Below are 56,081 nucleotides of genomic sequence, written 5' to 3'. Positions count from 1 at the left end.
TCGGCGAAGCCGTAGAGGGTGAGGGAGTCCTCGCGGACCACCAGGGAGGTGGCGAGCGCGGCCTCCTCGCCGATCCGCAGCCCGGCGAGGGTGGCGGGCGCGCACTGGACGGCCATCCCGATCCCGCCGACCTCGACGACGGCGGTGGTGGGGGTGAGGGCGGCGACCCGGCCGCTCACGGAGGCGATCATGCGGTGGGGCCTTTCGACGGGCGCGGGGCGGCGCCGGGGGCGGGCCGGCCGGGGTGCCGGGCGGCGTGCTCGGCGACCGCGCGCTGGAGGCGGTTCTGCGCGGGGGAACGCCAGATGTGGCAGATGGCCAGGGCGAGGGCGTCGGCGGCGTCGGCGGGCTTCGGCGGGGCGGCCAGCCGCAGCAGCCGGGTGACCATGGCCCCGATCTGCGCCTTGTCGGCCCGCCCCGAGCCGGTGACGGCGGCCTTGACCTCGCTGGGGGTGTGCAGGACGACGGGGATGCCCCGCCGCGACGCACAGAGGATGGCGACCGCGCTGGCCTGGGCGGTGCCCATGACCGTCGACACATTGTGCTGGCTGAAGACCCGCTCGACGGCGACCCGGTCCGGACGGTGCTCGTCCAGCCAGCGCTCCAGGCCCTCCTCGACGGCGACCAGCCGGGCGCCGAGGTCGGCGTCGGATGGGGTGCGGACGACCCCGACACCGATCATGGTGAGCGGGCGGCCCGCCACCCCCTCGACCACACCGACACCGCACCGGGTCAGCCCTGGGTCCACCCCGAGCACACGCACGCCGCCCCTCCTTCGCTCATCTGTTTGCGCAGGCTACCGCCCGGCACTGACAACGCGTCGGACGATGCCGCACGGCGGCGGAGCGGGGAGTCGGGCACCCCAGAACAACAGCGGACAACAGCGGGCCGACGGGGCGCGCATGGCGTCCCGTCGGCCCGTGCCGTGGTCCCGGTGGCGGAGATCAGTCGTCGACCTTGGCCATGACCTCGTCGGAGACATCGAAGTTGGCGAAGACGTTCTGCACGTCGTCGCTGTCCTCCAGGGCGTCGATCAGCTTGAAGATCTTGCGCGCGCCCTCCTCGTCCAGCTCGACCTGCATGGTCGGGACGAAGTTGGCCTCGGCGGAGTCGTAGTCGATGCCCTCGCCCTGGAGCGCGGTGCGGACCGCGACCAGGTCGGTGGCCTCGCTGAGCACCTCGAAGGACTCACCGAGGTCGTTGACCTCCTCGGCGCCCGCGTCCAGGACCGCGCCCAGGACGTCGTCCTCGGTCAGCTCACCCTTGGGGACGATGATGACGCCCTTGCGGTGGAAGAGGTACGACACCGAACCCGGGTCGGCCATGGAGCCGCCGTTGCGGGTCATGGCGACCCGGACATCGGAGGCGGCGCGGTTGCGGTTGTCCGTGAGGCACTCGATGAGGACGGCGACACCGTTGGGGCCGTAGCCCTCGTACATGATCGTCTCGTAGTCGGCGCCACCGGCCTCAAGACCCGCGCCGCGCTTGAGCGCGGAGTCGATGTTCTTGTTCGGGACCGACTGCTTCTTCGCCTTCTGGATGGCGTCGAAGAGCGTGGGGTTGCCGTCGATGTCCGCCCCGCCCATCCGGGCCGCGACCTCGATGTTCTTGATCAGCTTCGCGAAGAGCTTGCCACGCTTGGCGTCGATCACGGCCTTCTTGTGCTTCGTCGTAGCCCATTTAGAGTGGCCGGACATCTGCCTGTCTCCTTCGCGTTACCCAATGCCGCACAGAATGCGTTTCGGCAGCGATCCTACCGGGGTCCGGTCACCGGGCCGCGCGCACCATGTCGGTGAAGAGCCGGTGGACCCGGTGGTCGCCGGTCAGCTCCGGATGGAAGGAGGTGGCCAGCGCACGGCCCTGGCGGACCGCGACGACATGGCCGTCGTGCTCGGCCAGTACCTCGACCGCGGCACCGGTGGACTCGACCCAGGGGGCGCGGATGAAGACACCCTCCACGGGTCCCCCGGCGACCCCCGTCACCTCGACGGACGCCTCGAAGGACTCGTTCTGCCGCCCGAAGGCGTTACGGCGGACGATCATGTCGATGCCGCCGATGGTCTCCTGCCCCGAGCGGGGGTCCAGGATCTTGTCGGCGAGCATGATCAGACCGGCGCAGCTGCCGTAGACGGGCATCCCGGCGCGGACCCGCTCGCGCAGCGGCTCCATCATCCCGAAGAGATGGGCCAGTTTGGACATGGTGGTGGACTCGCCGCCGGGGATGACCAGGCCGTCCACCTCCGCCAGCTCCCCGGGGCGGCGGACCGGCCCGGCGGTGGCGCCCGCCGCGGCCAGAGCCGTCAGATGTTCGCGTACGTCGCCCTGGAGCGCCAGGACGCCGATCACGGGCGCGCCGGTCCCGGGTGCGCCGGTCACTACCAGCCCCGGTTGGCGTAGCGCTCGGCCTCGGGGAGGGTGTCGCAGTTGATGCCGACCATGGCCTCGCCGAGGTTGCGGGAGGCGTCCGCGATGACCTTCGGGTCGTCGTAGAAGGTGGTGGCCTTGACGATGGCGGCGGCGCGCTTGGCCGGGTCGCCGGACTTGAAGATGCCGGAGCCCACGAAGACGCCCTCGGCGCCGAGCTGGCGCATCAGCGCGGCGTCCGCGGGGGTGGCCACCCCGCCGGCGGAGAAGAGGACCACCGGCAGCCTGCCCAGCCCGGCGACCTCCTTGACCAGCTCGTAGGGGGCGCGCAGCTCCTTGGCGGCGGCGTACAGCTCATGGTCGTCGTAGCCGCGCAGCCGGGCGATCTCGTTCTTGATCTGGCGCAGATGGCGGACGGCCTCCACGACATTGCCGGTGCCGGCCTCGCCCTTGGAGCGGATCATGGCGGCGCCCTCGGCGATCCGGCGCAGCGCCTCGCCCAGGTTGGTGGCACCGCAGACGAAGGGGGTGGTGAACCCCCACTTGTCGGAGTGGTTGACCTCGTCGGCGGGGGTCAGCACCTCGGACTCGTCGATGTAGTCGACGCCGAGCGACTGGAGGACCTGGGCCTCGACGAAGTGGCCGATGCGGGACTTGGCCATGACAGGGATGGAGACCGCCTCGATGATCTCCTCGATCATGTTGGGGTCGGACATCCGGGCCACGCCGCCGTCCTTGCGGATGTCGGCGGGGACCCGCTCCAGGGCCATGACGGCGACCGCGCCCGCGTCCTCGGCGATCTTCGCCTGCGCGGCGTCGACCACATCCATGATGACGCCGCCCTTGAGCTGTTCGGCCATGCCGCGCTTGACGCGGGCGGTGCCGGTGGCGGGGGCCTCGGAAAGGTTCGGGGTGGTGGGGAGCGTGCTGGACACGGGGTACCTCACGGGGGGAACGACGGATGGGATGCGTCCGGCGCGTCGGTGGGCGATCCGGGTGCGGAAACGATGCAACCTCCGGGGACCAGTCCACTGCAAGGGCCAATGGAAAGGCGGTGGATCGTTCCGTCCCGGTGTACGGGGGGTGTACGGGTGAGGTGGCCCGCACAGTGGCCCGCCCGGGCGACCGTGGTGCGACCCCGAGCGACCCCGAGCGACCGTGGTGCGGCCCGGGATCCGGGCGCGGCTCAGCCGACGGGGCGCTCCGCCAGGGCCGCCGGGGGCTCGTCGTCCAGCTCCACCGCGAGCGGGAAGGGCGCATGCCCCGCCAGCCGGAACCAGCGGACCTTGCGGTGCCGGCGCAGCGCCCGCGCCGCCCGTACCGCGTCGTTGTGGAAGCGGCGGGCCATGGGCACCCGGCGGACCGCCTGGCCCAGTTCGGTGGTGGCCTCCTCGCCACCGGGGACCGCGCGCACCGCCTCGACCTGCGCCGGATCGGAGAAGACCGCGCGCAGGGCGGCGCTCAGCTCGCTCTCGGCGACCTCGCGGTGCTCCTCCTCGGCCTGCCGGGCGGCGTGCGCCGCCTCGTACAGGACGATCGAGGCGGCCGGGTCCAGCACCCCGGAGCTGGCGAGTTCCTGGGTGACCGAGGCCCTGCGCAGCAGCTGCGCGTCGAGGGCGGCGCGGGCCGCGTCGATACGGGTGTGCAGGCGGTCCAGCCGCCCGGCGGTCCAGCTCAGATACATGCCGATGGCGAGCAGGGCGAGAAGGATCCAGATGAGCGTTGCGGTCACGGTCGGCAAGGCTACCGGCGGCCCCGGGGGGTCGGTCGCAGCCCCCGGGGGTCAGTGGCGGGCGAGTCCCAGCCGGGTGCGGAGCGTGGGCCGGTCGTCGGTGGCCACCGAGGAGGCGCCGTCGGTGACCGTCTCGTACACCGCGAGGATGTCCGCGCCCACCGTGGACCAGTCGAAGCGGCGCACATGGGCACTGCCCCGGGCGCGCAGTCCGGCGCGGCGCTCGGGGTCGCCGAGGAGCCGGACGGCCGCCTCCGCGAGCGCCCCGGCGTCCTCGTTGGCGAAGAGTTCCCCGGCCGCGCCCTGGTCGAGGACCTGGGCGAAGGCGTCGAGGTCGCTGGCGAGGACGGGAGCGCCCGCGGACATCGCCTCGACCAGGACGATGCCGAAGCTCTCGCCGCCGGTGTTGGGCGCCACATAGAGGTCGACGCTGCGCAGCAGCCGTGCCTTGTCCTCGTCGCTGATCATGCCGAGGAACTCGACGGCGCCGCGCATCTCGCGGGGCAGCGAGGCCACCGCCTCCTCCTCGTCGCCGCGCCCGGCCACCAGCAGCCGGGTCCCGGGGCGGGCGGCGAGGATCGCGGGGAGCGCCTTCATCAGGACGGGGAGCCCCTTGCGGGGTTCGTCGATCCGGCCGATGAAGCCGATGGTGCCGCCCTGCCACGCGCTCTTGGGTTCGGCCTTCTCGAAGTAGCCGACATCGACGCCGTTGGGGATGGTGACGGCGTCGCCGCCGAGGTGTTCCACCAGGGTGCGCCGGGCGTACTCGCTGACGGCGATCCGGGCGCTGATCTTCTCCAGCGCGGGCTGGAGGATCGGATAGGCGGCGATCATCGCCCGGGAGCGGGGGTTGGAGGTGTGGAAGGTGGCCACGATCGGACCCTGCGCCGCCCAGCAGGCGAGCAGCCCCAGTGAGGGGGAGGTCGGCTCATGGATGTGGATCACGTCGAAGGTGCCCTCATGGAGCCAGCGGCGCACCCGGGCGGCGGAGAGGAAGCCGAAGTTCAGCCGGGCGACGGAGCCGTTGTAGGGCACCGGGACGGCCCGGCCCGCGGAGACCACGAACGGCGGCAGCGGGGTGTCGTCGTCGGCGGGGGCCAGGACGGAGACCTGGTGGCCGAGGCGGATGAGGTGGTCGGCGAGGTCCCGGATGTGGAACTGGACGCCGCCGGGTACGTCCCAGGAGTACGGGCAGACAATGCCGATCTTCATGTGCGGGCCTTCCGGGGGCGGGGCTCCAGATCCGCGAGCCACAGCCGTTGCAGCATGTGCCAGTCCTCGGGGTGCTCCGCGATCCCGGCGGCATAGGCGTCGGCCAGCTGCTGGGTCATGGCGGCGGAGCGCTCGGCGCGGGTGCCCTCACCGGGGACCTCGACGGGCGGGTGGACCCTCCCGTACATCCGGGGCTCGTCCCCGTACCAGAGGGTGACGGGGAGCAGCAGCGCCCCGGTCTGCTGGGCGAGGAGGGCGGGTCCGGCGGGCATCCGGGCCGGTTCGCCGAAGAAGTCGACCTCCACACCGGATTCGGTGAGGTCGCGGTCGGCGACCAGGCAGACCAGGCCGCCCGCGCGCAGCCGGCGGGCGAGGGTGCCGAAGGCGGCGCCGCCGGCGTGCGGCAGGACCTCCATGCCCAGGGAGCGGCGGTAGGCGACGAACCGGTCGTAGAGGGATTCCGGTTTGAGCCGTTCGGCGACGGTGGTGAAGGGGGTGTCGAGGGCACGGGTGACCCAGGCGCCGGCGAGGTCCCAGTTGGCCAGGTGCGGCAGGGCGAGGATCACGCCCCGGCCGGCGGCGAGGCCGTCGGTGAGATGGTGGAGATCCTTGATCTCGACATCCCGGCGGATGCTCTCGGCGCTGCGGACCGGCAGCCGGAAGGACTCCATCCAGTACCGGGTGTACGAGCGCATCCCGGCGCGGGTGAGGGCGGCGAGGCGCTCGGGTCCGGCGTCCGGCACCACCCGGGCGAGATTGGCCTCCAGCCGGAGGACGCCGGGGCCGCGCCGGCGCCAGGCCGCGTCCGCGAGGCTCCGCCCCAGCCGTGCGGCCACGGGCTCCGGCAGTCTGCGGACCGCGCTCCAGCCCATGCCGTAGAGGCCGTCGGTGAGGCGGTCGCGGATCACTTCGCCTCGGCCTCGCTCTGGCGGGCGGCCTCGGCGGCGGCGGCGTCGGCCTCGGCGGACTCCCGGCGGACGGTGACCACCCGCTGGCCGAGGGTGACGGCACTGCCCACGGCGACCACCCACAGGGCGATCGGCAGCAGGATCTCGATGCCGGGGACGCCGAAGCCGGCCAGACCGGCCAGTCCGGCGGCGACCAGCGAGATCACCAGTCGCTCGGCCCGTTCGACCAGGCCGTTGACGGCGACGGGGAGGCCGATGGCCTCGCCGCGGGCCTTGGTGTACGAGACGACCTGGCCGCTCGCCAGACAGAAGATGGCGACCGCGCAGAGGACGTTGTTGTCGCCCTGACCCGCGTACCAGAGGGCGAATCCGCCGAAGATCGCGCCATCGGCGACCCGGTCGAGGGTGGAGTCGAGAAACGCCCCCCAGCGGCTGGAGATGCCCGCCTGACGGGCCATATTGCCGTCGATCAGGTCGGAGAAGACGAACAGGGTGATGACGATGGTGCCCCAGAAGAACTCTCCCCGGGGGAAGAAGACCAGCGCACCCGCCATCACTCCGGCCGTTCCGACGAGGGTGACCGCGTCCGGGCTCACGCCACGGCGGAGGAGGAACGCGGCGATCGGAGTGAGGACACGCGTGAAGAATGCACGCGCGTACTTGTTCAGCATGGCCTTCCCGGGGTTCTTCGGGTTCTCTCGGTGGGCCGGGTGGCCCATCGGCACGCCCGGCTGGCCCATCGTAGCCAGGACCGGGCCGCCGTACCGCCGGGACCCGGTCCGGCGGGGTGCGCGCGCCCGTCCCGCGCCCCGCTCCGCGCCCGGTGCGGCGGGGCGCGGCGGGGGCGGCCGGCGGGGGCGCGAAGCCATGGTGGGGGGCGTGTACGGGGCCGGGATCCGGCCGTCGGACGGCTTCCGGACGCCCCGGGTGGTGTCCGATGTATGGACGGGGTACCGCCGGAGTGGAAAGCTCGAAGGACGACCGGTGACCGGTCCCTCCGGGCCCGGCCGGCTCACGCGACTCACACAGATCACACGGCTCACACGGCTCATATGGACCCGTACGACCGCGGGCGGCGCGTCGGAGCCGCCCCCGGACGCCCTCCGCGGGCCGCCGCGCGGCCCTCGGCACCGTCCGGACCTCCCGCGTTCCCGCGGCGCTCGGTGAGAGAGGGTCCCCCACCGTGCCATCGACGCCCCGCCGTCGGTGCGGACGACCGGATCGATCGGGAGGCATCATCCATGGGCGACAAGGCGCACATCCACCCCGGAGCCGCCGGCCGGGCGACAGCGGCCGACCGGCCCACGTCCCTGCGGAATGTGGTGCTGGTCGGCCACAGCGGAGCGGGCAAGACCACCCTGATCGAGGCCCTGGCGCTGACCACCGGGGCGGTCAATCGGGCGGGGCGGGTCGAGGACGGCTCGACCGTCTCCGACCACGACGAGATGGAGCACCGCCAGCAGCGGTCCGTCCAGCTCTCGCTCGTCCCGGTCACCTGGGAGGGCTACAAGATCAATCTACTGGACACCCCCGGCTACGCCGATTTCGTCGGGGAGCTGAGGGCCGGTCTGCGGGCGGCGGACGCGGCCCTCTTCGTCGTCTCGGCGGCGCAGGAGGCGTCGGCGGTCGCGGGCGCCACCCGGGCGGTGTGGGAGGAGTGCGCGGCGGTGGGGATGCCGAGGGCGATCGTCGTCACCCATCTGGAGACCGCGCGGACCGGCTTCGACGAGCTGATCGAGGTGTGCTCCCGGCTCTTCGGCGGGGACGACCCGGACGCCGTCCTCCCCCTCTATCTGCCCCAGTACGGCCCGGCGGGCCCGGACGGGCACGCCCCGGTCACCGGGCTCGCGGGGCTGCTCTCCCGGAAGATCTTCGACTACACGGCCGGGGAGCGGAAGGAGAGCGCGCCCGACGCCGCGCGGACGGCGGTGATCGACGCGGCCCGCGACCGGCTCATCGAGGGGATCATCGCCGAGAGCGAGGACGAGACCCTGATGGACCGCTATCTGGCGGGCGAGGAGATCGATCTCGGCACCCTCGTCGAGGACCTGGAGAAGGCGGTGGCGCGCGGCACCTTCCATCCGGTGCTGGTGGCCGCGCCCGCGCCGCCCGGGGCGAAGCAGGGGCTCGGGACGGTGGAGCTGCTGGAGCTGATCACCGGTGGCTTCCCGACCCCGCCGGAGCGCGAGTGCCCGGAGCTGACCACCCCCGGTGGCGCCCCCCGGCCCCGGCTCGGCTGCGACCCGGACGGACCGCTGGTGGCCGAGGTGGTGAAGACCTCCTCCGACCCCTATGTGGGACGGATCTCGCTGGTCCGGGTCTTCTCCGGCACCCTGCGGCCCGATGAGACCGTGCATGTCTCCGGGCACGGGCTGGCCGACCGGGGGCACGAGGACCACGATGTGGACGAGCGGGTCGGCGCGCTCACCGTCCCGTTCGGCAGGCACCAGCGCCCGCTGAACCGGGTGATCGCCGGGGATCTGGCCTGTGTGGCCAAGCTGTCCCGGGCGGAGACCGGGGACACCCTCTCGGCCAAGGACGACCCGCTGCTGATGGCGCCGTGGACCATGCCCGACCCGCTGCTGCCGCTGGCGGTACGGGCGCACAGCAAGGCGGACGAGGACAAGCTCTCCCAGGGTCTGGCCCGGCTCGCCGCCGAGGACCCGACCCTGCGGCTGGAGCAGAATCAGGCCACCCATCAGGTGGTGCTGTGGTGTCTGGGCGAGGCCCACGGCGAGGTGGCCCTGGAGCGGCTGCGCGGCCGGTACGGGGTCCGGGTCGATGTGGTCCCGTACCAGGTGCCGCTGCGGGAGACCTTCGGCGGCCGGGCGACCGGGCGGGGGCGGCATGTGAAACAGTCCGGCGGCCACGGCCAGTTCGCGATCTGCGAGATCGCGGTGGAGCCGCTGCCCGCCGGGGCGGGCGTCGAGTTCGTCGACAAGGTGGTGGGCGGCGCGGTGCCGCGCTCCTTCATCCCCTCGGTGGAGAAGGGGGTACGGGCCCAGGCGGCACGCGGTCTCCTCGCCGGGCATCCGCTGGTGGACATCCGGGTCACCCTGCTCGACGGCAAGGCGCACTCGGTGGACTCCTCCGACGCGGCCTTCCAGACGGCGGGCGCGCTGGCGCTGCGGGAGGCGGCGGCGGGGACCGGGCTCCATCTGCTGGAGCCGGTGGCCGAGGTGCGGGTGCTGGTCCCCGACGACTATGTGGGCCCGGTGATGAGCGATCTCTCGGGACGGCGCGGCCGGGTCGTCGGCACCGAACAGGCGCCCGGGGGCCGCACCCTGGTCCGGGCCGAGGTGCCGGAGATCGAGATCAGCCGGTACGCGATCGATCTGCGCTCCCTCGCCCATGGCACCGGGCAGTTCGCGCGGGCGTACGCCCGTCATGAGCCGATGCCTCCGCACATCGCCGACCGGGTCCGGGCGGAGGGAACGGCCGCCTGACCCACCGCCCGACCCACCGCCGGGGCGGCCCGGGGTGGTCCGGGGCGCGGCCGGAGTGTGGCCGTGCCCCCACCGCGCCCGGCCGCGCCCTTCCGCTCCCCTCCGCGCCCTGAGGGGAGCCGCCCGCGCGGACGGTCGCTTTCCGGCACACTCCGCGGCTTTTCCGTCCGGCCCGTCAACTCCCGTGACGCAGACGACACACCCCGGATACGCTGAGGCGCCCAGCTCACAGGTGTGCCGGGCGCGCCGGTCGGGAACAGGCCGCACAGCGAGGTGAAGCGGCGATGGGGGCGGTAAGTGACGAGTGACGGTTTCGATTTCAGTCCCGGAGCACAGGTTCCGCTCATGGGATCGGCCGGACAGACCGCGGCGACACACGCGCTGGCCTCGGCCGCGTACCGTGACAGCCCGGCCGAGGACATCCTCAAGGCCAACAACGAGTGGCACAAGTCCGAGGTGAAACGAGGGAAACTCTCCCTCTTCGAGCCCAACCTCGGCGAGGCGTTCTCCCACGCGGTCAAGGTGCGGATGCTGGGCGGCGCGCGCGGCGCGCTGATCCAGTCCTTCGGCATGGAGCCCCAGACGGTGGTCGAGCACTGTCTCGCCGCCGCCCATATCCGCAAGGAGCGCGACACCAGGCTGACGGTCATCATGGTCGTCTGCGGGCTGCTGTTCCTGCCCGGACTGCTCGCCTGGATGGCCGTCTTCCAGCTGCGCCGCACCATCGCCGGGGCACAGAACAAGCACGCCGGATTCCTCGGGACCGCGCTGCTCATAGCCCTCGGCCTGTTCGCGCTGCTGCTGCTGATCCGGCTGCCGTTCGCCGGGTTCTGGGCCTTCTACCTCCGGGGCGCGATCATCGCCCCGGTGGTGGGCTGGCTGCTGGCGCAGCGGATCTGCGAGTCCACCGCGAAGGATCTGCGGGCCCGCTGGGACGATCTGGCGGGCGGCAGCGGCATCGGGGCCAAGGTGCCCGACGCGGTGCCCGGCAACCCCGGTGACAAGTCCCGTGAGCAGCTGCGCCAGGGGCTCCACAAGCTCACCGCCGAGCAGCACTCCAACTCCGCCTTCTACGCGGGCCCCAAGGGGATCCTGGGCATGGGCACCCGCTGGGGCAGCTGGCAGCTGGCGGAGGAACTGGTCCCCCGGGATCCCGGCAAGGAGATCAACCAGTTCCGCAGCTGGGATGTGATCCGGGCGATCCACGACCGGCTGAAGCTGCTGGAGCGCGGCCCGCTGAACTCGGGCGGCTTCCCCACCCCCTCGGTCAAGCACTGGATCGTCTGCCCGGTCGCCGAGGGAGCGGGCTCGGTCTCCCGGCCCAGCGGCCAGGAGGTGGACAACTTCCAGATCAAGGGCCACGAGATACAGCGCATCTGCAACCACCAGCAGTTCGGCAGCGGCAACCGCCACTACCTCGGGGTCCAGTTCACCCTCTGGGACGGCCAGCTGATCATCACCATGATGATCACGGTCACGGTGCTCCATGAGACGCTGCGGGTGGAGGTCACCGGACACGCTCTGGGGCCGGTGCACGGCCTGTTCACCACCAAGTCCTCGCCGAAGACGGTGACGGTGAACAAGACGATCCGCTTCTGGGAGACCCGGACCCGGACCCTGCCGCTGGTGGACACCAAGGAAGTGGTGCGGCTGATGGTCCGCGCCCCGCTGACCTGGTATCCGCCGCTGCTGGACTTCCTCGGCGGCAAGCTGGCGCTGCCGGAGCCCTTCGGACTGCGGCACGCCTGGGCGGAGAAGCCGTGGCGGCACCGGTTCATGGCGGACGACGCGCTGCGCGCCGCCACCCCGGTCCTGCGGGCGGCGCACGCGGCGGCGCTGAAGGTGCTGGAGGAGAACGGCGTGGACACCGACCGCTTCGCGGGCCGTTCGCTCGCGGTGGGCGGCGGGATCCAGGACGCGGCACCGAAGAAGGCGGACCTCTACGACGCCTGAGCCCGGGCAGGACGGTCCACGGCCCCGGTCGGCATCCTCGCCGGCCGGGGCCGTTCCCTGTCCGCTGTGGGTCCGCCGGTGGGCCGTGCCGGGCGCCGGGCCCGGGGCGCCGGGCACGGCGGGGGCACAGCCGGAGGGCTCAGTCCTCCTGGTCGGCGGGCCAGACCGCCGCCAGCATCGAGCGGGTGTCCGCGAGCAGCTGCGGCAGCACCTTCGTATGCCCGACGACCGGCATGAAGTTGGTGTCCCCGCCCCAGCGCGGCACGATGTGCTGATGCAGATGGGCGGCGATCCCCGCCCCCGCCGCGAGGCCCTGGTTCATCCCGATGTTGAACCCATGGGCGCCCGAGGCCGCCCGTAGCGCCGTCATCGCCCGCTTGGTGAAGAGGGCCAGCTCGGCGGTCTCCTCCTCGTCCAGCTCGGTGTAGTCGGCGACATGGCGGAACGGGACCACCATCAGATGCCCGCCGTTGTACGGGTAGAGGTTGAGCACCGCGTACACGGCGGAGCCGCGCGCGATCACCAGCCCGTCCTCGTCGGACTTGGCGGGGATGTCGCAGAAGGGGCAGCCGTCCCCGGCTTTGGGCCCGCTCGGCTTGTTCTCGCCCTGGATGTAGGCCATCCGGTGGGGCGTCCACAGACGCTGGAACGCGTCGGGCGTCCCCACTCCGATCTGCTGCTCCGGCTCACTCGTCATGCTGTGCAGCATATGGCGTCCCCCATACGGAACGTGTCGCCGGGGGCGGAGGCGGTGCCCGCCCCGCGATGCTGGGCGGATGGACGAAGAGAGCAGGCTGTGGCGGTGGCGGCGGCGCACCGAGGTCCCGCTGTTCGTGGCCTCGGGGCTGTTCCTCGGCTGCTACGCGGTCCGGGTGCTCGCCCATGGGCTCGGTCCGGGCTGGAAGGACCTGCTGCTGGCGGTGACCTATGGGACCTGGGCGCTCTTCGTGATCGACTATGCGGTGCGCTGGCGGCTCAGCGGCGAGGGGGCCGCCTTCCTCCACCGGCATCCGATGGACGCCCTGGTGGTGCTGCTGCCGCTGCTGCGCCCGCTGCGGATCGTCCAGCTCTACGAGACGGTGCACCGCCGGCGGGCCGAGGCCCGGCTGTCGCTGTACGCGCGGGTGATCGCGTACGCGGGGATCTCGGCGCTGCTGCTGGGGTTCGCCGGGGCGCTCACCGTCTACAGCGCGGAGCGCGGGGCGCCGGGGGCCACGATCAAGGACTTCGGGGACTCGGTCTGGTGGGCCTGCTCCACCCTGACCACGGTGGGGTACGGGGATGTCACCCCGGTGACGGCGCTCGGGCGGACCGTGGCGGTGGGGATGATGGCCGGGGGCATGGCGCTACTGGGGGCGGTGACCGGCTCGTTCTCGTCCTGGCTGATCCAGACCTTCACCCTGGACGAGGACACGGGGCCCCCGGGGAGAACCCCGGGAGCCCCGTAATCACTGTCAGGCGCGGCGTGCCAGGCCGATCCGGAGGTGTCCGGCCGGTCAGACCTGGACGCGGTCCGCGACGACCTGCTCCAGCTTGGCCAGCGCCTCGTCGCGCGGGATGCCGTTCTCCTGGGAGCCGTCGCGGTAGCGGAAGGAGACCGTGCCCGCGTTCATGTCCTCGTCACCGACGATGATCATGAACGGGACCTTCAGCTTCTGCTGGTTGCGGATCTTCTTCTGCATCCGGTCCGAGGAGGCGTCCACGTCGACCCGCAGGCCCCGCTTCCGGGCGTCGGCCGCGAAGGACTGGAGGTACTCGACATGGGCGTCCCCGATCGGGATGCCGACCGCCTGGACCGGTGCCAGCCACGGCGGCATGGCGCCCGCGTAGTGCTCCAGGAGCACCGCGAAGAACCGCTCGATCGAGCCGAAGAGGGCCCGGTGGATCATGACCGGCCGCTGCCGGGAGCCGTCCGGGGAGGTGTACTCCAGGTTGAACCGCTCCGGCAGGTTGAAGTCCAGCTGGATGGTGGACATCTGCCAGGTCCGGCCGATGGCGTCCCGCGCCTGGACGGAGATCTTGGGGCCGTAGAAGGCGGCGCCACCCGGGTCGGGGGTGAGCGGCAGCCCCTGCTTCACGGCCACCTCCCGCAGCACCTCGGTGGCCTCTTCCCAGGTCTCGTCCGAGCCGACGTACTTCTCCGGGTCCTTGGTGGACAGCTCCAGATAGAAGTCGGTCAGACCGTAGTCCCGCAGCAGATCGAGGACGAAGGTGAGGGTGCGGTCCAGCTCCTCGGCCATCTGCTCACGGGTGCAGTAGATGTGCGCGTCGTCCTGGGTGAAGCCCCGGGCACGGGTCAGTCCGTGCACCACACCCGACTTCTCGTGGCGGTAGACCGTGCCGAACTCGAACAGCCGCAGCGGCAGCTCGCGGTAGGAGCGCCCCCGGGCGTCGAAGATCAGATTGTGCATCGGGCAGTTCATCGGCTTGAGGTAGTAGTCCGTACCACCGTCGAGCTGCATGGGGGGGTACATGCCCTCCGCGTACCAGTCCAGGTGGCCGCTCTTCTCGAAGAGGGCGCCCTTGGTGGCGTGCGGGGTGTAGACGAACTCGTACCCCTCCTGCTCGTGCCGCTTGCGGGAGTAGTCCTCCATCACCCGGCGGACGATGCCGCCGCGCGGGTGGAAGACGGCGAGGCCGGAGCCGATCTCGTCGGGGACGGAGAAGAGGTCCAGCTCGGAGCCGAGCCGGCGGTGGTCGCGCTTCTCGGCCTCGGCGAGGAACTCCAGGTACTGCTTCAGCTCGTCCTTGGTCGGCCAGGCGGTGCCGTAGATCCGCTGGAGCATCGGGTTCTTCTCGCTGCCGCGCCAGTACGCGGCGGCGTTGCGCATCAGCTTGAACGCCGGGATGTTCCGGGTGGAGGGCAGGTGGGGACCCCGGCAGAGGTCCTTCCAGCACAGCTCGCCGGTCTTGGCGTCCAGATTGTCGTAGATGGTCAGCTCACCGGCGCCCACCTCGACATCCGCGCCGTCGTCGCTGGAGGCGGAGCCCTTGAGGCCGATCAGCTCCAGCTTGTACGGCTCGTCCGCCAGCTCCGCACGGGCCTCGTCGTCGCCGACGACCCGGCGGGAGAAGCGCTGGCCGCGCTTCTGGATCTCCTGCATCTTCTTCTCGACGGCCTTGAGATCCTCGGGCGTGAACGGCTTCTCGACATCGAAGTCGTAGTAGAAGCCGTCCTTGACCGGCGGGCCGATACCGAGCTTGGCCTCGGGGAACAGCTCCTGCACGGCCTGGGCCATGACATGCGCGGTGGAGTGGCGCAGGATGTTCAGCCCGTCCTCGGAGGAGATGTCGACGGGCTCGACCTCCTCGCCGTCCCGCACCTCGTAGGTGAGGTCCTTCAGCTCGCCGGCCACCCGGGCGGCGACGACCGAGCGCTCACCGGTGAAGAGGTCCGCGGCCGTCGTGCCCGTGGCCACCACGCGTTCTTCCCGCTCGGAATCGCGTTGGATGATCACACGGACGTCTGACACCGGTCTCTCCTGACGGCTGGGGGTCGCGCCAGCGGATACTGCGCGCGCCTTGAATCGTACCGAGCCCGGGGGCCCGGCCGCGAAACGGATTCCCCCCGGACCGCCGCCGGACCGCCTCCCGGCCGCCCCGCCGGGCGTGGCGGCCGCGGCGCGGGTCCCCGTATCCACACCGTCACACCCGGTGACCACGAGAGCCGGGCGGGGTACCGAGGGCCGCCGGACCCGCCCGGTCTCCCCCGCCCACTGTCCCCACCCGCTCACCGCCCCCGGCGGCCCGTCAGCCGGCGCGTGCGCCAACCGTGTTCCCGGCGCCCGCGTACGGCGCAAACCACAGGGGTATCACCGAAGCGACAGCGGGTGGCCGCCATCTGCCCGGCGGGGGCGGGGAGTTCGGGGAGTAACGAGGGATGACGCTCTGGTTCGACGGCCCCCTGGCCGCGTTCGACACCGAGACCACAGGGGTCGATGTGGAGAAGGACCGCATCGTGTCCGCCGCGGTCGTGGTCCAGGAGACGGCGGGGGGACGCCCGCGGATCACCCGGTGGCTGGTGAACCCCGGGATCCCGGTACCGCCCGAGGCCACCGATGTGCACGGGCTGACCGACGACCATGTCCAGCGCAACGGCCGCTGGCCCGCGCCGGTGATGGACGAGATCGCGCGGGCGCTGGCCGACCAGTGCGCGGCGGGCCGCCCGCTGGTGGTGATGAACGCCCCGTTCGATCTGACGATCCTCGACCGTGAGCTGCGCCGGCACCGGGCCGCCCCGCTCGCCCGCTATCTGGAGCGGACCCCGCTGACCGTGCTGGACCCCCGGGTCCTCGACCGCCAGCTGGACCGCTACCGCAAGGGCCGCCGCAAGCTCACCGATCTCTGCTCCCAGTACGAGGTGGTGCTCGACGGGGCGCACGACCCGGCGGCCGACGCGATGGCCGCACTGGAGGTGACCCGGGCGGTGGCCCGGCGCTTCGCCCCCCGGATGGAGCGGCTGACCCCGGCGGAGCTGCACACCCTCCAGCGGGCCTGGCACGCCGCGCAGGCCCGGGGGCTCCAGGCGTGGTTCGCCCGCAGCGGCACCCCGGAGACGGTGGACCCGGCCTGGCCGCTCCGCTCCGAACTGCCCGCCGTCGCCTGACCGGAGCGTGCGCGCGAGCGCGCCGGGGACGGCGAAAGGCCGGTCCGTCGACGACGGACCGGCCTTTCCTGTGTGGGCGATACTGGGATCGAACCAGTGACCTCTTCGGTGTGAACGAAGCGCTCTCCCGCTGAGCTAATCGCCCGGGAACGGACTGAACCATACAGGCCCCGGTGGGCCGCCTTCAAATTCATCGGCCCCCGAGGCCCTCCCGGGTCCCGGGATCCGGGGCGCGCCGGGGGCCGCCCCGGCGCAGCAGCGCGGTCAGCCCCCGCCGTCCGGCCCGCATCATCAGGGTGTGATTGGCCCGGAGCAGCGGGCGGGCGAGCGGGGTCAGCCGGCGCAGCAGCGGCCGCCGCACCACCACCTCCTGGTCGAAGACGGCCCGGGTGCCGTCCCCGTGGGCGGTCAGCCGCCAGCGGGCCCGGCCGGTCAGATCGCCCTCCATCTCCAGCTCCAGCACCCCGGCGGCGGGGTCCCGGCGCAGCGCGCGGGCGGTGATCCGGATCTCGTACGGGAGAACGGAGCGGATGCGCGCGGCGGCGGCGCCCTCGCCGAGGGGGACCACCTCCCGGATCTGGGGCCACCAGCGGGGGTAGTCACCGGCCCGCTCCAGAACGGCGCGGACGGCGTCCGGCGGGGCGGGCAGCTCCCAGACGGTATGGAAGCGGAAGCGGTTCCTGTCCATGTCCGCAGTGTGCGGCACGGTGAGCGGCGGCCCGTGCGGCGTGCCGGGGTGTACGGGGAGGTGCCGGGGGGTCCCGGGTGCGCGGGCCTCCCCGTACTCACCGGCCGGCTGAGTACCTGTACGGATGTCCGGGCCCGGTGGCGCGGGCCACACTCGCCGGTATGAAACCTGGTGTCACCCGGGAGACCCTCGCCGGGGAACTGGCGGCTGTCGACCGTGAACTCTTCCGACTCGACGCCCACCGGGGCCGGTTGCTGACCCGGCGGGCCTGGCTGGTCGCCGCCCTCCAGGCGCCGGCCGCGCACCCGGGTGCTCCCGCCCCCTCGTCCCCCGGGGCGCCGGTATCCCCCGAGGCCTCCGCGGCCCGTACCCAGAACACCCTGCTCGCCCTGGGCGGACTGCTGCTGGTGGTCGCCGCCGTGGCGTTCACCCTGGTGGGCTGGGGCCATCTGGGCATCGGCGGCCGGGCGGCCGTCCTGGGCGGCGCCACCGCGGCGGCGCTCGGGGCGCCCCTGGTCCTGCTGCGCCGGGGGCTCGTCTCCACCGCGGAGTCGCTGGGCGCGCTGGGGCTGGCGCTGACCGCGCTGGACGCGTACGCCCTGCACCGGGTCGCCCTCTCCGGAGTGGACGGTACGGGGTACGCGGCGGGCGCGGCGGCGGTGCTGGCCGGGGTCTGGGCGGGGTACGGCAGGGTCGTACCGGCGCTGCGGATCCCGCTGCCCTCGGCGGTGGTCGCGGCCCAACTCCCGCTGCCGCTCGCGGCGGTGTCCGGCGCTCCCGGGTGGGCGCTGGAGTGGGCGCTGCTGGTGACGGCGGCGGGCACGGCCGTGGTCGCGCTCCGGGCGGGCCGGGCGGCCGTCCGCCGCACGGCCGTGGTGGGCGCGGCGCTGACCGGCGGCGGCGCCCTGCTGCTCGCGGGGTCCGCCACCCTGCCGGTGGCCTCCCTCGCGCAGACGGCCGGTCCGGCGGCGCTGCTGACCGTCGCGGCCGGGGTGGCGCTGGCCGTCGCCGCGCGCACCGCGCACGCCGTCGCGGCACGGGTGCTCGCCTCCATGGCGGCCCTGTCGCTGATCGCGGGCGCCGGGGCGGTGATCCGTACCGGACTGCCCGATGGCTGGGCCGGACCGGCGTATCTCCTCTGCGCGACGGCGGTGGCGGCGGCGCTGTACTCACCGGTACGGGGTCGGCTGTCCGCGCCGGTCCGTGCGGGCCTCGCGGGCGCGGCGGGCGGGGTGCACGCGGTGGTCCTGCTCACGGCGGTGCCCACGCTGTTCCTCGCGCTCACCGGGCCGCTCTCGCTGCTCGACGGGGTCTGGACGGCACCGGCCCCCGACGCACGGGCCGCCCTCGCCTCCGCTTCCCCCGGCGCGACCCCGGCGGCGGCCTGCGCGGTGCTGCTGCTCTGCGCCCTGGCCCTGACGGCGCTCACCCGTGTGCTGCCGTCGCCCGCCACGACCGGAGCCACCGACTCCGCCGAGTCAACCGCATCCACCGCATCCACCGAGTCCGGATCCGTCCCGGCCGGAGCACCCGCCGGGCAGCTGTCCGCCGCGGTGCGCCGGGCGGACTCCGAGGTCGCGACGGCCGGTGCGGTGGGTCTGGGGTGGGCCGCGGCCTTCCTGGGGCCCGCCGCGGTGGGGCTCGGCTACGGGGCGACCCTGGCCGTCCAGGCGCTGGTCACGGTGGTCGCGCTGGCGGTCGCCGGGCTGCCGGTCCGGGACGGGCGGTGGCCCTCGGCGGCCGGGGCGGTCGCCGTCGGCGGCGCGCTCGCCGGGGCGGTGAGCACGGCCCTGCTGTCGCTGGCGACCCGGACCGCCACCTTCTCGGTCCTCGGCCTTCTGCTCGCCGCCCTGGTCGCGGCGGCGGTGGTCTCCCGGGCCGGGCGGGCGGTCCGCTCGGCGGTGGTCTGCGGTGCCGTCGCCGCCGCCACCGCGCTGCTGCTCGCCGTCGCACGGGCGGCCGATCTCACCGACGGTGCCACGGGGCTGCTGCTCGTCGTGGTGCCCGCGCTGGTGGCGCTGGTCGCCGGGGCGCTGCGGGGCCACCCGGTGACGGTGCCGCTGGAGGCGTCGGGCATCGCCGTGGGCGCGCTCGCGGCCCTGGCCGCCTCCCCGGAGCTGCCGATGTTCGCGCTGGTGTGCGCGGCGGGCGGGGTGATCGCGGCGGCCACGGCGGTACGGGAGGACCGGCGGCGGCTCGCCGCTGGCGCGTCGGCGGCGCTCTTCCTGCTGGCGACCTGGGCCCGGCTGGCGGCGTGGGAGATCACGACCCCGGAGGCGTTCACCCTGCCCCTGGCGATCCCGGCGCTGGTGGTGGGGGCGGTACGGCGGCGGCGCGCCCCGGAGACGGACTCCTGGGCGGCGTACGGGCCGGGGCTGGCACTCGGGCTGGGGCCGAGCCTCCCGGCGCTCCTGGGGGACGGTCACTGGCTCCGTCCGCTGCTGCTGGGGCTGGCCGCGCTGGTGGTCACGCTCCTCGGCGCGCACCACCGGCTGCGGGCCCCGCTGACGGCAGGGGGCGCGGTCCTGGCGCTGGTCACGGCGCATGAGCTGGCCCCGTACGCGGTACAGGTGGTGGACGCGCTGCCGCGCTGGGCGCCGCCCGCCCTCGCCGGAGCGCTGCTGCTCGCCGTCGGCGCCACCTATGAGCAGCGGCTGCGGGAGGTGCGCCGGGCACGCAGGGCGCTGGGCCGGCTGCACTGAGCCAGGGGCCCCGAGGGGCGGGGCGGCGACGGGACCCCAAGAGAACCGAACAGAACCGAACACGACGAGGGGGGAACGGTTCCAGGAACCGTTCCCCCCTCGTTCTTGTGGGCGATACTGGGATCGAACCAGTGACCTCTTCGGTGTGAACGAAGCGCTCTCCCGCTGAGCTAATCGCCCGGGCGCAGCGCCAACATTACCCCATGTCAGCGGGGACCTCGGACCCTCTCGGGGTCATGAGTCGATCTTCCACGGCAGGGTGATGCCGAACTTCCAGAGGTAGAGCCCCGCCAGCACCGCGCAGATCACACAGCCGATGGTGGTGAGGATGATGTTCCGCCGCCGGACGCGGGGGTCGAGGGCACGCTGAGCCGCCTCGCTGACCTTGCGCTTGGTCCAGCGCAGCACCAGCTGGGCCCAGACGAACTCGGTCGCCCAGATCGCCATACCGCCGAAGATCACGACCCAGCCGGGGCCGGGCAGCACCAGCATCGCCACACCTGCGGCGACCACCGCGAGCCCGACCACGAAAACGCCGACCTGCCAGCTCATATGCAGGGTCCGGCGTCTCTTGATGAACTCCGGCGCGCGTGAGCCGAGCGGCTTCTCGTTCACGTGGTCCTCGCTTGCCGGAGCTGTCGGGCCGCTCCGCGCCGACGCTGCCCCGTCAGCCACCACGGCCTCCGTAGCGTTACTCCCCGTATTCATAGACGTCAATCTACCTGACGCAGCGCAGTCACCGGAATGGTCCCAGGGGACGAACAATCACTCCGCCGTTAGGGGTACCTAAAGACACCCAAAACCCTCAGAGGGGTTTACAACGGCACCGTAGGTGGCATGTCGATTTCGCCGACGTGCGAATCCCCGAGCGCACACTGAGCGAAAGGCCCTGGCGCTTATGAACACCACGGTCAGCTGCGAGCTGCACCTGCGCCTCGTTGTATCGAGCGAGTCCTCACTGCCTGTACCCGCGGGCCTGCGGTATGACACGGCCGATCCCTATGCCGTGCACGCCACCTTCCACACCGGAGCCGAGGAGACGGTCGAATGGGTCTTCGCCCGCGACCTCCTCGCGGAGGGCCTGCACCGGCCCACCGGCACGGGCGATGTCCGGGTCTGGCCGTCACGCAGCCACGGTCAGGGCGTCGTCTGCATCGCACTCAGCTCCCCGGAGGGCGAAGCCCTGCTCGAAGCCCCGGCACGGGCCCTGGAGTCGTTCCTGAAGCGGACCGACGCCGCCGTACCGCCCGGCACCGAGCATCGTCACTTCGACCTGGACACGGAGCTGTCGCACATCCTGGCGGAGAGCTGAGCCAGGCCCAGCACCGCACGGCGCCGTCCTACTCGGGGAGACGGCGCCGCGCGGACACCGCATAGGGCGCACAACCGCATAGAGCACCCAACACAGGCGTCGTGGCCGCGTTTTACCGCGCGGTGACGGCGCCTATGCGTGTTCACGCGAACCGCTAGAGTCAGCGCAATTCCGCGGGCACCGGCCCGTAGCAGGCCAGGGAGCGAATCGTGCTGATCCCCCACGACACCAGAATTGCGCTCGACGCGGTGATCGATCTGGTGAACACCGCACCGGATAACGATCAGGCAGACGGTCTGGAGGATCTCGGCGCACTGCGGGAATTCGTCCGCAGACATGACATCAGCGATGTGGGCGACCTGGGCGAACGGGATCTCCGAGCGGTCCGGGGCGTACGGAGCCGGTTCGCCGATGTCTTCGCCACCGGGGAGAGCGCGGTCGCGGCCGAACTCCTGAACGAGCTGGTGGCGGCGGCGGGCACCACCCCGCAGCTCACCAATCACGACGGCTACGACTGGCATGTGCACTACTTCGCGCCGGGCGCCTCCGTCGCCGACCATCTGGCCGCCGACGGTGGCATGGCACTGGCCTTCATCGTGGTCGCGGGCGAGCGGGAGCGGCTGCGCCGCTGTGAGGCCCCCGACTGCGGACGGGCCTTCGTCGATCTCTCCCGCAATCGCTCCCGCCGCTACTGCGACAGCCGTACCTGCGGCAATCGGCTCCATGTCGCCGCCTATCGCGCCCGCCGCCGCGAGGCGGCCGGATGAGGTCGCGCCGTCGTGCGGAGGGCCGCCCCGGGCGACGCCCGCCCCGAGGGCATCCCCGTACCGGACATCCCCTCACAGCAGGAACAGATCGTGCACGGCGGCCATCAGCAGCAGCAGCCCGATGACGGTCAGGAAGATCATCAGGGGTGGCTGGGAGAGCGCGAAGAGACAGCCCTTCGGTTCGTTCGGGTCATTCGGGTCGTTCGCGGGTGCGGGGGCCTGGCCCCCGGAGGTATCGAGCATCTCGGGGCGATGATGGCGCAGCCCGCACCGGGGCCGTGACCCAACACACCCCTGGGCAGGGCGAGTTCATCAGAGCGAAAGCGTTCGATCCGGGACCCGCGCGGGCGGGGAGCGGCGGTGGCGCCCCGGGGCGCGGGGCCCGGCGGAGGGCCCGGCTCAGATGCCGTGCTTCTTGAGGATCGCCTCGATGTCGCTGAAGTCGTCGCCGCCGGCCTTGGCGCCACCGGTCCTGGCACCGCCCGAGGGGGCGGACTTCCCGGGGGCCGCCGTGGCACCGGCGCCCCGGCCCAGGGAGGGCGCCGACGCGGTGGGGGCGACGGCTTCCCGCTTGGCGGCGGCCCGGGCGGCCCGGCGCTCCTTGCGCCCCGGCACCCCGGCGCGGCGCTCGACCGCGCGGGTGGTCGCGAAGAGCGCCCAGGCGCCGCCCAGCAGGCCGAAGCCGATCCAGGCGGTGGGGCTGAAGGCGGTGTCGACCGCCCACTCGACCGCGCCCGTCAGCACCAGGCCGACGGGGATCAGCGACCAGGCGGCGATCCGGGTCGCGGCGAGGAAACGCCTGCGGTAGGCGGTGATCCCGGCGATGCCCAGGCCCGCCACCGACACCGCGGCACATATGGTCTCGGCGATCATCCGGTCCTCCTGGCTTCGACGGCACGAGCGGGTACGCCCGTGTCCCTGCTGCGGTCTCCTCAGCGGTCTCCGCCGCGGTTCTTCCCCGGATCACCGGTGGCCGCTCCGCGTCTCCGCCGCCCCTCCATCCTGCACCGGAGGGTGGCGTCGGGGCCACGGACACGTATCACCTCAGGGATATCTGGGGGACATTCTCCTCCTCAGGTGCCGATCCTCCCCGGCGGCCCCCACCCCGGGTGAGGACGCCCCCGGGGTGCGGAGACCCGCCGGTGGGAGACTGGCCCCATGAACGACTCCCCCACCGGCAGCGCCGTCGCCCCCGTCGTCCTCGATGTGTGGTGCGACCTCTCCTGCCCCGACTGCCGTACCGCCCTCGACGACCTCGATGCCCTGCGCGAGCGGTACGGGGACCGGCTGGACATCCAGGCGCGTCACTTCCCGCTGGAGAAGAACACGTACTCCTACATCTCCGCACAGGCCGCCGAGGAGGCGGCCGAGCAGGGCGCGGGCCGCGCCTACCAGGAGGCGCTGCTCGCCCGGGTGGACGAGCTGCGGGAGCGGGGCGCGCCGGTCCTGCTGGAGACCGCGCGCGAGCTGGGGCTGGACGCCGAGGAGATCGACACCGCGCTGATCGACGGGCGGCACACCCTGATGGTCGACGCCGACCAGGCCGAGGGCAAGGCGCTCGGGGTCACCGGGACGCCGACCTATGTCATCGGCGGTGAGCGGCTGGACGGCGGGCAGAGCCAGGAGGGGCTGCGGGCCCGGATCGAGGAGATCGCCGACCGGCTGCTGGGGACCACCGCGCCCTGAGCCCGTCGTCCTGCCCGCCCGCCGGTCCGGGGCGGGCGGCTCAGAGCAGCCGTTTCACGGAGTTGACCGCCGTGGTGCGGTACCCCAGCGAGGTGTAGAGCCCGAGGGCGGTGGTGTTGCCCGCGAAGACATGGAGTCCGAGCAGCCGTGCCCCGTCCGCGAGGGCGTACCGCTCCGCCAGGAGCATCAGCGAGCGCCCATGGCCCGCGCCGCGCCGCCCCTCGGCGACCTCCACCTCGTACACATAGTGCCCCTGCCGGCCGGGGAGCACCTCGCGCCGGCCCACACAGAGGAACCCGACCCGGCCGCCCGACTGTTCCAGGACGGACAGCCAGACGCCCTCGGTGGCCCTGCCGTCGGGGAGCAGCAGGGCGCGGGCGCCCTCGGCCCGGTCACGGGCCTGCTCGGGGGTGAGTCCGCGCTCGACCCAGTCGCGGGCGTACAGGGTGAGGCTGGCCTCGGACCACATCGTGTACTCGGCCTCGGTCATGGGCCGCCCCCGGGCCCCCTCCGGGAGGGCGGGCGGCTCCGGTCCGAGTTCCTTGGCCATGTTCCGGCCGCGTTCGGTGTAGCCGAGCACGGTGGCCAGCCCGGTGGCGGCCTCGGCGTCGGGGGGTACGGAGATCTGGACCTCGGCGCAGCCCCAGCCGCGCAGCACCTCCTCGGCGGCGAGCGCGGCGATGGTGCCCCGCCCCCGCCGCCGCTGTGCCGGGTCGATCCGCAGCCCGGTGATGGTCCCGGCCCAGGAGCCGAGGCGGCCCACCGTGGCGATCTCGACGGCCCCGACGGGCCGTCCGTTGTCACAGACGTCGTAGGCGCGCAGCCGGGCGCCGTCGGGCCGGTGCTGGAGCGGCCCGTTCGGCCGCAGGGTGGTGGTCATCACTGGCTGTTGTACCGGCCCCGGTCCCCCGCGTCACGGGGTTTCGCGGATCCCTCACCGGGGCGGGGGTCGGGGTCGGGGGTCAGGAGAGTGCCGGGTCGCGGTCGGCCGCCGCGTTCTTCTCGAAGATCCGCAGGGCCTCGGCGGTCACCGGGCCCGGGGCCGTCCGCAGCGGCCGTCCGTCGACGGCGGTGACCCCCTGGACATCGCGCAGGCTGGAGGTGAGGAAGACCTCGTCGGCCCGGCCCAGGACATCGAACGGCAGATCGGTCTCCCGCGCCCCGGTCCAGGCCAGCAGCAGGGCCCGGGTGATGCCGGGGAGCGGTCCCGCAGCGAGCGGCGGGGTGTGCAGCTCGCCGTCGAGGACGACGAAGACATTGGAGGCGGTGCCCTCGCAGAGCCGCCCGGCCGTATTGGCGAAGAGCGCCTCGCCGGCCCCCCGCTCGGTGGCGCGGGCGAGGGCCAGGACGTTCTCCGCGTACGAGGTGGACTTCAGCCCGGTGAGCGCGCCGCGTTCGTTACGGGTCCACGGGACGGTGATCACGGAGGTGGTGGGCGGGCGCGGGGGCATCTCCCCGGCCGCGACCACCAGGGTGGGCCGGCTCGCGCCGCGCTCGGAGCCGAGCGATGCCGTTCCGCCGGTGTAGGTGATCCGGAGCCGTCCCCGGTCCAGCGGGTTGGCGTCGAGCACGGCCGCGCAGGCGCGGCGGATCTCGTCGGCGTCGGGCTCGGGCAGCCCCAGGGCGGCGGCGCCCCGGGTGAGGCGTTCGAGGTGGAGGGTGAGGGCGAAGGGGCGGCCCTGGACGGTCTTCAGGGTCTCGAAGATCCCGTCCCCGACGGTGAGGCCGTGGTCGAGGACGGAGACGGTGGCCTCCTCGACGTCCTTCAGCCCTCCGTTGACCCACAGTTTCATGCGGTGCTCCTCTCGGCCGTAGGGCGTTCCTCCCGGCTCAGCGTCCGGCGGGCCCCTCGGCGGTGGTCGCCGTGCGCGGGTCCGGCGCCGGGGAGCCGTCGGGTGCCGACGCTATCGCGAGCAGCCGGGCCGCCTTCAGCTCGGTCTCCTCCCACTCCCGCTCGGGGTCGGAGCCCCAGGTGATGCCGGCGCCGGTGCCGAAGCGGAGCACCGCGCCCGCCGCCGGGGAGCGCTCGATCCAGAAGGTGCGTATGCCGACGGCCAGCTCCCCGGTGCCCCGGTCGGCGTCCACCCAGCCGATACCGCCGCAGTAGGGGCCGCGCGGGGCGGTCTCCAGGGCGTCGATGATCCGCAGGGCGCTGGACTTGGGCGCGCCGGTGACACTGCCGGGCGGGAAGGTGGCGGCGAGGAGATCGCGCCAGCCGTGTCCGGTGGCGAGGGTGCCCCGGACGGTGGAGACCAGATGGACCAGTCCCGGGTGGGGCTCGATCGCACAGAGCGCGGGGACGGTGACACTGCCGGTGGCGCAGACCCGGCCGAGGTCGTTGCGGACCAGGTCCACGATCATCACATTCTCGGCGTGGTCCTTCTCCAGCAGATCGTCGGCGGTACGTCCGGTGCCCTTGATCGGGCCGGACTCGACGGTCGGGCCGGTCCGGCGGAGATACAGCTCGGGCGAGGCGGTGGCGATCTCCACCCCGTGGGCGGGCAGCCGAATCGTTCCGGCGAAGGGGGCCGGGTTGCCCCGGGCGAGCAGGGCGGTCAGCGCGTCCACATCGGCGCGGTCCGGGGCGGGCAGCGGGGCGGAGAGCACCCGGCAGAGATTGGCCTGATAGACCTCGCCCGCCGCGATGTGCTCGCGGATCCGCCGGACCCCGGCGGTGTAGCCCGCGCGGTCCAGGGAGGAGGCCCAGGCGTCCCTGGCGGGTCCGCGCCACTGTCCGGGGACCGCCGGGGGGACCGGCGCGCGGTCGACCCGGTCAAAGCGTGCGCAGGTCAGACCGCCTTCAAAGTCGGCCGCGACGGCCCAGAAGCCGGCGGAGTCCAGGGCCGCGGGGTCACTGGTGACATCCCGGAGGCCGGTGGCCACAAGGGGCCCGAATCGAGCGAGAGGAGCGAGGTCGTGCACGTCTGCGAGTCTATGACCGGGGCGGATGACGCGTCCGGCGGGCGCCGGGCGGGGGCTCCACAGCCGCTGGGGGACGGGCGCACGTCAGCACGCTGGGCAAACGCGTTTTTGTGCTGGCTCAGGAATCCGCTAGAGTTCAACACGTCGCCGGGACGCGAGAGCGAAACGGAAAAGACAAGCGGACGTAGCTCAGTTGGTAGAGCGCAACCTTGCCAAGGTTGAGGTCGCCAGTTCGAACCTGGTCGTCCGCTCGATGTGGGGGGTCTTCCCGAGCCCCTGCACTCCGGGTGGAGTGGCCGAGAGGCGAGGCAACGGCCTGCAAAGCCGTCTACACGGGTTCAAATCCCGTCTCCACCTCCATGGACGATTAGCTCAGCGGGAGAGCGCTTCCCTGACACGGAAGAGGTCACTGGTTCAATCCCAGTATCGTCCACTGGAACCGCTGTTCATTCAGAGGTTTCCCCGCGCGATTAGCTCAGCGGGAGAGCGCTTCCCTGACACGGAAGAGGTCACTGGTTCAATCCCAGTATCGCGCACGCATCCGCACCACATCGGTGGATGTCCCCCGGATATCCGCAGGTGAAAGCCGCTGGACCTCGGTCCGGCGGATCCCGCGCGATTAGCTCAGCGGGAGAGCGCTTCCCTGACACGGAAGAGGTCACTGGTTCAATCCCAGTATCGCGCACCACCCGGAACCCCCGGCCGTCCCGACGGCCGGGGGTTCTCGCGTCGGCGCCCTCGCGTCCGCGGGTGGCCCGGACACCCGGGGCGCTCAGGACACCCGGGGCGCTCAGGGCGCTCAGGACGAGAAGAGCATCCGGCCGAAGCCCCGCTGGTGGTGGCCTCCGTGGTGCCCCCCGTGGTGTCCGCCGTGGCCGGGCGCATGACCGGGGGCGTGATGACCAGGGGCGTGACCGGGCGCATGGCCCGGGGCGGCGTGACCCGGGGCCGGCCCCGGGTGGTACACACCATGGGCGTCGTAGTACCCACCGTGCTGCGGGGCGGCCCAGGCGGGTCCGCCGGGCCCCGCGGTCTGCCCCATCCACTGGGCCTCCAGCCGGGTGAGCGACTCCAGCTCCCCATAGTCCAGGAAGATCCCCCGGCAGCCGCCGCACTGCTCGATCTGGACGCCATTGCGGTTCAACGAATGCATCGGTGCATGGCACTTGGGACACTGCATGGTCGTAGCTCAGCTCCTCGCCGATCGGTCGTCGGCGCACTGTGATGATCACAGCGCACGACAGCAGACTACGCCGGACGGGTGGTCTCCAACTCGGGCCCGAGTATGGCGATTCGGTCACAGGCGTCGATCACCGCGCGATCGGTCTCATCGGGCTCACGGGCCTCGGCGACGGCCCGGACCAGGGCGAGCGCGGCGGTCTGCACCGTCAGGGCGCGCGCCGGGACATCCAGCCACCGCCAGGGGTCGTCCCCGGGGCCCCGCCCGACGGCGGGGCCGCGCGCCCCCCGGTAGGCGTCCAGGAAGCGCTGCCAGACCACGGGGGGCAGCAGACCGGCCGCGTACCAGGCGGCGGGGCGGGCCAGGTCCCAGGCGGGGTCCCCGAGGCCCAGATCGTCCCCGTCGATCAGCAGCCAGGGCCCACCGGGGACGGGGTGGCGCACCAGCTGGCCCAGATGGAGGTCGCCGTGGCAGAGGAGACCGCCCCGGGGGGCGGGGGCCTCGCCCCGGGCCCAGGCGGGGAGGCCGGCCCAGGCCGCCTCCACGGGGGCCGCGCCGGGGTGGTCGGCGGCGACGGCCCGCATCCGGCGGACGGCACGGGCGGCCTTGGCGGGGCCGCGCATCGGCGGCAGCGGTCCCGGCAGGGCCGCCGGGTCCACCCGGTGCAACCGGGCGAGCAGGGCGGCGGCCTCCTCCCAGGGCGCGGCGTCCGGAGCCTCCGGGTCGACGGGGGTGCCGTACGGCCAGGCGGTGACGGGCCGTCCCCCGGCGTCGGCGGAACTCCCGGGGCTCCCAGGGCTCCCGGATGGCGGGGGCGGCAGAGGCGGCAGGGGCGGCAGCAGGATCCCGTGGAGCAGGGGGTGGGCGGCGACCGCGATCCGGACGCGGTGCCCCTCGGGGTCGGTGTCCGGTGCGTGCGCCTTGGCGACGGCCGCGCCATGGCGGACGACCACACCGTCGTCGCGGTCGGCGAGCACCTGGGGCGCCGCGCCGCACCCGGGGCAGGAGGCGGTGGCGTCCGGGAGCCGGGCGTGGGCGGCCGCGCGGGCGGCGGCGTCGAGTGCGCGGACGACGGCTGTGGTCACGGTCTCCCCCGGGTGACGGACATTGATCCCCGGGAGCCTACGCGCCGGGCAGCGCGGGGAGGGCAGGGCGGCATGAGGGGGCCGGGCACACGGGAAGGCCGACCGCGCGGAGGGTCGGGCGTACCAGGGGCCGGGCGGCATGCGGGGGGGCGGCCGGGCAGCTTGGCGGGCCGGGCCGCATACGGGGGCCGGGCAGCGCGAATGGCCGGTCAGCTCCCCAGCTGACCGGCCATTGCCTGCCGTCCGCCGCACCCCCGTCCCCACGGGGTTATTGGCCGGATGTCCCCGACCCGGACCGCTCTTCCGGGTCCGGGGCGCCGCTCAGCGCCCCAGCATCACGCCCACGGACGACGCATGTGTGACCACCGCTTCCCAGCCGCCGAAGGCGACCACCAGAAGGGCGGCCAGAGGGAGGACCATGGCGGTCGCGACCAGCGGGTGCCGCCGCCCGGACGGCGCCGGGGCACTGTGTGCCCGGGTCCGGACGTAGTTCCGCGCCGCGGTGTCCGCCATGGTCCCTCTCCTCTCGCATTGGCAGCGGCGGGTGTGTGACCTCGGGGGACGAGTGCGTTCACCCGCCGCTTGATCCCAAGCCTAGGCACCCCGGGAGCCCCTCACGTCATGCCCGCGTACCGAATGACGGGCCTCCGGGAGGATGAGCCGTGGCCCTTCGATGTACTCCCCAGGGTGGAGACGCGGGTCCCGGGGTCGGGGGCTTCCCTGACTACCAGCCGCCCGGGCACTCCGGTCCGGCGGCGGTCCGGGCGCGGAGGGACCGGGGCCGGGTGACTTCGCTCACTCCCGCCCCCGGTCCGCGTGGTACCCGGGTCCCGGGCGCCGCCCGGTGTGTCAGGACATCTCCCGCCCCCGCCGCCCCGCCCGCCCCGCACCGCGCCCGGACACGGCACGGCTCACCGGGTCAATCCCCTTGTGGCTCCGGCCCGTTGCCCCGGGGCATCGGCCACCCTGGCCGGAACTCGCCTTTCCGGCCCGCGCTTCGGGCCGGTTTCCCCCCGTGGAGGATCGGCCCGCCATGGAGGGCGCGGCCTATGAGCGCGCCGGGGCGGGGGTACGTAAGCTGTGCCCCGGCGAAAGCGGACGATCAACCGGCGGAGCGGGGCACACCCGGCCCGGCGGACCAGGGGTGGGGGACCGGCCCCCATCCACTCGGCAGGGCGGGCATCCTCCCGCCGCAGGCAGGGGGGTGGCCCCACCCCCAGGTAGGGGACGGACATGGCGATGATGCGGCTCCGGCGCGAGGATCCGCGGGTCGTCGGCTCGTTCCGGCTGCACCGTCGGCTCGGCGCGGGCGGGATGGGCGTCGTCTATCTGGGCTCGGACCGGCGCGGCCAGCGGGTGGCGCTGAAGGTGATCCGGCCCGACCTGGCGGAGGACCAGGAGTTCCGCTCCCGGTTCGCCCGCGAGGTGTCCGCCGCCCGGCGGATCCGGGGCGGCTGCACCGCACGGCTGGTCGCGGCCGATCTGGACGCGGAGCGGCCCTGGTTCGCCACCCAGTACGTCCCCGGCCCCTCGCTCCACGACCGGGTCGCCGAGGAGGGTGTGCTGCACGCCGCCGAGGTGGCGGCCATCGGGGCGGCGCTCTCGGAGGGGCTGGTCGCGGTGCATGAGGCGGGGGTGGTCCACCGGGACCTCAAGCCGTCGAACATCCTGCTCTCCCCCAAGGGCCCCCGCATCATCGACTTCGGCATCGCCTGGGCCACCGGGGCGAGCACCCTCACCCATGTGGGCACGGCCGTCGGCTCCCCCGGCTTCCTCGCCCCGGAGCAGGTGCGCGGGGTCGCGGTGACCCCGGCCACCGATGTGTTCTCGCTGGGGGCGACCCTCGCCTACGCCGCCACCGCGGACTCCCCCTTCGGCCATGGCGGCTCCGAGGTGATGCTCTATCGCGTCGTCCATGAGGAGCCGCAGCTCCAGGGGGTGCCGGATGCGCTGGCCCCGCTGCTGCGGGCCTGTCTGGCGAAGGATCCCGAGGACCGGCCCAGCACCCTCCAGCTCTCCATGCGGCTGAAGGAGATCGCGGCCCGGGAGGCCCAGGGGGCCGTGGAGGCACGGCCTCCGGCTCCCCGGGAGCGCGTCGACACCGACCGTCCGACCGCCCGCTATCCGGAGCGCCCGCCGAGATCGGCGGCGACCGCCCGCACCGAGCGGCTGGACCGGGGGGACGGGCGTCCCGAGCGGCGCACCGGACCGACGGGCGGGCGCGGCGGCGGCCGGCCCCGTCCCCCGGCGCGCACCGGCGGCCGCCCGGGCCCCGGCTCCGGTGTCCGGACGACCGGCACCGGGCGGCGGCCCGCCAACCCCCGGCTGCTGCGCCAGCGGATCGTGGTCTTCTTCGTGGTGACCCTGATCGTGGCGCTGGGCATCGCGGCGGCGCAGAAGCTCTAGAACCTCCCGGGAGCCCCTGAGCCCGGAGGCTCTTCACGGGCCCCGAGGCTCAGCGGGTTCAGGACTGGAAGGGCTCAGGACTGGGGGCGGCCCGCGGTGACGGCGTAGAAGGCGACCGCGGCGGCGGCGCCGACATTGAGCGAGTCCACCCCGTGCGCCATCGGGATACGGACCCAGTCGTCCGCCGCCCTCAGCGCCTGGTTGCTGAGGCCCTCCCCCTCCGCGCCCAGCATCAGCGCGACCCTGTCCATCCGGTGGGGCGCGACCGCGTCGATGACGGTGGCCTTCTCCCGGGGGGTGAGGGCCAGCAGGGTGAACCCGGCCTCCCGTACCGCGTCGAGCCCCTTGGGCCAGCCGTCGAGCCGGGCATACGGCACCGAGAAGACCGCGCCCATCGACACCTTCACGGACCGGCGGTAGAGCGGGTCGGCGCAGTCCGGGGAGAGCAGCACCGCGTCCATGCCGAGCGCGGCGGCGCTGCGGAAGATGGCGCCGATATTGGTGTGGTCATTGACGGATTCCATGATCGCCACCCGGCGGGCGGTGCCCAGGAGTTCGGTGGCGGTGGGCAGGATCTTCCGCTGCATGGAGGCGAGGGCGCCCCGGTGCACGTGGTAGCCGGTGACCCGTTCGGCCAGCTCGGGGCTGACCGCGTACACCGGCGCGGGCAGCTCGTCGATGACATCGCGCATGACATCGACCCACTTGGCGGAGAGCAGCATCGACCGCATCGCGTACCCGGCGTCCCGGGCCCGCCGGATGACCTTCTCGCCCTCCGCGATGAAGAGCCCCTCGGCCGGCTCGCGTCTGCGGCGCAGCTCGACATCGGTCAGGCCGGTGTAGTCATGGAGACGGGGGTCGTCCGGGTCGTCGATGGTGATGAGATCGGCCACGAGGTGATACTGCCCTCTCCGGGGGTGGTGCCAACGCCTGGGACCAGGCGGGTTACTGATGGTTACGCCGAGGTGGGTGCGGCTGCCGGGGGTGCGCCCGGGTGGGCGCGGCTGCCGGTGACGCGGTGCGGGCCGGCCGGTCAGCCGGTCGTGGTCGGCCCCTCGGTCGTGGTCGGTCAGCCGGTCGTGGTCGGTCCACCCGTCACGGCCGGTCCGCCGCCCAGGGCGACCACCTCGCCGATGACGATGACCGCCGGCGGGCGGATCTCCTCGGCGACGACCGTCTCGGCGACGGTGGCGAGGGTGGCGTCCACCCGGCGCTGGGCGGCCGTGGTCCCCTCCTGGATCAGGGCCACGGGGGTGTGCGCCGCCCGGCCGTTCGCCACCAGGGTCTGCGCGATGGCGCCGATCTTGTCGACGCCCATCAGCACCACCAGGGTGCCACGGAGCCGGGCCAGCGCCGCCCAGTCCACCAGGGAGCGGTCGTCGTCGGGGGCGACATGACCGCTGACCACGGTGAACTCATGGGCGACACCCCGGTGGGTGACCGGGATGCCGGCCGCGCCGGGGACGCTGATGGAGCTGGAGATCCCGGGCACCACGGTGCAGGGGATCCCGGCCTCGGCGAGGGCCTCGGCCTCCTCCATCCCCCGGCCGAAGACAAAGGGGTCGCCGCCCTTGAGCCGGACGACGGCCTTCCCCGCCCTGGCGTGCTCGATCAGCGCGGCGTTGATGGCCTCCTGGGCCATGAAACGGCCGTACGGGATCTTCGCCGCGTCGATGACCTCGACCTGCGGGGGCAGCTCCGCGAGGAGGTCCCGGGGGCCGAGCCGGTCCGCGATGACCACATCCGCCTCGGCGAGGAGCCGGCGGCCCCGGACCGTGATCAGATCCGGGTCGCCGGGGCCCCCGCCGACCAGGGCGACCCCGGGAACCCTCGTACGGTGCTGGGGCGCGCTGAGGGTGCCGTCCCGCAGCCCCTCCACGATGGCATCCCGCAGGGCGGCGGAACGGCGGGGGTCACGGCCCTGCGGGTCGGTGGTGAGCACCGCGACCGTGACGCCCTCGGAGCGGCCGGTGGCCGGGGTCCAGGCGGTGGCGGCGTGCGCGTCGTCGGAACGGACGCACCAGACCCGGGACCGCTCGGCCTCGGCGGAGGCACGGGTGTTGGCCTCCGGGTCGGTGGTGGCGATCAGCGCGTACCAGGCGCCTTCGAAGTCGCCCTCCGCGTACCGGCGCCGCTCCCAGCAGATCTCACCGGCGGTGACCATCGCCTCCACCGAGGGGGTGGCCGACGGCGAGACCAGCAGGATGTCCGCGCCCGCCGCGATCAGCGCGGGCAGCCGGCGCTGGGCGACCTGGCCGCCGCCGAGCACGACGACGCGGCGCCCGGCGAGGCGGAGTCCGACGGGGTAGGCGGGGTGATCGGCCATGGCGCGGGAACTCCTCGGGCGGTACGGGGCGGGCCGCGGCTGCCTGGATGGCGAAGCGGCTGGTGGGGAGGGGTTTCCCCGGCGCCAACTCTACGTGGCGGCGGGGCGGCGGACGGAGGGCGTCCGGGGGCCGGGCCCGGGCCTCCTTGGCTCGGGGGTGCGCGACGGCCCGCACCCCGGGGGCTCGGGGCGGTCCGGCGCCCGGAGCGGGGCCGGACCGGGCCCCGGGAGCCGCCGGCTACTTCTCGGTGACGCCCGCCGAGTCAAAGGTCGCCACCTCGTGCATCGCCCGCGCCGCGCTCTGGATCAGCGGCAGCGACAGCAGCGCTCCCGTACCCTCACCCAGGCGCAGATCGAGGTCGACCAGGGGACGCAGACCCAGCTTGTTCAGCGCGGCGACGTGGCCGGGCTCCGCGCTGCGGTGACCCGCGATGCACGCCGCCAGCGCCTCGGGGGCGATGGCCCGGGCGACCAGCGCCGCGGCGCCCGCCGATACCCCGTCCAGCACCACCGGCGTACGCAGCGAGGCACCGCCCAGGATCAGACCGACCAGCGCGGCGTGCTCCAGACCGCCGACCGCCGCGAGCACACCCACCGGGTCGGCGGGGTCGGGCGCGTGCAGCTCCAGCGCGCGCCGGACCACATCGACCTTGCGGGCATGGGTCTCGTCGTTGATGCCCGTACCCCGGCCGGTGATCTCGCTCGGGTCGACCCCGGTGAAGACCGAGATCAGCGCGGCCGAGACGGTCGTATTGGCGATGCCCATCTCACCGGTGAGCAGCGCGCGGTTGCCCGCCGCCACCAGATCGCGGGCGGTCTCGATACCGACCTCGATGGCCGCGAGGGCCTCCTCACGGGTCAGCGCCGGACCCGTGGTGAAGTCCGCGGTGCCGGGGCGGACCTTACGCGGCAGCAGTCCGGGGGTCGCGGGGAGATCGGTGGCGACACCGACGTCGATGACACAGACCTCCGCCCCGACCTGGTGGGCAAAGGCGTTGCAGACCGCTCCCCCACCGAGGAAGTTGGCGACCATCTGGGCGGTGACCTCCTGCGGCCAGGAGGTCACCCCCTGGGCGTGCACCCCGTGGTCACCGGCGAAGATCGCGACCGCCGCGGGCTCCGGGATCGGCGGCGGGCACATCCGGGACAATCCGCTGAGCTGCGCGGAGATGATCTCCAGCATGCCCAGCGCGCCCGCGGGCTTGGTCATCCGCTTCTGCCGCTCCCACGCCTCGCCGAGCGCCTTCGCGTCCAGCGGGCGGATGTTGGCGACGGTCTCCTGGAGCAGATCGTGCGGCTCCTCGCCGGGCAGCGCCCGGCGGCCGTAGGTCTCCTCGTGGACGACCCAGGAGAGCGGGCGGCGCCGGGACCACCCGGCCTGCATCAGCTCGGGGTCCTCGGGGAACTCGTCGACATACCCGACACAGAGGTAGGCGACGACCTCCAGATGCTCGGGGAGCCCCAGCGCCCGGACCATCTCGCGCTCGTCGAAGAAGCTCACCCAGCCGACGCCCAGGCCCTCGGCGCGCGCGGCGAGCCAGAGGTTCTCCACGGCGAGGGCCGAGGAGTAGGGGGCCATCTGGGGCTGGGTGTGGCGGCCCAGGGTGTGCCGGCCGCCCCGGGTGGGGTCGGCGGTGACGACGATATTGACCGGCGTTTCGAGGATGGCCTCGATCTTCAGTTCCTTGAACTGCTTCGCCCGGCCCTTGGGGAGCGTCTTGGCGTACGCGTCCCGCTGGCGCTGGGCGAGTTCGTGCATGGTGCTCCGGGTCTCGGCGGAGCGGATGACGACGAAGTCCCAGGGCTGGGAGTGGCCCACGCTGGGCGCGGTGTGCGCGGCTTCCAGGACCCGCAGCAGGACCTCGTGCGGGATGGGGTCGCTGCGGAAGCCGTTGCGGATGTCGCGGCGCTCGCGCATCACGCGGAGCACGGCCTCGCGCTCGGCGTCGTCGTACCCGGGCGCGGGCGCGCCACGGGCGGGGGCGGCGGCCTCGGGCCCGTCGGTCTCCGCCGTCGGGCCGGCTTCCGGTGCGGACTCCTGCGGAACGGTCTCCTGCGGCACGGGACCGGCTTCCGCGACGGCCTCCTGCTCCGGTACGGGCTCCTGCTCCGGGACGGCCTCCGGCGCGGCGGGTGCCTCCGGCGGAAGGACGGCCTCCGGGGCGACGGGCGCCTCGGGCGCGTCGGCGGCCGGGACCGGGACCACGGGGGTCACCGGCTCGGCCGGGACGGCCACCGGCGCCGCTTCGGGAGCGGTCGCCTGCTCGGGGGCGGCCACGGCGGCGACCGCCTCGGGCAGCTCCTCGGCGGGCAGCGGCGCGGACTCCTGGACTGCGGATTCCTGGGCTGCGGACTCCTGTACCGGGGGCTCCTGGAGGGAGGGCTCCTGGACCGGGGCGTCCACGGCCGGCACCTCCGCGACCGGCTCGGGAGCGACCCCGGGCTGCTCCTGCGGTACGGGCTGCTCGGCCTCGACCGGGACGACGACCTCGGCGGCCTCGGCGACCTCGACGGCCTCCGGAGCGACACCCTCCGGCGCCTCCACCGCCACGGCCTCCACGACCGCGACCGGCGCCACCGGCACCTCCGCCTGCTGCGGCACGGCCTCCTGCTCGACCTGCTGCTCCACCGACTCCACGGCCTGCGGAACAACCTCCACCGGCACCTGCTCGGCCGGCTGCTCCGGTACGGGCTCCACCGCCGGGACCGCCTCGGGTACGGCCACGTCCACGGGCGGCTCGACCGTCTCGGCCTGCTCGACCACCACGGCCTGTGCCGGCTGCTCGACCTGCTCGGCCTCGACCGGGACGACGACCTCGGCGGCCTCGGCGACCTCGACGGCCTCCGGAGCGACACCCTCCGGCGCCTCCACCGCCACGGCCTCCACGACCGCGACCGGCGCCACCGGCACCTCCGCCTGCTGCGGCACGGCCTCCGGCTCGACCTGCTGCTCCACCGGCTCCACGACCTGCGGAACAACCTCCACCGGCACCTGCTCGGCCGGCTGCTCCGGTACGGGCTCCACCGCCACCGGGCCGGCGGCCTCCTCGGGCGCGGGCGCCACGGCCTCGGGTGCCACGGCCTCCTGCGTCACCGGGGCGACCGGCTCGACCACGACCTCAGCCGGCACGGCCTCCGCCACGGGCGCGGCCGGCTCCACGGCAACGGTCTCCTCGGCCGGCTCCTCGACCGCGGCGACCGGCTCGACGGGAGCGACCGGCTCCACGACGGCGGGCTCCACCACGGCAGGCTCCTCCACGGCGGCGGGAACAGGCGCCTCCGGCACCGCTCCCCCGGCCTGCGGCGGCCCCCACGGGGCCCCCGGCTGCGGCGGGATCTCCCCCAGCTGAGGCCCCGGCAGCACCGGCTCCTCCTGCGGGATCTGCTCGGTGATCTGCTCCTCGGCGACCGGCGGCGCGGGCGGGGCGCTGCGCGCGGTCAGCGGGTGCGGCGCCACCCCGGCGGGACCCCGGTCGGCCAGCGAACGCACCACGCCACCGGTGGAGTCCGGCAGCGGCGGGCCCATGTGCAGCGGACGGCGGGCGACCGGCGGCATCGGAGCCGCCGTCCCCACCGGCGGCGCGGCCGGGGGCGCGGGGACGGCCGGCGCCCCCAGATCGGTGGGCGCGGCCAGCTCCGGCGCGGGCACCGCGTCCGGCGCGACCGGCGGCTGCCCGTCCGGGACGGCGGTGTACTGCTCCGGCACCCGTACCTGTCCGCTCTGCGGCCCGTGCTGGAGGGCGAGGGTCTGCGGATCGCTCCACGCCCCCTGTGCGCCCGGCATCAGCAACTGGTCGTCGTCCTCGTGAAGCTGTCCGGAAGGGGTCAGGCCGGAGGGGGTCAGGAAGGTGTAGGCACCGCCGCCGGGGACACCCGGCCGCTGCTCCACCGCGCCCGCGTTCTCCGGCTGTCCCTCGCCCGGGACCTGGCCGGTGTCGGTCATGCGTACCCCTCGCCCATCGGTTGTGAATCCCTCATCCGTCGCCGGTCGGCCGTCCGTGCCGGCCGCCCGTCGACTGGAACGAGCGGGCATGCCACGCGGCACGACCGTCCGCGGACTTCCAGCATTCTCGCGGCCGTTCGCCGCCCTGGCGGGAAGATCCGCCACGGCCCGCTGTGGGCTGCGCCACGTTGCGCCGCCCCCGGCTGTGAAGTACCACGGACCGGCACCCTGCCGACAACCGTTTTCCGGCTCTCCCGGCATGTCGGCGACGCTGGTCGACGATGTGCCGGGGTGCGGTACAACGATCGGCCAGCCTACCCCGCACCACGGACAACCGGGGTCACGGGGCGCGGTCCGGCCGTGTCCCGGAGAGCAGGAAGACCACCGAACGCCCCTGCTCCGCCCAGCCCACCGGATCGAGTCCGACCGACTGGAGCAGGGAACACTCGACGGTGTAGCCGCCACCGGTCAGGGCCGCGCCGATGGCCTCGGCCTCGTCCCGGGTGGAGGCGTGCGCCACGATCCGCTCGGGTCTGCGATCGGCGCAGGCGGTGACGGTCTCGGCGCCGCCGCCCCCGATCCGCACCACATCGGGTTCCGGCAGCCGCTCCAGGACCTGGGGGGCCCGGCCGTGCACCACCTGGATCAGGGCGCCCGCCCGGCGCGCGGTGGCGTCGGTGCGGGCGCAGGCGTTCCGGTCGGCGTCGACGGCGATCACCGCGGCGCCGAAGCGGGCGGCGTCGGTGGCGAAGGCACCGGAGCCGGAGCCGATGTCCCAGACCAGATCGCCGGTGCGGGGGCCGGTGCGGGCGAGTTGCAGGGCCCGCAGCTGTTCCGACTCGCCCTCCCCCGGGGCGGGTGGGCCGTCGGCGGGCCGGGCCCGCGCCCAGCCGCGCCCGGCCACCGCCCGGCCGGGGTCGCCCCCGGCGAGCCAGCCGGCGCCCGGGGCGCCCGGGGCGGCCCCGCCACCGATCACGATCACCACATTGGGGTCGCGCCAGGCGTGGTCGGCGGCCTTGTCGGAGGTGAGGACGGTGACCTGTTCGCGGGTGGTGCCCAGCTCCTCGCAGATGACAAAGGTGCGGTGGACGCCCTCCAGCAGCAGGGCCAGTTCGGCGGGGCCCGCCCCGGGCGAGGTGAGCACGGCGACCTTGGGGTGGGCGCGGCAGACATTGACCGCGCGGCGCAGGGTGCGGGGGTGGGCGACCACGATCCGGGCGTCGTCCCAGGGGGTACCGGCGCGGGCGAAGGCGGCGGCGACGGAAGAGACGGCGGGGACCACCTCGACCTCAAGCCCGTGCTCGGGGGCGCGCAGGGTGCGGACGACCCCGAAGAAGCCGGGGTCGCCGTCGGCGAGGACCACGGCGGTGCCCCGGTGGCCGGCGATCCGGCGGGCGGCGAGATCGACGCTGCCCAGCCGGACGCGTTCGGCGTGCGGGGGCACCTCGGGCAGGCCGAGATGGTGGGCGGCCCCGGCGACCAGGGTCGCGGCGCCGAGGGCGGACCTGGCCGCGGCGGTGAGGGGTGAGCCGTCCCAGCCGATCACCGTGACGCGGTCGGCCATGGTCGTATCTCTCCTGGTGTCGTCGCAGGTGGTGCCGGAACCCCGCGGGTCGGGCAGGGTGACATTACCTGGCGCGCGGAGCTGGGCGGGCCGGTTCGGTACGGGCGGTGCCGGTGGCGGGCGGACCGGTTCGGTACGGGAGGGGTGCGAGGTGGCGGAAGGGGCCACCGGGGGGCGACAGGTCCGGCAGGTCCGGCGGCGGGTCCGGCAGGTCCGGCGGCGGGGGTGTCAGGCCGGTTCGATGAAGTCAGGCCAGTTCGGTGAAGGAGGCGTAGCCGAACTCGGCGAGATGGTCGGTGCCGCCCTCCAGGTCCTCGGGGAGCAGGCTCCAGACGATGAGGTCGGTACGGACCGGGCTCCAGCCCCGGTCCCCGGCGCGGGTGCGCGCTATCCAGGCGTTCCGCAGGACGCCCTCGCTGATCGCCCCGGTCTTCTGGGCGACCTGCTGGGAGGCGGTGTTGTCGGCGGGGGTGCGCAGCTCCAGCCGTTCGAAGCGCTGGTCCCGGAAGAGCCATTTGGCGGTGGCCAGCAGGGATTCGGTGGCATATCCCTCACCGCGCGCCCAGGGGGCGGTGACATAGGAGGCCTCGGTGGCGCGGGTGCGCCAGTCGGTGTGGTGGAGCCGGACGGTGCCGACGAGCCGCTGGGTGAGGAATTCGGTGACGGCGAGCGCGATGCCCCGGCCGCCGGTGCGCTGTGCGGGGGCGGCGGAGCGTACCCAGTGTTCCGCGTCGGCGGTGGTGTAGGGGTACGGGGCGGTGGTCCACGCGGTGATCTGCTCGTCGTTCATCATCTCGGTGTACGCGGGGATGTCGGCGTCCTCGAAGGGGCGCAGCACCAACCGCTCCGTGCTGATGGACACGTCCGGGAAGGTGGTAGTCATGCGCCGCTCCGTAGCCAGGGGCCTGCTGAAACCGTAGAACCGTGGGCCTGCCGAAAAGCCCAGCATGCAGCATGGGCCCGCGAACTGCACCACAGGGTCCCGCACTTGCCCGGCGGGGGAGAAGCGGCGGGCCCCGCACACCCCTCGAAGGGAGTGCGGGGCCCCGCCGGGGTGACCCTGGGCCGGTGGCCTCCGGTCAGCCGGCGGCCGGGATGACGGACCCGTCGTAGGTGTCCTCGATGAACTTCTTCACCTCGGGCGAGGCGAGGAGCTTGGCGAGCTTCTTGATCTGCTCGTCGTCCTCGTTGCCCTTCTTGACGGCGAGGAAGTTGCCGTACGGGTTGTTCTGGGCCGACTCCAGGGCGAGGGAGTCCTTCTTCGGGCTCAGCTTGGCCTCGACGGCGTAGTTGCCGTTGATGACGGCGGCGTCCACCTCACCGAGGACGCGGGGGGCCTGGGCCGCCTCGACCTCCTTGAACTCCAGCTTCCTGGGGTTCTCGGCGATGTCCTTGGGGGTGGCCTCGTTGCCGGCGCCCGGCTTCAGCTTGATGAGGCCGTTCTCCTCCAGGAGCTTGAGGGCGCGGGCCTCGTTGGTGGTGTCGTTGGGGATGGCGACGGTGGCACCGCTCCTGAGGGCGGCGAGGTCGTCGGCCTTCTGGGAGTAGAGGCCCAGCGGCTCCAGGTGGACGGTGACGACGGGGACGATGGTCGTCTTGCGCTTCTTGTTGAAGTCGTCCAGGTAGGGCTTGTGCTGGAAGTAGTTGGCGTCGACCTGGCCGTCCTGGGTGGCCGTGTTGGGGGTCACGTAGTCGGTGAACTCCCGGACCTCCAGCTTGAGGTCCTCCTTCGCGGCGAGCTTGTCCTTGACATAGCCGAGGATCTCGGCGTGCGGGACGGAGCTGGCGGCGACGGTGAGGGTGTTGTCGTCCCCCTCGTCGGAGGAGCAGCCGGTGAGTCCGAGGGTGAGGGCTCCGGCGGCCAGGACAGCAGCGGTGATCTTGGTGGTGTTACGCACGAAAAGTGCCTTTCTCCAGGGTGGTGCGGGTGGTACGGCTCCGGCGGGCCGGTGGGCCCTCGGGGCCGGGTCGGGGAGGTCAGCGGAGCTTGGTGGGCTCCAGGGCCGGTTCGGCGGTGGCCTCGACCGGGCTGACCAGGGGCTTCTTCTGCCGCAGCAGACGCAGCCGGGGGGCGGGTCCGCCGCTGCGGCCCCGGCGGTGCAGGCTCCAGGCGGCGTAGTCGCCGGCGAACTGGATGACGGAGATGACGACCGCGAGGACGCCGACCGTGATCCACATCAGTTCGGTCTCGAAGCGCATGTAGCCGTAGCGGATGGCGATGTCGCCGAGTCCGCCGGCGCCGACGGCGCCCGCCATCGCGGAGTAGCCGATGAGGGCGATGACGGTGGTGGTGGCTCCGGCGATCAGGGACGGCAGGGACTCGGGGACCAGGACCTTGCGGACGACGGTCCAGGTGCCGCCGCCCATCGACTGGACGGCCTCGACCAGTCCGTGGTCGACCTCGCGGACGGCGGTCTCGACCAGCCGGGCGAAGAAGGGGATGGCGCCGATGGCGAGCGGCACGATGGCGCCGTCCCGGCCGATGGTGGTGCCGGTGATCGCCTTGGTGAAGGGGAAGAGCGCCACCATCAGGATGATGAACGGCATGGACCGGGTGATGTTGACGATCTGCCCGGTCACCTTGTTCACCAGGGCGTTGGCGAGCAGGCCGCCGCGGTCGGTGAGGACCAGCAGCAGACCCAGCGGAAGCCCGACGGCGACGGCGACGACGGTGGACCAGCCGACCATGTAGAGGGTGTCCCAACACGCCTGCTCCAGCAGGGGCCGCATCTCGGACCAGGTCACTTGGCACCTTCCTCGGCGGTCACGGCGGCCACCTCTGCCTGGAGTCCCCGCTCGCGCAGGAAGCCGATGGGGACGACGTTCTCCTCGAACCGGCCGGGCAGCTCGATGCGCATCCGGCCGATCTGCTTGCCGCCCACGGTGTCCATGGCGGCGCCCAGGATGGAGATGTCGATGTTGTACGTACGGGAGAGCTGCGAGATCACCGGCTGGGTGGCGGCGTCGCCGTGGAAGGTGACGTCCACGACGGTGCGGTCGGGGGCGGAGGGGGCGCCGCTGACCGGGAAGAGCGCGGCGGCCAGTTCGGAGCCGGGGGTGGCGAGCAGCTCGCTGACGGTGCCGGATTCGGTGATCCGGCCGTTCTCCATCAGGGCGGCGGAGTCGCAGACGGTCTTGACGACATCCATCTCATGGGTGATGAGCAGGACGGTCAGCCCCAGCTCACGGTTGAGGTCGCGCAGCAGCTGGAGGATGGAGCGGGTGGTCTCGGGGTCGAGGGCGCTGGTCGCCTCGTCGGAGAGGAGCACCCGGGGCTCGCCGGCGAGGGCGCGGGCGATGCCGACGCGCTGCTTCTGGCCGCCGGAGAGCTGTCCGGGGTAGGACTTGGCCTTGTCGGCGAGGCCCACCAGGTCGAGGAGTTCCCGGGCCCGCCGGGTGCGGTCGGCGCCGGAGCGGCCGAGGATCTCCAGCGGCAGTTCGACGTTGTCCTGGACGGTGCGCGAGGACAACAGGTTGAAGTGCTGGAAGACCATGCCGATCCGGCTGCGGGCGGCGCGCAGTTCCTTGCCGGCGCGGGCGCCGCGTCCGGCGAGCGCGGTCAGTTCCCGGCCGTCCACGGTCACGGTGCCGGAGGTGGGGCGTTCCAGGAGGTTGACACAGCGGATGAGGGAGGACTTGCCGGCGCCGCTCTGGCCGATGACACCGAACACCTCGCCCTCTCTGACATGGAGATCGACGCCGTCCAGGGCGGTGATCTCGCGTCCTCGCGAGCGGTAGACCTTGGTGAGGTCCGTTGTCGTGATCACTGGAGTGTCCGTCACTGTCGAGTGCACGGCAGGCGTCCTCGCCGGGCACGGGGCGTTCGTCTTCTGGGTTTCTGTGGTGGGAACGCGGCACGGTCGGACCACCGGACAGGACTCCGGCGGGTTCATCGGGTGCGCGTGGCAGCGAACGGACCAGTCAGCGGACTGGACGGCTGCGCGGTCTCACTTCGGGGCGCGAGGCACAGGCAGGGGCCCTCAGAAGGCGCACATTCGACCCATACAACGAGCACCGGGCGTCATGTTCGCCTCGGTCGCAAGGGTGCGGCTGCTCGTCGTGGTCATGGCGGCAAGTAAAGCAGATGCCCTCTGAGCACCGGCAGAGCTGTCCGGATATCGGACAATCACCGGGTGGCCGACCACCCCGGGCCCTCCCCTGGTGACCGTCCTGACCTGGGCGGATTCCCGGCACCCGGAGCACGGGGCGGGGCCGCGACACTCCGGATATGTGGTCAAGGCCACGATCGGGGCCGTTCGGGGCAGCCGCGGGGGCGTACGGGAGGGGGCCCGGGACCCGCCCCCTCGGGCCGCCGCACCGCCCCCGGCGCGCGGGCGGGACCCGTACCCGTAATACCCTCGGAGCCATGCTCGACGCCCTGACGATCACGGTCTCCGTGGCCGCGCTCGCCCTCGCCGCCTGGTGCGGATTCGCCGCCTGGCGCGATCAGCCCACCAAGGACTGGCACTTCATCGGCATGGCCGTGGTGACCCTGCTGGCCCTGGCACAGCTGGTGGTGGGGATCGTACGGCTGGCCCAGGGGGAAACCGCCCAGGGGGGCACGACCACCTTTGTGGTCTATCTGATCGGGGCGTTCCTCTCGGTCCCGGCGGCGGCCTTTCTGTCGCTGGTGGAGCGGAGCCGCTGGGGTTCGGCGACGGTCGCCGCCGGCGCCGTGGTCCTCGCGGTGCTGGAGGTCCGGCTCTACGACATCTGGGGAGGCTGACGGTGGGCGGATCCAGGACCGGGGAGCGCGACGGCGCCCCGGCCACCCGCACCAGGCTGGTGACCGGCCCGGGGGTGCTGCTGGTCTGGCTGTACTCGGTGATGTCGGTCGGCGCGGTGTCGCGCTCGCTCTACGCGATCCTCACCGACTTCGACTCCGCGCCGCTGGCCCACACACTCTCCGCGGTCGCCGCGGCGGTGTACGCGTTCATCACCTACACCCTGGTCCGGGGCGGTGAGACGGCCCGCCGCGCGGCGCTGGTCTGCTGTGCGGCCGAGCTGGCCGGAGTGCTGGTGGTGGGCACCTGGACGGTGCTGGAGCCGTCCGCCTTCCCCGACTCCACCGTGTGGTCGGAGTACGGCATGGGCTATCTCTTCATCCCGGTCCTGCTGCCGGTCACCGGGATGCTGTGGCTGCGCCGTTCACGCAGCCACAGCGCCCCCGGCACACCGCCGAGCCTCTCCTAGGCGCTGGTGACGAAGGCGGCGCGGGACACGGCCTCCTTCTCCAGGGTGACCACGGTCAGCCGGGGGCCGATCTGCTCCCGGGAGACGGGGACGTACCCCCGGCTGCGGTAGAGCCGCAGATTGCCCTCGCTGCGATGGCCGGTGAAGAGCCGGAAGCGGCGGGCGGCGGGCTCCGCGGCGAACCTCTCCTCGATCGCGTCGAGCAGCCGGCCGCCCAGGCCGTGCCGCTGCATCCGGGGGTGGACGATGAGTTTGGCGATCCGGGCGGTGCCGTCCTCGCCGACCCTGCCGCGCACGGAGGCCACGACCTCCTCGCCGAGCCGGGCCACCAGTGCGTGCCCCTCGGCGATCTCGGTGCGCAGGGCGTCCAGCGACTGGGTGAGGGGTTCGATGGCGTAGTCGCCGTACAGCGCCGCCTCGCTCTGGTAGCAGAGGTACTGGAGTTTGAGGATGTGTTCCGCGTCCTGTGCCGTCGCCGCTGAGATGGTCACGCTCATGCCCATGTGCGCATGCCTCCCGCTCACCTGATGGTCCGGTTGTCTCTCGCTCCCTTCCCCCTGCCCAGGAGCCGCAACCTCGGTCGGGAGCATTGTGCTCGCACATCTCAGGCCACGGGAACGGCGGGCGGCCGGATCCACCTGTGAGATACCCGACCCTCCCATGCATTCGCTGGAGAAAGCCCCCGTTCGCCCGTCACTTCACCGTCACTCCAGGGCCTCGGCGGCGGCCAGCAGTCCGGTGTCCGGGTGGTCGGTGAAGATGCCGTCGATCCCGGTGGCGAACCAGCGGCGGTACGCGGCGAAGACATCGCCGTACTCATGGGCCGACGCGGCCGGGTCGCCGCCGTACTCCCGCCGGAAGTCCACCGGGAGGAAGCTGTTCTCGTTCCGCAGGGTGTACGGATGGAGGATCAGCCCCCGGCGGTGGGCGTCCCGGACCAGGGTGGTCTCCTCGCCGAGCCGGCCGTCGGCCCGGCGCGGGATGATCAGGTCCAGGGTGGGTCCGATGCCCTGGGCGAAGGAGGAGATCCACCGCAGCCCGTCCGGCCGGACCAGATCGGCGACGGTACGCGGATCGCCCGACTCCACGAAGTCCCACGGCCGTTCGTGCGCGGCCGAGAGCAGCACCACCCGGGGCGCGGAGACCAGCCGCGCCATCCGCCGCATGCTGTCCGGCTCGAAGGACTGGAGGAAGACGGGGGCGTCGCGGCCGTCGCGCCCGTACCGGCGCAGCAGCCGTGCCAGCGGCTCCTCCAGGCCGAGGCCCAGCTTGCGGAAGTAGGTGGGGTGCTTGGTCTCCACATGGAGCCAGACCGGCCGGCCCCGGCGGCGCCCCTCGCGCTCCGCCCAGCGCAGCACCTCCTCGAAGGTGGGCACGGCCCAGCGCCCGTCGTAGAGGGTGTTCCTGCGGCGGACGGCCGGTATCCGCTCCCGGGTGCGCAGGGTCTTCAGCTCGGCGAGGGTGAAGTCCTCGGTGAACCAGCCGGTGAGCCGGTCCCCGTCCACGCTCCTGGTGGTCCGCCGGGAGGCGAACTCCGGGCGGTCGGCGACATCGGTGGTCCCGGTGATGTCGTTCTCATGACGGCATACAAGGTGCCCGTCCCGGGTGGGGACCAGATCCTGTTCGATCACATGCGCGCCCATGTCCAGGGCGAGCTGATACGCGGCGATGGTGTGCTCGGGCCGGTAGCCGCTGGCGCCCCGGTGGGCGATCACGGTGGGCCGGGGCAGATCCCGGTACGAGCCACCGCGCCGCCCCTTCGCCCCGGCCGCCGGAGCCCCGCCCGGGACCGCCCCGCCGGGGACCGCGGCGGCCGGGGAAGCCGCCGCCGCCCCCAGGGCCGCCGCGCCCACCGCCGCCGCCCCGAGGACCGCCCGCCGCCGGGACGACCCGCCCCGCCGCTCCCCGCTCCCCTGTGCCGCACTCTGTCTCATCGACGTTCCTCCCTGTGGTCCCGTGCGTCCGCCGGGCCGTGCCCGACCGTAGGGAGCCGACCGATCCAGGGGGAAGACCCCGGGCGAACGTGGCGCGAACACATGTCAACGGCGCGTATCCAGTACGTGAACCCGATGTGCGATCGGACACTCTCCGCGAGTATCGTCCTCACCTGCGCAGACTCAATGGAGCCTTAGCCGGTCTCCGGTAGACCGGGGGACCGGCCACCGGCTCCGCGAGGTCGGCGCCGGCCGCCCACCGCTGCCGTCCGTCCTTGACACCGGAGGATCCGTTGTCCCGCTTGTCGCTTCTCAAGGCCCTCCTCGGACCGTTTCTGCGCCTGATGTTCCGGCCCCGGGTGGAAGGCGTTGAGAACATCCCGGGGACCGGTCCGGTGATTCTGGCCGGGAATCACCTCACCTTCATCGATTCGATGATCCTCCCGCTGGTCTGCCCCCGCCCGGTGTACTTCATCGGCAAGGACGAGTACGTGACCGGGAAGGGTCTGAAGGGGCGCGCGATGGCGTGGTTCTTCATCGGTGTCGGGATGATCCCGGTGGACCGGGACGGGGCCAATGGCGGGGTGGCGGCGCTGAACACCGGGCGCCGGATGCTGGAGCGGGGCGAGGTCTTCGGGATCTACCCGGAGGGGACCCGCTCCCCCGACGGCCGGCTCTACCGGGGCCGTACGGGGATCGCCCGGCTCACCCTGATGACCGGGGCGCCGGTGGTGCCGTTCGCGGTGATCGGCACCGACAAGCTCCAGCCCGGCGGCGCGGGGCTGCCCCGGCCCGGCCGGGTCACGGTGCGCTTCGGCGCCCCGATGGAGTTCTCCCGGTACGACGGACTCGGCCGCGACCGCTATGTGCTGCGGGCGGTGACGGACTCGGTGATGGCCGAGGTCATGCGGCTCTCGGGCCAGGAGTATGTGGACATGTACGCCACCAAGGCCAAGGCCGCCTGACCGGCCGGGCACCTCACGGACCGCACGGCTCAGGGCCGGACCCCGACGGGGTCCGGCCCTGAGCCGTATACAAAAAGCTACCGGCGCGGGGTCACGGGTGCTCCACACCGCTCTCCAGCCGCTGGCCCCGCAGCAGGAACCACGCCGCCACCGCCGTGGCCAGCAGCACCACCGAGCCGACCGCGCCCGCCACATGGAACCCGTCCAGGAAGGCGTCCCGGGCCGAGGCCAGCAGCGCCGCGCCCTGCTCGGCGGGGAGAGTCTCCGCCGCCTGGGCCGCACCGGCCAGCGACTCCCGGGCCGCGTCCGCCGTCTCGCCGGGGACCGCGTCGGGCACCGTGAAGCCCCGGTAGACCCCGGTCACCACACTGCCCAGCAGGGCGATACCGAGCGCCGCGCCCAGCTCGTACGCCGTCTCGGAGACCGCCGACGCCGCGCCCGCCTCCTCCTTCGGCACGCTGGACAGAATGACGTCCGCGGTGACCGTGAAGGCGAGTCCGGCGCCGAAGCCGCCGACGAACAGCACCGCCCCCATGGCCGCCGGGGTGGTCCCGGCGGTCGCGAACACCCCGGCACCCAGCGCCAGACCGACCGCGGTGAGCCCGGCGGTGACCGCGCCGCGCACGGAGGTGCGGCGGGCCAGATGCCCGGCGAGCAGACCGGCGATGACGGCGCCGATCGCCGACGGCAGCTCGATCAGACCGGCCTCCAGCGGTGAGCGCCCCTGGACCAGCTGGAGGAACTGCGAGAGGAAGAAGACCAGCCCGGCGAGGCCGAGGATGGTCAGCAGATCCGCCAGCACCGCGCCGGAGAAGCCCCGGTTGTGGAAGAGCCGGACATTCAGCAGGGGTGAGGGGAGGGTGAGCTGACGGCGGACGAACCAGGTCAGGGCCGTCGCACCGAGCGTCGCCGCGAGCATCCCGCCCGCGCTGACACCGTGCACCGCGGTCTCCTTGATGGCATAGACCACGGAGATCATGCCGACGAGGGAGAGCCCCACACTGATGAGGTCCCAGGGCCCCGGCCGGGGGTTGCGGGACTCCGGGATCAGCTTGACCCCGACGACCACCAGGATCGCCATCACCGGCAGGTTGATCAGGAAGACCGAGCCCCACCAGAAGTGTTCGAGGAGCGCTCCGCCGACCACCGGGCCGACCGCGGCGCCCGCCGAGGCGGCGGCACCCCAGAAACCGACGGCGAGCGAGCGCTCCCGCGGGTCGGGGAAGAGATTGCGGATCAGGGCGAGGGTGGACGGCATCAGGGTCGCACCGGCGACACCGAGCAGCGCCCGCGCCACGATCATCATCTCGGGGCTGGTGGCATAGGCGTTGAGCACCGAGACGGCGCCGAAGGCGACGGCACCGGTCAGCAGCAGCTTCTTCCGGCCGATGCGGTCACCCAGACTGCCCATGGAGATCAGCAGACCGGCGATGACAAAGGAGTACACATCCCCGATCCACAGCAGCTGGGTACCGGTGGGTTCGAGGTCCTCGCTGAGGAAGGGGGTCGCCAGGCCGAGCACGGTGGCGTCGACCGCCACCAGCAGCACGGCCAGTACCAGCACGGACAGTGCCAGCCACCGTCCGGGGGTGCCGCGCACCGTCTCCGCCACCTTGAGGTCGGTGCCGGTCATGTCTCCACGCTCCGTCGTATGCAGCCGCCGAGCATCAGCTCGGCGATCATGTACTGATAATCCTTGGTCGCGACCCTGCCCCCCTGCACGGCCCAGGCGCCCGCGCTGAGCAGCCCGTACAGCGCCTCGGTGAGCCAGACCGCGGTGAGGTCCACCCGGAACTCGCCCGACTCCTGGCCCCGCTGGAACAGGGCGGCGAAGACCGCGTCCACCCGCGCCCAGCCCTCGTTCATGCCCTCGTCCTCGAACAGCTGGTTCTCGGAGATGAGGAAGCCGAGCAGCGGGGCGGCCGGGGCGGTCCCGGCGATCAGGCGGCGCAGCGCGTCGGCGGCGGAGCCCTCCTCGGGGCGGGCCGCCTCGATGGCGGTCTCCAGCTCCCGGAGCCCGAGGTCCTCCAGCGCACGGACCAGCGCGTCCCGCCCGGCGAAGTGCCGGTGCAGGGTCGCGCGGCCGATGCCGGCGGATTTGGCGACCTCGTCCATGGTGGCGGTCGCCCTGCGGGAGAGGAGAGCGGCGGCGGCGCGGAGCACCTGCTCGCGATCGACTGTCATGAGACAACGATAACCCCAATGAGACATCTTTGTCTCATTGAATACATCGAAGACTCATTCAGGACACCGGCGAGCCATTCTGAGCAGGGAAAACACCAGCGGCGCCACCGTCCACCCGCTGATCGCGGGGGCCGGCGGCGCCGAAAGGTACAGACGTACGAGGGAGTACGCGGAGTGCTCCGGAGGGATCAGCTCCGGTCGGTCGCCCAGCCGCGCTGTACGGCCAGATCCGCCTTGACCTCGGCGAGCTGGACCGCCACCGCCGAGGGAGCGGTACCGCCCCGGCCGTTCCGGGAGGCCAGCGCGCCCCGGACGCTGAGCACCGAGCGGACCTCGGGGGTCAGATGCCCGGAGATCGCGGCGAACTGGTCGTCGGTGAGCTGGTGCAGCTCGATCCCGGAGCGCTCGCACTCCTTGACACAGGCGCCCGCCACATCGTGGGCCACCCGGAACGGCACCCCCTGCCGCACCAGCCACTCGGCGATATCGGTGGCGAGCGAGAACCCGGCCGGGGCCAGCTCCTCCATCCGCTCCCGGTGCACCGTGAGGGTGGCCATCATCCCGGTGAAGGCGGGCAGCAGCACCTCCAGCTGGTCACAGGAGTCGAAGACCGGCTCCTTGTCCTCCTGGAGGTCGCGGTTGTACGCCAGCGGCAGCGCCTTCAACGTGGCCAGCAGCCCGGTCAGATTGCCGATCAGCCGGCCCGACTTGCCCCGCGCCAGCTCGGCGATGTCGGGGTTCTTCTTCTGCGGCATGATCGACGACCCGGTGGAGAAGGCGTCGTGCAGGGTGACGAAGGAGAACTCCTTGGTGTTCCAGATGATGACCTCCTCCGCGATCCGGGAGAGATCCACACCGATCATCGCGGTGATGAAGGCGAACTCCGCGACGAAGTCCCGCGAGGCGGTGCCGTCGATGGAGTTGGCCGCCGAGCCGCCCTCGAAGCCGAGGTCGGCGGCGACCGCCTCCGGGTCCAGACCGAGCGAGGAGCCCGCGAGCGCGCCGGAGCCATAGGGCGAGACCGCCGTACGGGTGTCCCACTGCCGCAGCCGCTCGGCGTTCCGCGAGAGCGCCTGGACATGGGCGAGCACATGGTGGGCGAAGAGCACCGGCTGGGCGTGCTGGAGGTGGGTACGGCCCGGCATGGCCACCTCCGGGTGGGCCTCGGCCAGCCCCACCAGCGCCTCCTGGAGGTCGGCGATCAGGGTGGCGATGATCCGGGCGTGGTCCCGCAGATACATCCGGAAGAGGGTCGCCACCTGGTCGTTGCGGGAGCGGCCGGCCCGCAGCTTGCCGCCCAGATCGGGGCCGAGCCGCTCCAGCAGCCCCCGCTCCAGGGCGGTGTGCACATCCTCGTCGGCGATGGTTCCGGTGAAGGAGCCGTCCGCGACATCGGCGGCGAGCAGATCCAGACCGGCCAGCATCCGGGTCAGCTCGTCCTCGCTGAGCAGCCCGGCACGGTGGAGCACCCGGGCGTGGGCACGGGACCCGGCGATGTCGTACGGCGCCAGCCGCCAGTCGAAGTGCACCGAGGCGGAAAGCTTCGCCAGCGCCTCGGCGGGGCCGTCGGCGAACCGTCCGCCCCAGAGCCGGACATCACCGTTGTTGCTGCTCACTGCGTGTGCTCCTCGGAGGGTGGTGTGCGACCGCCTCCCCGCCGGGGGTGGCGGGGAGGCGGTCACGGGGTGGTACTCGGGATGCGCGCGGAGCGCGGGCCGGTGCCGGGCCCGGGGCCCGGGCCCATACCGACGCCGGGCTCAGGCGGGCACCGGGCGCGGGCGCCGGGTCAGGCCAGGTCGCGCTTGGCGGCGATCTTCGCGGAGAGGGCGAAGATGTCGATGAAGCCCTGCGCCTTGGACTGGTCGAAGGTGTCGCCCGTGTCATAGGTCGCGAGGTTGAAGTCGTACAGCGACTCCTCGGACTTCCGGCCGGTGACCACGGCCCGGCCGCCGTGCAGCGTCATCCGGATATCACCGGTGACATGCTGGTTCGCCTCCTCGATGAAGCCGTCGAGGGCGCGCTTGAGCGGGGAGAACCACAGACCGTCGTAGACCAGCTCGCCCCAGCGCTGCTCGACCTGCCGCTTGTAGCGGGCCAGCTCGCGCTCGACGGTGACGCTCTCCAGCTCCTGGTGGGCGGTGATCAGCGCGATGGCGCCCGGCGCCTCGTACACCTCACGGGACTTGATGCCGACGAGCCGGTCCTCGACCATGTCGATCCGGCCGATGCCCTGGGCACCCGCCCGCTCGTTGAGCTGCTGGATGGCCTGGAGCACGGTGACCGGGCGGCCGTCGATGGCGACCGGGACACCCTGCCGGAAGGAGATGACGACCTCGTCGGCCTCGCGCGGCTCGGCGGGGTTGGAGGTGTACTCGTAGATGTCCTCGATCGGGGAGTTCCAGATGTCCTCCAGGAAGCCGGTCTCGATGGCCCGGCCGAAGACGTTCTGGTCGATGGAGTACGGGGACTTCTTGGAGGTGGCGATCGGGAGCTGCTTGGCCTCGCAGAAGGCGATGGCCTTGTCCCGGGTCATGGCGTAGTCACGGACCGGGGCGATGCAGGTCAGATCGGGGCCCAGGGCCTGGATGCCGGCCTCGAAGCGGACCTGGTCGTTGCCCTTGCCGGTGCAGCCGTGGGCGACCACGGAGGCGTTGTGCTTACGGGCGGCGGCCACCAGGTGCTTGACGATCGCGGGCCGCGAGAGCGCCGACACCAGCGGGTAGCGGTCCATGTAGAGGGCATTGGCCTTGATCGCCGGGAGGCAGTACTCATCGGCGAACTCGGCCCGGGCATCGGCCACCTCGGCCTCGACGGCACCGCAGGCGAGCGCGCGCTTGCGGATGACGTCCAGGTCCTCGCCGCCCTGGCCGACGTCCACGGCGACGGCGATGACCTCGGCGCCCGTCTCCTCGGCGATCCAGCCGATGGCGACGGAGGTGTCCAGACCGCCCGAGTAGGCGAGTACGACGCGCTCGGTCACGGAATTCTCCTTACGGTGCATGCGGTGATGGAATAAGTATGCACTCGGCCGCATGTTTCGTCAATCAGGGGCGCGCGGGGCCGCGCGGCGTGCCGTGCCGTGTGCCGTGCCCTGTGCCGTCCGGCGCGCTGTCCGGCATCCCCGCGTGATCACGACACCACCCCGGGCGGCGGCCGATAATCACCCCATGGGTAAGCGTTATGAACGCATCGAAGGACGTATCCGCACCTTTATCGAGCAGCAGCCCGTCTTCTTCACCGCCACCGCCCCGCTCGCCGGTGACGGACATGTCAACCTCTCCCCCAAGGGCCGCAGCGGCAGCCTGGTGGTCATCGACGAACTGACCCTGGCCTATCTGGACTTCGGCGGCAGCGGCGCGGAGACCATCGCCCACCTCCGCGAGGAGGGCAACGGCCGGATCACCCTGATGTGGTGCGCCTTCGCCGGGCCGCCCAAGGTGCTGCGGGTGCACGGCGAGGGGACGGCCGTCTTCCGCGACGACCCCCGGTGGGCCGGGCTGATCGCCCACTTCTCCGAGGTCGACGGGCCCAGCGCCCGCGCGATCATCCTGGTACGGGCCCGGCGGATCAGCGACGCCTGCGGCTTCGCGGTGCCCTTCCTGGCGTACGAGGGGGAGCGCACCCAGCACGCGGAGCACTTCGGGCGGAAGTCGGACGAGGAGTTCGCCGCGTACTGCGAGAAGAAGGACCATGTCGGGGTGAGCCTGGACGGGCTGCCGGCCCTGCCGCTGCCGCTGCCCCCGCGCACGGACGCATGACACGAGGAGGGCCCCGGGACGCGGTCGCGTCCTGGGGCCCTCCTCGTGTACCGGTCCTAGCGGTCGTTCTGCGCCAGCCGCAGCAGATGGTCGGCGAGCGCCTGGCCACCCGTGGGGTCCCTGCTGATCAGCATCAGGGTGTCGTCCCCGGCGATGGTGCCGAGGATGTCGTGCAGCTCCGCCTGGTCGATGGCCGAGGCGAGGAACTGCGCCGCGCCCGGGGGCGTACGCAGCACCACCAGATTGGCGGACGCCTCCGCGGAGATCAGCAGCTCCCCGGAGAGCCTGCGCATCCGCTCCTCCTTCGCCGACTCGCCGAGCGGCGCCTGCGGGGTACGGAAGCCGCCCTCGCTGGGCACCGCGTAGATCAGCTCGCCGTTCGTGTTGCGGATCTTCACCGCGCCCAGCTCGTCCAGGTCCCGGGAGAGCGTCGCCTGGGTGACGCTCAGCCCGTTGTCCGCGAGGAGCTTGGCCAGCTGGCTCTGGGAGCGGACCGGCTGGCGGTTCAGGATGTCCACGATCCGGCGGTGGCGGGCCATGCGGGTCTGCGGTACGGCAGGCCCTCCGGCGTCGGTGGCATGCGCCTCGGTCATCGTCGTCTCATTCTCCGGTGTGTCCTTCCCTGTCCCGCTCATGGGCCGCGTCGAGAAGGCCGGGCAGGACCTGGAGGAAAGCGTCCACCTCGGGCTCACCGATGACCAGCGGCGGAATCAGCCGTACGACATCGGGGGCCGGGGTGTTCACCAGGAAGCCGGCGTTCTGGGCCGCGAGCTGCACCTGGGGCGCGACGGGCTCGTTGAGCACGATACCCAGCATCAGGCCCGCACCACGGACATGGGAGACCAGCGGGTGCCGGGTGCCGTCACCGGATTGTTCCACTCCGTCCCGGATCCGCTCCCCCAGCAGCTTGACCCGGTCGAGCAGCCCCTCACCGGCGATGGTGTCCAGGACCGCGAGACCGGCGGCACAGGCCACCGGGTTGCCGCCGAAGGTGGAGGCATGGTGGCCCGGCCGCATCAGCTCGGCGGCCCGGCCGAAGGCGACGGCCGCGCCCAGCGGCAGTCCGCCGCCGAGTCCCTTGGCGAGGGTGACGACATCGGCCTCGACCCCTTCCGCCTGGGCGGCGAACCAGTGGCCGGTACGGCCGATGCCGGTCTGCACCTCGTCCAGGACCAGCAGGGTCCCGGTCGCCTCGGTGATCTCCCGCGCCGCCCGCAGATATCCCTTCGGCGGCAGCACCACTCCGTTCTCGCCCTGGAGCGGCTCCAGGATCACCAGCGCGGTCTCGGGGGTGACGGCCGCCCGCAGCGCCTCCGTGTCCCCGTACGGCACATGGGTCACCTCGCCCGGCAGGGGCTGGAAGCCCTGGTGCTTGGCGGGCTGTCCGGTGAGCGCGAGCGCGCCCATCGTCCGCCCGTGGAAACCGCCCTGAGCGGCCACGATGTGCGGACGGCCGGTCAGCCGGCCGAGCTTGAAGGCGGTCTCGTTGGCCTCGGTGCCCGAGTTGCAGAAGAAGACCCGGCCGGGGCGGCCGAACAGCTCGATCAGCCGCTCCGCGAGGGCGATCGTGGGCGGGGCCGAGTAGAGGTTGGAGACATGGCCGAGGGAGGCGATCTGCCGGGAGACCGCCTCCACCACGGCGGGGTGGGCATGGCCCAGCGCGTTCACCGCGAGCCCGCTGACGAGGTCGGTGTAGGCACGGCCGTCGGCGTCCCAGAGGGTGGCGCCCTCACCCCGGACGAAGGAGAGCCCGGGGGTGCCATAGCTGTCGATCATCACGCCCTGCCAGCGCCGGGCGAACTCCTGATTGGTCATGATGCCCCCTTGGCAGTGGTGAGCGGCTCGTCGGGCACGACCATGGTGCCCACACCGTCATCGGTGAAGATCTCCAGCAGGATGGAGTGCGGCACCCGGCCGTCGATGACCCGGGCGGTGGTGACCCCGTTGCGCACCGCGTGCAGACACCCCTCCATCTTGGGGACCATGCCGCTGGAGAGATCGGGCAGCAGCTTCTCCAGCTCGGTGGCGGTGAGCCGGGAGATCACCTCGTCGCTGTGGGGCCAGTCCTCGTAGAGTCCCTCGACATCGGTGAGGACCATGAGGGTCTCCGCGCCCAGTGCCGCAGCGAGTGCCGCAGCCGCCGTATCAGCATTGACGTTGTAGACATGGCCGTCGTCCTCCGCACGGGCGATGGAGGAGACCACCGGGATACGGCCGTCCTCCAGCAGCGCCGTCACGGCGCCGATGTCGATCGCGGTGACCTCCCCGACCCGGCCGATGTCGACCGGCTCACCGTCCAGGAGGGGACGGTGCCGCACGGCGGAGATGGTGTGGGCGTCCTCGCCGGTGATCCCGACGGCGAGCGGGCCGTGCTGGTTCAGCAGTCCGACGAGTTCGCGCTGGACCTGTCCGGCGAGCACCATCCGGACCACCTCCATGGCCTCGTCGCTGGTCACCCGCAGCCCGGCCCGGAACTCGCTGACCAGGCCGTGCCGGTCGAGCTGGGCACTGATCTGCGGGCCGCCGCCGTGCACCACGACGGGCTTGAGACCGGCGTGGTGGAGGAAGACGACATCCTGGGCGAAGGCGGCCTTCAGCTCCTCGTCCACCATGGCGTTGCCGCCGAACTTGATGACGACCGTCTTCCCGTTGTGCCGGGTCAGCCAGGGCAGGGCCTCGATGAGGGTCCTGGCCTTGGGGAGGGCCATGTGCTTGCGTGTGGGAGAGCCGCTCATGAGCTGTAGGCGCTGTTCTCGTGGACGTATTCGGCGGTGAGGTCGTTGGCCCAGATGACGGCGGTGTGGTCGCCGGCCTGGAGGTCGACGGTGATCCGTACCTCCCGGAAGCGCATGTCGACCAGGTCCCGGTCCTCCCCCACACTCCCGGCGCGGCAGACCTGGACCCCGTTGATCGCGACATTCAGCGCGTCCGGCTCGAAGACGGCGGACGTGGTCCCCACCGCCGACAGCACCCGCCCCCAGTTCGGGTCCTCGCCATGGATCGCGCACTTCAGCAGGTTGTTACGGGCCACCGAGCGGCCCACCTCCACCGCGTCCTCCTCCGACGCCGCACCCACCACCTCGATCCGGATGTCCTTCGACGCACCCTCCGCGTCCCCGATCAACTGCCGCGCCAGGTCATCACAGACCGCGCGGACCGCCTCGGCGAACACCCCGTACTCCGGCACCGCGCCCGACGCACCCGACGCCAGCAGCAGCACCGTGTCGTTCGTCGACATGCACCCG

At 73.0% G+C, this 56,081-nt stretch carries 52 protein-coding genes and 7 tRNA genes (1 of these 59 running past the window's edge); 18 read left to right on the top strand and 41 right to left on the bottom strand.

Annotated elements, in window-relative coordinates; all coding sequences use genetic code 11:
* The 9 genes from ruvA to pgsA form a co-directional block, all read right to left on the bottom strand.
* Positions 1-191: the 5' end (the start) of a Holliday junction branch migration protein RuvA gene (ruvA, locus tag ABT354_RS31825; protein ID WP_351500214.1), read on the bottom strand. The gene continues 421 nt to the left of window position 1, outside the view; only the first 191 of its 612 coding nucleotides appear in the window; the start codon lies at positions 189-191; its stop codon lies beyond the left edge, outside the window.
* Positions 188-763 (bottom strand): crossover junction endodeoxyribonuclease RuvC, encoded by a 576-nt coding sequence (gene ruvC, locus ABT354_RS31820; protein ID WP_351500212.1) that lies wholly within the window; start codon positions 761-763, stop codon positions 188-190. The genes ruvA and ruvC overlap by 4 nt, the downstream gene beginning before the upstream one ends.
* Positions 764-944: 181 nt before the next feature.
* Positions 945-1,697 carry a YebC/PmpR family DNA-binding transcriptional regulator gene (locus ABT354_RS31815; RefSeq protein WP_351500210.1) on the bottom strand — a complete coding sequence of 251 codons (753 nt, stop codon included), beginning with the start codon at positions 1,695-1,697 and terminating at the stop codon, positions 945-947.
* A gap of 70 nt (positions 1,698-1,767) precedes the next feature.
* Positions 1,768-2,376, bottom strand: a complete 609-nt coding sequence (gene pdxT, locus ABT354_RS31810; RefSeq protein WP_351500208.1) for a pyridoxal 5'-phosphate synthase glutaminase subunit PdxT — start codon at positions 2,374-2,376, stop codon at positions 1,768-1,770.
* Positions 2,376-3,299, bottom strand: coding sequence for a pyridoxal 5'-phosphate synthase lyase subunit PdxS (gene pdxS, locus ABT354_RS31805; RefSeq protein ID WP_351500206.1), 924 nt, complete (start codon positions 3,297-3,299; stop codon positions 2,376-2,378). Before pdxS ends, pdxT begins: the two co-directional genes overlap by 1 nt.
* 251 nt (positions 3,300-3,550) lie before the next feature.
* Positions 3,551-4,096, bottom strand: coding sequence for a hypothetical protein (locus ABT354_RS31800; protein WP_351500203.1), 546 nt, complete (start codon positions 4,094-4,096; stop codon positions 3,551-3,553).
* Between the two features lie 51 nt (positions 4,097-4,147).
* Positions 4,148-5,308 carry a glycosyltransferase family 4 protein gene (locus ABT354_RS31795; protein ID WP_351500201.1) on the bottom strand — a complete coding sequence of 387 codons (1,161 nt, stop codon included), beginning with the start codon at positions 5,306-5,308 and terminating at the stop codon, positions 4,148-4,150.
* Positions 5,305-6,213: a phosphatidylinositol mannoside acyltransferase gene (locus tag ABT354_RS31790; RefSeq protein ID WP_351500268.1), complete on the bottom strand. Its 909-nt coding sequence runs from the start codon at positions 6,211-6,213 to the stop codon at positions 5,305-5,307. Before ABT354_RS31790 ends, ABT354_RS31795 begins: the two co-directional genes overlap by 4 nt.
* A complete protein-coding gene (pgsA, locus tag ABT354_RS31785; protein ID WP_351500266.1) occupies positions 6,213-6,887 on the bottom strand; it encodes a phosphatidylinositol phosphate synthase in 675 nt (224 codons plus the stop codon). The genes ABT354_RS31790 and pgsA overlap by 1 nt, the downstream gene beginning before the upstream one ends.
* Before the next feature lie 570 nt (positions 6,888-7,457).
* Here pgsA and ABT354_RS31780 point away from each other — a divergent pair.
* Together ABT354_RS31780 and ABT354_RS31775 are read left to right on the top strand one after the other, a co-directional pair.
* Positions 7,458-9,662, top strand: a complete 2,205-nt coding sequence (locus tag ABT354_RS31780; RefSeq protein ID WP_351500199.1) for an elongation factor G-like protein EF-G2 — start codon at positions 7,458-7,460, stop codon at positions 9,660-9,662.
* A gap of 297 nt (positions 9,663-9,959) precedes the next feature.
* A complete protein-coding gene (locus ABT354_RS31775) occupies positions 9,960-11,615 on the top strand; it encodes an AbeC-like domain-containing protein (RefSeq protein ID WP_502983536.1) in 1,656 nt (551 codons plus the stop codon).
* Positions 11,616-11,754: 139 nt separating this feature from the next.
* Here the strand turns inward: ABT354_RS31775 and ABT354_RS31770 are convergent, their stop codons facing one another.
* Positions 11,755-12,324: an HIT family protein gene (locus tag ABT354_RS31770; protein WP_351500195.1), complete on the bottom strand. Its 570-nt coding sequence runs from the start codon at positions 12,322-12,324 to the stop codon at positions 11,755-11,757.
* Positions 12,325-12,391: 67 nt separating this feature from the next.
* On the opposite strand from ABT354_RS31770, the gene ABT354_RS31765 reads away from it, so the two are divergent.
* Positions 12,392-13,063: a potassium channel family protein gene (locus ABT354_RS31765; RefSeq protein WP_351500193.1), complete on the top strand. Its 672-nt coding sequence runs from the start codon at positions 12,392-12,394 to the stop codon at positions 13,061-13,063.
* A gap of 48 nt (positions 13,064-13,111) precedes the next feature.
* Here ABT354_RS31765 and thrS read toward each other — a convergent pair whose 3' ends face one another.
* Positions 13,112-15,088 (bottom strand): threonine--tRNA ligase, encoded by a 1,977-nt coding sequence (gene thrS / locus ABT354_RS31760; RefSeq protein ID WP_351500191.1) that lies wholly within the window; start codon positions 15,086-15,088, stop codon positions 13,112-13,114.
* 407 nt (positions 15,089-15,495) lie between these two features.
* On the opposite strand from thrS, the gene ABT354_RS31755 reads away from it, so the two are divergent.
* Positions 15,496-16,221, top strand: coding sequence for a 3'-5' exonuclease (locus ABT354_RS31755; RefSeq protein WP_351500189.1), 726 nt, complete (start codon positions 15,496-15,498; stop codon positions 16,219-16,221).
* A 73-nt stretch (positions 16,222-16,294) separates the two neighbouring features.
* Here the strand turns inward: ABT354_RS31755 and ABT354_RS31750 are convergent.
* Together ABT354_RS31750 and ABT354_RS31745 are read right to left on the bottom strand one after the other, a co-directional pair.
* Positions 16,295-16,366: transfer RNA gene (locus ABT354_RS31750), tRNA-Val, on the bottom strand.
* A gap of 45 nt (positions 16,367-16,411) precedes the next feature.
* Entirely contained in the window at positions 16,412-16,909 is a 498-nt protein-coding gene (locus ABT354_RS31745; RefSeq protein WP_351500187.1) for an SRPBCC family protein, read from the bottom strand.
* 161 nt (positions 16,910-17,070) lie between these two features.
* Here ABT354_RS31745 and ABT354_RS31740 point away from each other — a divergent pair, with 161 nt between their 5' ends.
* Positions 17,071-19,611, top strand: coding sequence for an SCO7613 C-terminal domain-containing membrane protein (locus ABT354_RS31740; protein ID WP_351500185.1), 2,541 nt, complete (start codon positions 17,071-17,073; stop codon positions 19,609-19,611).
* Positions 19,612-19,719: 108 nt separating this feature from the next.
* Here ABT354_RS31740 and ABT354_RS31735 read toward each other — a convergent pair.
* Positions 19,720-19,791 (bottom strand) — tRNA-Val (locus ABT354_RS31735).
* Positions 19,792-19,845: 54 nt separating this feature from the next.
* Positions 19,846-20,319, bottom strand: a complete 474-nt coding sequence (locus ABT354_RS31730; protein WP_351500183.1) for a TIGR02611 family protein — start codon at positions 20,317-20,319, stop codon at positions 19,846-19,848.
* 190 nt (positions 20,320-20,509) lie between these two features.
* Here ABT354_RS31730 and ABT354_RS31725 point away from each other — a divergent pair, with 190 nt between their 5' ends.
* Entirely contained in the window at positions 20,510-20,923 is a 414-nt protein-coding gene (locus ABT354_RS31725; protein ID WP_003959770.1) for an SsgA family sporulation/cell division regulator, read from the top strand.
* Between the two features lie 209 nt (positions 20,924-21,132).
* Entirely contained in the window at positions 21,133-21,690 is a 558-nt protein-coding gene (locus ABT354_RS31720; protein WP_351500181.1) for a CGNR zinc finger domain-containing protein, read from the top strand.
* Positions 21,691-21,762: 72 nt separating this feature from the next.
* Here the strand turns inward: ABT354_RS31720 and ABT354_RS31715 are convergent, their stop codons facing one another.
* A complete protein-coding gene (locus ABT354_RS31715; protein ID WP_351500179.1) occupies positions 21,763-21,933 on the bottom strand; it encodes a hypothetical protein in 171 nt (56 codons plus the stop codon).
* Positions 21,934-22,089: 156 nt separating this feature from the next.
* Positions 22,090-22,563: a hypothetical protein gene (locus ABT354_RS31710; RefSeq protein WP_351500177.1), complete on the bottom strand. Its 474-nt coding sequence runs from the start codon at positions 22,561-22,563 to the stop codon at positions 22,090-22,092.
* Between the two features lie 285 nt (positions 22,564-22,848).
* Between ABT354_RS31710 and ABT354_RS31705 the strand changes: the two genes are divergently transcribed.
* Positions 22,849-23,376, top strand: a complete 528-nt coding sequence (locus tag ABT354_RS31705; protein ID WP_351500175.1) for a DsbA family protein — start codon at positions 22,849-22,851, stop codon at positions 23,374-23,376.
* Between the two features lie 40 nt (positions 23,377-23,416).
* Here the strand turns inward: ABT354_RS31705 and ABT354_RS31700 are convergent, their stop codons facing one another.
* From ABT354_RS31700 to ABT354_RS31690, 3 genes are all read right to left on the bottom strand, one after another.
* Entirely contained in the window at positions 23,417-24,256 is an 840-nt protein-coding gene (locus ABT354_RS31700; protein ID WP_351500173.1) for a GNAT family N-acetyltransferase, read from the bottom strand.
* Between the two features lie 82 nt (positions 24,257-24,338).
* Positions 24,339-25,169, bottom strand: coding sequence for an aminotransferase class IV (locus ABT354_RS31695; protein ID WP_351500171.1), 831 nt, complete (start codon positions 25,167-25,169; stop codon positions 24,339-24,341).
* A gap of 37 nt (positions 25,170-25,206) precedes the next feature.
* Positions 25,207-26,298 (bottom strand): chorismate-binding protein, encoded by a 1,092-nt coding sequence (locus tag ABT354_RS31690; protein ID WP_351500169.1) that lies wholly within the window; start codon positions 26,296-26,298, stop codon positions 25,207-25,209.
* A 178-nt stretch (positions 26,299-26,476) separates the two neighbouring features.
* Here ABT354_RS31690 and ABT354_RS31685 point away from each other — a divergent pair.
* The 5 genes from ABT354_RS31685 (at position 26,477) to ABT354_RS31665 (ending at position 26,986) form a co-directional block, all read left to right on the top strand.
* Positions 26,477-26,549: transfer RNA gene (locus ABT354_RS31685), tRNA-Gly, on the top strand.
* Positions 26,550-26,584: 35 nt separating this feature from the next.
* Positions 26,585-26,658 (top strand) — tRNA-Cys (locus tag ABT354_RS31680).
* A 1-nt stretch (position 26,659) separates the two neighbouring features.
* Positions 26,660-26,731 (top strand) — tRNA-Val (locus ABT354_RS31675).
* Positions 26,732-26,762: 31 nt separating this feature from the next.
* Positions 26,763-26,834 (top strand) — tRNA-Val (locus tag ABT354_RS31670).
* A 77-nt stretch (positions 26,835-26,911) separates the two neighbouring features.
* Positions 26,912-26,986: transfer RNA gene (locus ABT354_RS31665), tRNA-Val, on the top strand.
* A 111-nt stretch (positions 26,987-27,097) separates the two neighbouring features.
* Here the strand turns inward: ABT354_RS31665 and ABT354_RS31660 are convergent.
* From ABT354_RS31660 to ABT354_RS31650, 3 genes are all read right to left on the bottom strand, one after another.
* Positions 27,098-27,478, bottom strand: coding sequence for a TFIIB-type zinc ribbon-containing protein (locus tag ABT354_RS31660; RefSeq protein WP_351500167.1), 381 nt, complete (start codon positions 27,476-27,478; stop codon positions 27,098-27,100).
* Between the two features lie 68 nt (positions 27,479-27,546).
* Positions 27,547-28,563, bottom strand: coding sequence for a phosphotransferase family protein (locus ABT354_RS31655; protein WP_351500165.1), 1,017 nt, complete (start codon positions 28,561-28,563; stop codon positions 27,547-27,549).
* A 321-nt stretch (positions 28,564-28,884) separates the two neighbouring features.
* A complete protein-coding gene (locus tag ABT354_RS31650) occupies positions 28,885-29,076 on the bottom strand; it encodes a hypothetical protein (protein WP_351500163.1) in 192 nt (63 codons plus the stop codon).
* 720 nt (positions 29,077-29,796) lie between these two features.
* On the opposite strand from ABT354_RS31650, the gene ABT354_RS31645 reads away from it, so the two are divergent.
* On the top strand, positions 29,797-30,969 hold the full coding sequence (locus tag ABT354_RS31645) for a serine/threonine-protein kinase (protein WP_351500161.1): 1,173 nt from the start codon (positions 29,797-29,799) through the stop codon (positions 30,967-30,969).
* Between the two features lie 74 nt (positions 30,970-31,043).
* Here the strand turns inward: ABT354_RS31645 and ABT354_RS31640 are convergent, their stop codons facing one another.
* The 8 genes from ABT354_RS31640 to ABT354_RS31605 all read right to left on the bottom strand — a co-directional run bounded on the left by ABT354_RS31640 (position 31,044) and on the right by ABT354_RS31605 (position 42,569).
* Complete coding sequence (locus ABT354_RS31640; RefSeq protein ID WP_351500158.1) at positions 31,044-31,862, bottom strand: TrmH family RNA methyltransferase; 819 nt, start codon at positions 31,860-31,862, stop codon at positions 31,044-31,046.
* 176 nt (positions 31,863-32,038) lie between these two features.
* Positions 32,039-33,295: a uroporphyrinogen-III C-methyltransferase gene (gene cobA, locus ABT354_RS31635; RefSeq protein ID WP_351500156.1), complete on the bottom strand. Its 1,257-nt coding sequence runs from the start codon at positions 33,293-33,295 to the stop codon at positions 32,039-32,041.
* A 238-nt stretch (positions 33,296-33,533) separates the two neighbouring features.
* Positions 33,534-37,238, bottom strand: a complete 3,705-nt coding sequence (gene cobT / locus ABT354_RS31630) for a nicotinate-nucleotide--dimethylbenzimidazole phosphoribosyltransferase (RefSeq protein WP_351500154.1) — start codon at positions 37,236-37,238, stop codon at positions 33,534-33,536.
* Between the two features lie 340 nt (positions 37,239-37,578).
* Positions 37,579-38,802 carry a precorrin-6y C5,15-methyltransferase (decarboxylating) subunit CbiE gene (gene cbiE / locus ABT354_RS31625; RefSeq protein ID WP_351500152.1) on the bottom strand — a complete coding sequence of 408 codons (1,224 nt, stop codon included), beginning with the start codon at positions 38,800-38,802 and terminating at the stop codon, positions 37,579-37,581.
* A gap of 247 nt (positions 38,803-39,049) precedes the next feature.
* Positions 39,050-39,685 carry a GNAT family N-acetyltransferase gene (locus tag ABT354_RS31620; RefSeq protein WP_351500150.1) on the bottom strand — a complete coding sequence of 212 codons (636 nt, stop codon included), beginning with the start codon at positions 39,683-39,685 and terminating at the stop codon, positions 39,050-39,052.
* A 196-nt stretch (positions 39,686-39,881) separates the two neighbouring features.
* The gene (locus ABT354_RS31615; RefSeq protein WP_351500148.1) at positions 39,882-40,700 is read right to left on the bottom strand and encodes a MetQ/NlpA family ABC transporter substrate-binding protein; all 819 of its coding nucleotides are present in this window, start codon (positions 40,698-40,700) and stop codon (positions 39,882-39,884) included.
* Positions 40,701-40,779: 79 nt separating this feature from the next.
* A complete protein-coding gene (locus tag ABT354_RS31610; RefSeq protein WP_351500146.1) occupies positions 40,780-41,547 on the bottom strand; it encodes a methionine ABC transporter permease in 768 nt (255 codons plus the stop codon).
* Positions 41,544-42,569 (bottom strand): methionine ABC transporter ATP-binding protein, encoded by a 1,026-nt coding sequence (locus tag ABT354_RS31605; protein WP_351500144.1) that lies wholly within the window; start codon positions 42,567-42,569, stop codon positions 41,544-41,546. Before ABT354_RS31605 ends, ABT354_RS31610 begins: the two co-directional genes overlap by 4 nt.
* A 599-nt stretch (positions 42,570-43,168) precedes the next feature.
* Between ABT354_RS31605 and ABT354_RS31600 the strand changes: the two genes are divergently transcribed.
* Positions 43,169-43,528, top strand: coding sequence for a hypothetical protein (locus ABT354_RS31600; protein WP_351500142.1), 360 nt, complete (start codon positions 43,169-43,171; stop codon positions 43,526-43,528).
* A 2-nt stretch (positions 43,529-43,530) separates the two neighbouring features.
* On the top strand, positions 43,531-43,995 hold the full coding sequence (locus ABT354_RS31595) for a hypothetical protein (RefSeq protein ID WP_351500140.1): 465 nt from the start codon (positions 43,531-43,533) through the stop codon (positions 43,993-43,995).
* Here ABT354_RS31595 and ABT354_RS31590 read toward each other — a convergent pair.
* Together ABT354_RS31590 and ABT354_RS31585 are read right to left on the bottom strand one after the other, a co-directional pair.
* Complete coding sequence (locus tag ABT354_RS31590) at positions 43,992-44,498, bottom strand: GNAT family N-acetyltransferase (protein ID WP_351500138.1); 507 nt, start codon at positions 44,496-44,498, stop codon at positions 43,992-43,994. The two genes, ABT354_RS31595 and ABT354_RS31590, sit on opposite strands and share 4 nt — an antisense overlap.
* 201 nt (positions 44,499-44,699) lie before the next feature.
* A complete protein-coding gene (locus ABT354_RS31585; RefSeq protein WP_351500136.1) occupies positions 44,700-45,929 on the bottom strand; it encodes a glycerophosphodiester phosphodiesterase in 1,230 nt (409 codons plus the stop codon).
* 302 nt (positions 45,930-46,231) lie between these two features.
* On the opposite strand from ABT354_RS31585, the gene ABT354_RS31580 reads away from it, so the two are divergent.
* Positions 46,232-46,894: a lysophospholipid acyltransferase family protein gene (locus ABT354_RS31580; RefSeq protein WP_351500135.1), complete on the top strand. Its 663-nt coding sequence runs from the start codon at positions 46,232-46,234 to the stop codon at positions 46,892-46,894.
* A gap of 91 nt (positions 46,895-46,985) precedes the next feature.
* Here the strand turns inward: ABT354_RS31580 and ABT354_RS31575 are convergent, their stop codons facing one another.
* The 4 genes from ABT354_RS31575 to ABT354_RS31560 all read right to left on the bottom strand — a co-directional run bounded on the left by ABT354_RS31575 (position 46,986) and on the right by ABT354_RS31560 (position 52,058).
* Complete coding sequence (locus tag ABT354_RS31575; protein ID WP_351500133.1) at positions 46,986-48,527, bottom strand: MFS transporter; 1,542 nt, start codon at positions 48,525-48,527, stop codon at positions 46,986-46,988.
* Entirely contained in the window at positions 48,524-49,078 is a 555-nt protein-coding gene (locus ABT354_RS31570) for a TetR/AcrR family transcriptional regulator (RefSeq protein ID WP_351500131.1), read from the bottom strand. Before ABT354_RS31570 ends, ABT354_RS31575 begins: the two co-directional genes overlap by 4 nt.
* A gap of 188 nt (positions 49,079-49,266) precedes the next feature.
* Positions 49,267-50,694: an argininosuccinate lyase gene (argH, locus tag ABT354_RS31565; RefSeq protein ID WP_351500129.1), complete on the bottom strand. Its 1,428-nt coding sequence runs from the start codon at positions 50,692-50,694 to the stop codon at positions 49,267-49,269.
* 170 nt (positions 50,695-50,864) lie between these two features.
* Positions 50,865-52,058, bottom strand: coding sequence for an argininosuccinate synthase (locus ABT354_RS31560; RefSeq protein WP_351500127.1), 1,194 nt, complete (start codon positions 52,056-52,058; stop codon positions 50,865-50,867).
* Positions 52,059-52,245: 187 nt separating this feature from the next.
* Between ABT354_RS31560 and ABT354_RS31555 the strand changes: the two genes are divergently transcribed.
* Positions 52,246-52,836, top strand: a complete 591-nt coding sequence (locus ABT354_RS31555; protein WP_351500125.1) for a pyridoxamine 5'-phosphate oxidase family protein — start codon at positions 52,246-52,248, stop codon at positions 52,834-52,836.
* Between the two features lie 56 nt (positions 52,837-52,892).
* On the opposite strand, the gene ABT354_RS31550 is transcribed toward ABT354_RS31555, so the two are convergent.
* The 4 genes from ABT354_RS31550 to ABT354_RS31535 all read right to left on the bottom strand — a co-directional run.
* Positions 52,893-53,429, bottom strand: a complete 537-nt coding sequence (locus ABT354_RS31550) for an arginine repressor (RefSeq protein WP_351500122.1) — start codon at positions 53,427-53,429, stop codon at positions 52,893-52,895.
* Positions 53,430-53,436: 7 nt separating this feature from the next.
* The gene (locus tag ABT354_RS31545) at positions 53,437-54,651 is read right to left on the bottom strand and encodes an acetylornithine transaminase (RefSeq protein WP_351500120.1); all 1,215 of its coding nucleotides are present in this window, start codon (positions 54,649-54,651) and stop codon (positions 53,437-53,439) included.
* Positions 54,648-55,571, bottom strand: a complete 924-nt coding sequence (gene argB / locus ABT354_RS31540) for an acetylglutamate kinase (RefSeq protein WP_351500118.1) — start codon at positions 55,569-55,571, stop codon at positions 54,648-54,650. Before argB ends, ABT354_RS31545 begins: the two co-directional genes overlap by 4 nt.
* Positions 55,568-56,081: bifunctional ornithine acetyltransferase/N-acetylglutamate synthase (locus ABT354_RS31535; protein WP_351500116.1), on the bottom strand; the 514-nt coding region annotated here is incomplete at its 5' end. The genes ABT354_RS31535 and argB, both read right to left, overlap by 4 nt.

Origin of the sequence: Streptomyces sp. NPDC000594 (genome assembly GCF_040299965.1) — a bacterium.
Lineage (GTDB): Bacteria > Actinomycetota > Actinomycetes > Streptomycetales > Streptomycetaceae > Streptomyces.
This window is presented reverse-complemented; position numbering and strand designations above follow the sequence as displayed.

Coding starts and splice junctions, on each gene's coding strand:
- ABT354_RS31815 (WP_351500210.1), bottom strand. CDS start 1,697: ATGTCCGGCCACTCTAAATGGGCTACGACGAAGCACAAGAAGGCCGTG.
- ABT354_RS31795 (WP_351500201.1), bottom strand. CDS start 5,308: ATGAAGATCGGCATTGTCTGCCCGTACTCCTGGGACGTACCCGGCGGC.
- pgsA (WP_351500266.1), bottom strand. CDS start 6,887: ATGCTGAACAAGTACGCGCGTGCATTCTTCACGCGTGTCCTCACTCCG.
- ABT354_RS31780 (WP_351500199.1), top strand. CDS start 7,458: ATGGGCGACAAGGCGCACATCCACCCCGGAGCCGCCGGCCGGGCGACA.
- ABT354_RS31770 (WP_351500195.1), bottom strand. CDS start 12,324: ATGCTGCACAGCATGACGAGTGAGCCGGAGCAGCAGATCGGAGTGGGG.
- ABT354_RS31765 (WP_351500193.1), top strand. CDS start 12,392: ATGGACGAAGAGAGCAGGCTGTGGCGGTGGCGGCGGCGCACCGAGGTC.
- ABT354_RS31755 (WP_351500189.1), top strand. CDS start 15,496: ATGACGCTCTGGTTCGACGGCCCCCTGGCCGCGTTCGACACCGAGACC.
- ABT354_RS31745 (WP_351500187.1), bottom strand. CDS start 16,909: ATGGACAGGAACCGCTTCCGCTTCCATACCGTCTGGGAGCTGCCCGCC.
- ABT354_RS31740 (WP_351500185.1), top strand. CDS start 17,071: ATGAAACCTGGTGTCACCCGGGAGACCCTCGCCGGGGAACTGGCGGCT.
- ABT354_RS31730 (WP_351500183.1), bottom strand. CDS start 20,319: ATGAATACGGGGAGTAACGCTACGGAGGCCGTGGTGGCTGACGGGGCA.
- ABT354_RS31725 (WP_003959770.1), top strand. CDS start 20,510: ATGAACACCACGGTCAGCTGCGAGCTGCACCTGCGCCTCGTTGTATCG.
- ABT354_RS31715 (WP_351500179.1), bottom strand. CDS start 21,933: ATGCTCGATACCTCCGGGGGCCAGGCCCCCGCACCCGCGAACGACCCG.
- ABT354_RS31710 (WP_351500177.1), bottom strand. CDS start 22,563: ATGATCGCCGAGACCATATGTGCCGCGGTGTCGGTGGCGGGCCTGGGC.
- ABT354_RS31705 (WP_351500175.1), top strand. CDS start 22,849: ATGAACGACTCCCCCACCGGCAGCGCCGTCGCCCCCGTCGTCCTCGAT.
- ABT354_RS31700 (WP_351500173.1), bottom strand. CDS start 24,256: ATGACCACCACCCTGCGGCCGAACGGGCCGCTCCAGCACCGGCCCGAC.
- ABT354_RS31695 (WP_351500171.1), bottom strand. CDS start 25,169: ATGAAACTGTGGGTCAACGGAGGGCTGAAGGACGTCGAGGAGGCCACC.
- ABT354_RS31660 (WP_351500167.1), bottom strand. CDS start 27,478: ATGCAGTGTCCCAAGTGCCATGCACCGATGCATTCGTTGAACCGCAAT.
- ABT354_RS31650 (WP_351500163.1), bottom strand. CDS start 29,076: ATGGCGGACACCGCGGCGCGGAACTACGTCCGGACCCGGGCACACAGT.
- ABT354_RS31645 (WP_351500161.1), top strand. CDS start 29,797: ATGGCGATGATGCGGCTCCGGCGCGAGGATCCGCGGGTCGTCGGCTCG.
- cobA (WP_351500156.1), bottom strand. CDS start 33,295: ATGGCCGATCACCCCGCCTACCCCGTCGGACTCCGCCTCGCCGGGCGC.
- cobT (WP_351500154.1), bottom strand. CDS start 37,238: ATGACCGACACCGGCCAGGTCCCGGGCGAGGGACAGCCGGAGAACGCG.
- cbiE (WP_351500152.1), bottom strand. CDS start 38,802: ATGGCCGACCGCGTCACGGTGATCGGCTGGGACGGCTCACCCCTCACC.
- ABT354_RS31620 (WP_351500150.1), bottom strand. CDS start 39,685: ATGACTACCACCTTCCCGGACGTGTCCATCAGCACGGAGCGGTTGGTG.
- ABT354_RS31600 (WP_351500142.1), top strand. CDS start 43,169: ATGCTCGACGCCCTGACGATCACGGTCTCCGTGGCCGCGCTCGCCCTC.
- ABT354_RS31590 (WP_351500138.1), bottom strand. CDS start 44,498: ATGGGCATGAGCGTGACCATCTCAGCGGCGACGGCACAGGACGCGGAA.
- ABT354_RS31585 (WP_351500136.1), bottom strand. CDS start 45,929: ATGAGACAGAGTGCGGCACAGGGGAGCGGGGAGCGGCGGGGCGGGTCG.
- ABT354_RS31575 (WP_351500133.1), bottom strand. CDS start 48,527: ATGACCGGCACCGACCTCAAGGTGGCGGAGACGGTGCGCGGCACCCCC.
- ABT354_RS31570 (WP_351500131.1), bottom strand. CDS start 49,078: ATGACAGTCGATCGCGAGCAGGTGCTCCGCGCCGCCGCCGCTCTCCTC.
- ABT354_RS31555 (WP_351500125.1), top strand. CDS start 52,246: ATGGGTAAGCGTTATGAACGCATCGAAGGACGTATCCGCACCTTTATC.
- ABT354_RS31550 (WP_351500122.1), bottom strand. CDS start 53,429: ATGACCGAGGCGCATGCCACCGACGCCGGAGGGCCTGCCGTACCGCAG.
- ABT354_RS31545 (WP_351500120.1), bottom strand. CDS start 54,651: ATGACCAATCAGGAGTTCGCCCGGCGCTGGCAGGGCGTGATGATCGAC.
- argB (WP_351500118.1), bottom strand. CDS start 55,571: ATGAGCGGCTCTCCCACACGCAAGCACATGGCCCTCCCCAAGGCCAGG.